This is a genomic window from Antribacter sp. NEAU-D49, assembly GCF_057158775.1.
Map to the genome: position 1 here is coordinate 1 of NZ_JBXTSN010000023.1, position 57,671 is coordinate 57,671.

Below are 57,671 nucleotides of genomic sequence, written 5' to 3' on the forward strand. Positions count from 1 at the left end.
GGGGACTGCTGCACGGATAGGTGACAACTGACTTGTGGTGCCGACAGGCACTGCTGGAAGGATGTTCACCGTGCCCAGACCCCACCCCAAAGAGTTCCGCGAGGACGTCGTGGCCGTCGCCCGGCGTGGCGAGGCTCCGGTCCGGCAGATCGCGAAGGACTTCGGGATCAGCGAGTCCTGCCTGCGCAACTGGTTGCATGCCGCCGACGTCGAAGAAGGCACCAAGCCCGGCGTGACCTCGAGCGAGTCGGCCGAGCTGCGTGAGCTGCGGCGACGTAACCGGCTGCTGGAGCAGGAGAACGAGGTCCTGCGCCGCGCCGCCGCCTACCTCTCCCAGGCGCAGCTGCCGGGAAAAGGCTCTACCCGCTCGTGACAGAGCTCGCCGCCGCGGGGATCCCCGTGACGGTGACGTGCCGGGTCCTCAAGCTCGCCAGACAGCCCTACTACCGGTGGCTACGCAACCCCGTGACGCAGTCCGAGGTCGCGGGGGCGTATCGCGCGAACGCGTTGTTCGACGCCCACCGCGACGACCCGGAGTTCGGTCACCGTCTGCTGGTCGACGAAGCACGCCAGGCCGGCCACCAGATGGCGGACCGGACCGCGTGGCGGATCTGCACCACCAACGGGTGGTGGAGCGTGTTCGGCAAGAAACGTGGCAAGAACGGCAAGCGACCCGGCCCACCGGCGCACGACGATCTCGTCAACCGGGACTTCACCGCCCTCAGGCCTAACGCCTTGTGGCTCTCGGACATCACCGAGCACGCCACGAGCGAGGGCAAGCTCTACCTCTGCGCGATCAAGGACGTCTACTCCAACCGGATCGTGGGCTACTCCATCAGCGACCGCATGAAGTCCTCACTGGCCGTGGACGCCCTGAGCTCCGCGGTCGCCAGGCGTCGGATCGAGGGTCCGGACGTGGCCGGCTGCGTGGTCCACACCGACCGCGGATCGCAATTCCGGTCCCGGAAATTCCTGGCCGCGCTACGCCGCTATGAACTGGTCGGATCGATGGGCCAGGTCGCCTCCGCCGGGGACAACGCCGCGATGGAGTCCTTCTTCGCGCTGCTGCAGAAGAACGTCCTGGACCGCAAACGATGGGCCACCCGGGAAGACCTGCGGATCGCGATCATCACCTGGATCGAACGGACCTACCACCGCCGCCGACGCCAGACCCGCCTGGGGCGATTGACCCCGATCGAGTACGAAGCAATCATGACCACTCAGGTCGCACTCGCCGCCTGAGAAACCCTGTCACCTATCCGTGCAGCAGTCCCGAGGTTCTGCTGTGCCCGTGACGCGGGCGGGGCGTTCTGGTGTTGCTGCGGCGTTGGTGGTGTGTCTGGCTGCCCTGCCGGGGAGCGCTGTCCAGGACCTGTCGGCGGAGGTCTCGGAGGCTGGACCAGGGTTGCTGGACACCTCTGGGATGGCGCGGACTGTCGACGGCTATCTCTTCGCGGCCGATGCGGTAGCTGCCAAGGGGCTGGCTCGTTCCACGGGCGAGCCTGTTGAGTCGATGGCCGATCGCACGGAGCGGTCGAGCGAGTTCCACCTGCCTGACGGCACGGTGGCGTTCGGTGACTCGAGTGGCGTGCAGTGGGTCCGCGCGCAGGATGCGCTACCCGGCACTCCTGAGGATGTCGACGGCTGGGTTCCGGTTGACGCGACGCTCGTTCAGGTCGACGGGGTCGTGCGTCCCCGTGCAGTGCCGGGCGATGTGGTGGTGTCTGCCGGCGGCGAGTCCGTCGCCCAGGACGTGGTCGAGGTGACAGCGCCGGACGGGACCAGACAGTCCCTGGGGTGGGCTGGTTCCTTGCCCGTGCCGGTGCTCGACGGGCCGCGGGCGATCTATCCCGATGCTGCTGGCGCGGGGACGGACCTTGTCCTTGAGGTCGGTGTCGGCGGCGTCGAGGTGTACTTCGTCATGCGTGAGCGGCCGGCGGCGGATGTTGAGCTGCCGGTGCAGGTCGGTTCCGAGGGCGGTGTGCGCTCGGACGGCGCCGGTGGCTTGGAGCTGCTCAGCGTCGACGGTCAGGTGGCCGCGTCGATGTCGGCGCCGCTGATGTGGGACGCGGTCGCCGACGGGGACCGCCCGCATCCGGTGACGCAGCCGTGGCAGGAGATGCTCGAGTCCTCCCGTCGCACGCCCGCGATCCCCGAATGGGGCGGTGTGTCCGACGCTGCGGCCGCACGGATCGAGGAGGCTGCGTTGCAGTCCCAGGAGAGCGTCCGGACGGAGGCCGTTGGCGATCAGTCCGACGCGAATCGGACGGCAGGGTGGTCGGCTCTCGAGGTGGAGCAGGTCACGAGCCCTGCGGAGGCCGTCGCGAAGAGTGCCGACGCGGGGCTGGCCAAGGTTGGGCCGAGCACTCTGGGAGTCCAGATCGCAGCTGACACGGACGACGTCGTCGCGCTCCAGGCGGCTGCGGCCGCTTCGGTCCTGCCGGAGTCGGACGCGACCGCACCTGTGGGATTCGACCTTGCACCCGCGGTGAGCACTCCGGACGGTGGGCCGGTACAGCTGGTGAGCGCATCACGGCAGCTGGGGACGGGCAGCGGGGCGCACGAGTTGTCGCTCGCAACGCTTGAGCAAGGTGCCTCCAGCGCTGGTGATGGGCTGTCGCGAGTGCAGATGGTGCTCCGGCCGGACATGGCGTTCCTGTCGGACCCTTCGAACACCCTGCCGCTGGTCATCGACCCGGGATTCAAGTGGGAAGGCATGTTCGACACCTGGGTGCAGACCGACTCGACCGTGGACAAGTCCCAGGACGCGGAGCTGCGGTTGGGCACGTACAACTCGGGCGCCGTCAAGGCCCGCTCGTATATCGGGCCGATAGACACCTCTCGTATCGTCGGGAACCAGGTTCTCGACGCCCACCTGGCGTTGTGGGAGTGGCACTCGTACCAGTGCGCCGCGGCGGCTTGGGAGATCGGCCACACCGGGCACTCGAACGCCGGGACACGGTGGAGCTCCCAGCCGGCATGGCACTCGATCCAGCATTCGTCTACCGACACGCGAGGGCACTCGTCGTCGTGCAATGACGGGTGGGTCGGCATCTCGTTGACAACCCCGCTCCAGTGGGCATCGAACAATGCCTGGTCCATGTCGTGGGGGATCAAGGCTGTCAACGAGTCGGACTCGGCGGGGTGGAAGAGGTTCAACAGCGAGAACGCCTCCTCCGGCAGGCCGTACATCTGGACGAACGTCGCCGACCGCTCCCCGAACGGCCCGTCGGAGTACCGGATGATCGACCCGTCCGTGACGTCGTGCGTGACGTCGGGGTCCTATCCGGCGATCTCGGCGACGCAGCCGACGATCGCCTGGAAGGTGTCGGACCCGGACAGGTTCGACGACACGGTGATCGGCAACCTCGACATCGTCGAGATCGACGCGAACGGTAACCCCGTACCCGGGTTCGCCTGGGACATGGAAGCCCGGCCGGTTCAGGGCGACGACACGACGTTCACAGTCCGGGTACCTCCGAACAAGCTGTTCGCCGGTCGCCACTACGAGTATCGGACCGGCGGCCAGGACGTGGACTCCGGTGCCTACGGGCCGATGTCGGCCTGCCGTTTCACGGTAGATGCGACCAAGCCTGCCGCCCCCGGGATCGCACCGACCACGACGACGGCCTATGGAGCCCACCAGCTGCTCAAGGGTGAGACGCTCTGGGCCGGACGGCACCTGCGCTCGAAGGATGGCCGGTTCTGGCTGTCGATGCAGAACGACGGCAACGTGGGACTTTGGGGCCCTTCGGGCGCGTACTGGGACGTGTTCTCGCGAGTGACGCCCGCGAACAGGATGGTTTTGCAAGAAGACGGCAACCTGGTCGTATACACGCCGACCAACGAGGCGTTGTGGCACTCCGGGACGTACGGCCAAGCCGTGACCCACCTGTCGCTGCACGACGACGGCAACCTGGTGATCTGGAACGGCAGCACCCCGGTATGGGTCAAGTTCGTGCCAGCACCGTCGTTCCCCGCGTCGCAGGGAGTCAAGCCGGTCAATGTCTTGTACGAGAAGAACGTCGAGCGTGGGGGCGTCGGGGTTCCGGGCAGGTTCGAGCTGAGCACGGGCGAGGCGGACGTCATCCGTTTCGAGTACTCGTTCGACACGACGACGTACGAGCAGGCCACCTACGTCGACAAGGCAGGCAAGGGGGTCATCGACTGGACGCCGCCGAGTGCGGGGCCTCACACGCTGCATGTCCGGGCGGTGGACACCGCGGGGAACTGGCAGGCGGCGGCTTACGAGTTCGACGTGGCTGCGCCGGTCGCCTCGGCGGTGTGGTCGTTCGACGAACTGGCGGGGCCGGCCGGTGACGAGGTCGGCGAGGGGCGCGAGCTGGTCCTGCAGGGTGGTGCCTTGCGCGGCGAGGGCCCGCACTCGCTGTTCGGTGTCCGGCCGGACGACCGGGCGTTGCTGCTGGACGGCGTGGACGACTTTGCGATCGCCGACGAGCCGGTCGTGGACACACGCGACGTTGCCGAGTCGCCGGGCTCGCAGGACGGGTTCTCGGTGGCGGCGTTCGTGAAGCTGGACGCCGACGGTCTCGGCGAGGCAAGGACCGCCGTGGCGCAGGAGGACCTGAGGTTCAACGGGTTTCGGCTGGGCTATGTCACCACCGATTGCCCGACGGTGAGCGGTGGGTGCTGGGCGTTCGGCGTGAACGAGAATCCAGCGGCGGACTCGACCAAGTACGCCAGGTCCACCGTGGCGGTCAACCCGGATCAGTGGGTCCTGCTGGTCGGTGAGCACGACGTCGACGCCGACACCTTGCGGATCTCGGTGTGCGAGATCGGCACACCACAGGCTCGGCTTCCGGGCGATGTGACCCCGACCTCGCTGACCGGCTTCGCCACCCCGCAGGTGTCCACGGCGACCGGACGGCTGGTGGTAGGCCGCGGCCAGATCAACGGTGCGGTCGCGGACTTCTGGAAGGGCTCTGTCGATGCCGTGCGGGTGTTCGACGGTCAGGTCCTTGACCCAGCGAAGATCGCCCGGATGTGCACGGGTGCCGAAGAAGCGCAGTTCCCTGCCGGGGAGACCGGCGCTGTGGACCCGACGGTCCTGGACGAGGAGGTTGGTCAGTGAACCGGGTCGGGGACCAGCAGGTCAGCAGCGTCGGGGGCTGGCTCCGGCCTCCCGTAGCACGATGGGCACGAGGTGCGACGGTGCTGGTGGCCGCTGTCACGGCGGTCCTGCTCGGCGTGGACCCGGCGGCGGCAGGGCCGATGACGGCGCAGATCATCCGCACGGCGACGGCCACCATCGACACTGCCGAGGCACGCAAGACGAACCTCGAAGAGGTCGAGGCCCTGCTGAAGATCGGTGAGGCGTCGCCGGCCACGCCGATGTCCGCGCCGACGCCGACCGAGCCCGCCGCGGTCCAGACCGAACCCACTGCCGCGCAGCTTCCCCAGGCCACGACGCAGACGGTCACGCTGGGCTCACCTCTGCTGCGGACGATGTCCTCGACAGAGGTCGAGACCGAGAGCTCTGACGCGGTGGAGTCGGGCCCGGCGCCGGACGGCCCGGTGCGCGTGGAGGCAGTGCCTGGTGAGGCGACGCCTGCGCAGGTCGTCGTGACGACCGAGCCGACAGCGACCGGCCTGAGGCTGTCGGTGACCACACCCGGCACGGGGACGGTCACGGCACCTGACACCAAGGCATCATCGCTAGGCTCGTCACTGTCCGACCCAGCGCTGCCAGAGGCGCAGGCGTCCGTTGCGGATCTGGGTGCGGGCGCGAAGGTCCGCGTCGCGGTCGACTACTCGCAGTTCGCGGGCGCGTTCGGCGGCAGCTGGGGCGAACGGCTCCGCCTGGTCTGGATCCCTGACTGCTCCCGGACCACTCCTCAGGAGCCGGGCTGCCGGCCGGTCCCGGTCAGCGACTCGGTCAACGACACCGCCACGCAGACCGTCACCGGGACGCTGGCGGTCCAGGGAACCGACGGCAGTGGTTCGGGTGAGCTGTCGGCGTCGCGGGCAGCAGGCGTGAACGAGTCGTCCTTGGCCTCGGCGTCGTTCGCGTCTGCTGGTTCGTACGAGCTCATGGCGGGGTCGTCCAGCCCGTCGGGTTCGTGGGGTGCGTCGCCCCTGTCCCCGTCGGGGACGTGGACGGCGGGCGGGCCGACGGGCGGGTTCTCGTGGTCGTACCCGATCGAGGTTCCGCCTGCGCCTGCCGGTCCGGTGCCGCAGCTCGCGCTGTCGTACTCCTCGGCCGGGGTGGACTCCCGGACCCCCGGCTCCAACCCGCAGTCGTCCTGGGTCGGTGACGGGTGGGACCTGCCGACCGGTTTCGTGGAACGTTCCTACGTCCCCTGCGCGCAGGACACCAAGCAGGGGCCGACGGGCACCCCGAACAACGCCGACCTGATCTCGGGTGACCTGTGCTGGGGCCGGGACAACCTGCAGATCGTGTTCGCGGGCAGGTCGATGGTCATGGTCAAGAAGTCGGACGGCACGTGGGTGTCCAAGGACCACGACGGGACGCGGGTCGAGCGGCGGACGGACACGGCCAACGGGGTCGTGGGCAACGAGTACTGGGTCGTGACCACGACGGACGGCACGAGGTACACCTTCGGCAGGTCGTTGCAGGGTGCGTGGACGGTGCCGGTGTACGGCAACCATCCGGGTGAGCCGGGCTACTACGCGCAGTTCAAGGACTCGGACACCGATCAGGCGTGGCGGTGGATGCTCGAGCAGGTCGAGGACGTCTCGGGCAACACGATGCGCTACGCGTACTTCGAGGAGGAGAACTACTACGCGGCGTTCGGCGCCACGGACGGCATCCGCAAGTACACCCGGGGTGGTTATCCGCTGTACGTCGAGTACGGCGTTGTCGGTTCCGGGCCGGCCCCCTACCGGGTCGCGTTCGACAAGAGCGACCGCTGCATGGCGACCGGGCCGAACGCCTGCACGGGGACGGCGGACTGGTTCGACACCCCGATGGACCAGGTGTGCGGGTCGGGGTCGTGCGCGAACGAGACGCCGACGTTCTTCACCACGGTCCGGCTGACGTCGATCAAGACCGAGGCCCGGTCCGGCGCTACCTGGGTGCCGGTGTCCACCTGGACCCTGGCGCAGGACCTGCGCAGCCCGGACGAGGACGGCGTCGACAACGGCTACGTCCTGTGGCTGCGGAAGATCAGCCGCACGGGCCACGGCGCCGCGCACGGGGCCGGGAAGGACGTGCCTGTCCCGGCGGTGTGGTTCGAGCCGGCGACCGCGAACAGCCGGGTGGTCCACGGTCAGTTCGGCCGGCCGGAGGTCAACCGCTTCCGGGTCGGGAAGGTCCACACCGATACCGGCGCGGACGTGAGCATCACCTACGACACGCCCGGCGCCTGTTCGCCGACAAGCCTCCCAGGGGACCCGTCGAACCAGGAGGTGCAGAAGGCGAACACCACGTCGTGCTTCCCGGTGCGGTGGATCGAGGGCGGCAACGAGGTCTTCGAGTGGTTCTACACCTACGCGGTGACCGAGGTTGCGGCGATCGGTGCACCGCTGGCCGGTGACGAGACACTGGTGACCGGGTCGTTGAACCAGGTCACGACGTACGACTACTCCGGTGGGGTGCACTGGGCCAAGCCGTCGGGGCCGATGATCGACCCGGAGGACGTCACCTACAGCGACCTGCGCGGCTTCAAGACCGTCACCACCACCACCGGTACGGGGCCCGACGCGCAGAAGGTCACCGAGACGTTCCTGCGCGGGTCGGGCCAGCTGATCACCGTGGGGCCCGAGGGGCACACCTCGCCAGTGACCGACCGCGACGAGTACCGGGGCAGGACCCTGTCCTCCATCGTGTACGACGGCGTGACCAAGGTGTCCGAGACGGTCGAGGTCCCGGGACCGGTCCTGACCACCGCGACCGGCGACCCTCTGCCCGGCGGTGGGGCGTGGAACGCGACGCGCATCCTGCGGACCGACACCTACCAGTACACCTACGGGGCCGACGGGGGGTATCGAGCGGGCACCGGGACGCGCGTGTGGCCCAACCAGTACGGCAGCACCGAGCGCGTCCACACCATGGGTGACCTGGCGACGCCCGCGGACGACCAGTGCACCTCCATCGGGTACGACCGGCGGGCGGCCCTGACGGATCGCAACATCATGGGCGGTGTCACCTCGACCCGCACGGTGACGATCGCCTGCGGGCCCGGGACGGACACGACCGTCGGTGAGATGCCGAGCACGTCCGACCCCGCAAAGGTGCTGGAGGACACCGCCACCACGGTCGACGGCGCCGGCCGCCCGACCAGGACCGAGAAGCTGAACCCCGACACGGGGACCGGCCGGATCCTGGCCGCGACAGTGACCTACGACCCCCGCGGGCGGACCGCGTCGATGACCGACGCCCTGGGTCGGACGACCACGACGAGCCACACCGAGAACAGCGACGGGCAGCTCGTGCAGACGGTCACCACAGGCCCGGACCCTGACGGTGCTGGCAGCGGCAAGCCGTCGTCGACCACCGCCACGCTGAACCCGCTCACGGGTTCGATGCTGTCCGAGGCGGACCAGAACGGACGGACGACCACCGGTACGTACGACGCGCTCGGGCGCCTCAGGACGGTCCGGATGCCGCAGCACAAGAACGCCCCGCACCCGACGGCCGAGTACATGTACGTCAACGTCGGCAACGGGCTCAACCAGGTCATCACGAAGACCCTGGACACCGACGGGACCGGCCAGGTCGTCTCGGCCGAGCTCTACGACGGTCTGCTGCGCCTGTTCCAGACCCAGGCGACGTCCGCCGACGCGGGAGTGCGCGGCGACAAGGTCGCATCCCAGCGCGGCCGGGTCGTCACGCACGTCTTCTACGACTCCGCCGGGCGCGCCTGGAAGACGTACGGGGAGTGGTGGGCGGCCGGTGAGGCCGGATCCGGCCCCATCCTGCCCGAGATCCCGAAATCGCTGACCACCACCCTCTACGACGGTGCCGGACGGCCCTACGCCGAGTCGTTGTGGAACGGGTCGGAGGCCAACCCCGCCCACCTCGTCTCCCAGACCGTGTTCAAGCACGACGGCCTGACCTCGCTGGTGATCCCGCCGACAGGGACGCCGCCGTACGCGACGACGAAGGACGCGACCGGCCAGACCGTGTCGCTGCGCCGCTACCTGCGCAGCGCGACCGACACGGCGACCGATCCGGCCATCGACTCCCGGGACGACGTCGACCCGCTCGTCGCGGCTGTCAAGGCGATCAACTCGCAGGAGACCACGTACTCCTACACACCCTCCGGCGGCCTGTCCCAGATCGAGGACACGGACGGACACCGCTGGACATACGCCTACGACTTCGGCGGACGGCAGGTCCGGGCACAGGACCCGGACGCCGGAGTGACGACCACGTACTACAACGAGGTCGGCCAGACCATCCGCACGCTCGACGGTGTCGCGAACGCCGAGCTCGCCAAGCCGGCTAACGAGCAAAACGTGGGCAAGATCGCCGCGCACACCCAGGTGACGGAGTACGACGGCGCCGGGCGTCCTGTCGCGACCAAGGACGGGACCGGGTTCGTCCGCACCCGCACGACGTACGACACGGTCACCGACCCGACGCGCACCGGCGGGACGTTCGTCGGGCTGCCTGCCACCTCGAGCCGCTTCGTGCCCGACGGCACGCCGACCGGTATCGAGTACCGGACCACCATCACGGGGTACGACGACGGATACCGCCCCCTGGGTACGACGCTCGCCCTGCCGACCGGTGCCGAAGAGCTCGGGGCGTTGGAGGGGCGGTCGTTCACGACCACGCAGACCTACACGTCCGACGGGCAGGTCTCCTCCGTCACGCTGCCGCAGATCACCAGCGGGACGGGCACCTCCACGGTCCTGGGTTCGGAGACCATCACCACTCGGTACGACAAGGCGGGCCTGCCCCGGACCATGTCGGGCGGTTTCGGCTGGGGCACGTACGTCGCCTCGGCGAGGTACGAGTACGACGGCAAGACCCGTGCCCTGGACCTCGGGACCACGTTCGGTGCCGTCGTGTCGTACTCCTACGACCAGGCGACCGGCCGGGTCACCGGCATTGGTCTGGACCGTGAGCGGGTCAACGGCCGGGACCTGGACCTCACCTACCGGTACGACAGGGCCGGCAACGTCACCTCGATCTCCGACAAGCCAACCACGAGCGCTCTGGCATCACCGGCGAAGTGGGACACGCAGTGCTTCGCCTACGACTCCAAGCAGCGGCTCACCCAGGCCTGGACCCGGTACAACGACCCGGACGCCGCGACCTGCGCCACCGCACCGACGTCGATCGCCCAGGTCGGCGGCGCCGCGCCCTACTGGAACCAGTACAGCTACGACAGCTCGGACAACCGGACCCAGCTGGTCCAGCGGACCACCGACGGTGCGGTGGCGACCACCACGTACACGATGGGCGGCGGGCTGGCCACGGCCTCGGCCGCCGGGCCACACGCTGTCGTCTCGGCGGTCACGTCGACGGACCCGGACGGGTCCGGATCGCAGGCAGCCGCGACGACCGCCACCCGTACCTATGCCTACAACCCGGGCGGACAACAGGTCGCCCGGACCTTCACCGGGCCCGACCAGGTCACCTCCGAGGTCTCCCTCGGCTGGGACGGCGAGGGAGAGCTGACCGACGTCAACACCACCGGTGAGGGTGAGACCGGCGAGGGAACCCTCGACGAGGGTGAGACGGCGATGACGTACGACGCCGCCGGTGAACGACTGACCCGGACCGACTCGTCCGGCACCACCGTGTACCTGCCGGGCGGGCAGGAGGTCCACGTCTCCGCCTCCGGGACCACCGTCAGCGCCACCCGCTACTACTCGTTCGTCGGGGTCCTGGTCGCAGTGCGTGACAAGCCCGGGCTGGGCGGCGTCACCTCCCTTGTCTGCGACCCGCACGGCACCCCCGTGGCAGCCGTGCCCAACACGACCTGGACAGCGACCAGCGTCGTCAAGCTGCACACCGACCCGTTCGGCGCCGCCCGCGGCGCCGACGGGACCGAAGCGCAGCAGCTCACACCCGGGGACAAGCAGTTCCTGGGTAAGACGCGCGATACCGCGACCGGGCTGACGCTTCTGGGGGCGAGGTATTACGACGAGGTGCTGGGCCGGTTCCTCTCACCCGACCCGCAGCTGGACCCGACGAACGTCGCCCAGCTGAACGCCTACCTGTACTCGGGCAACAACCCGGTCACGTGGGCCGATCCGACTGGTCTGGCCTGGTGGTCCAAGGCGTGGAACAGCACGAAGAAGTGGGTCTCGCAGAACAAGGGCGCCATCGCCGGCTTCGTCGCCGGCGCGGTGGTCGGCGCGGTCCTGGGAGCAGCAGTCACCGGTGCCTGCGGTGCCCTCGGGTTCGTCACCGCAGGTGTGGGCGGCGTGGCCTGTGCGGTGGTCGGTTATGCGCTCGTCGGGGCAGTGGCGGGCGCGGCCGAGTCCCTGGTGGCCTCCGCGGTCTCTGGCAAGAAGCCCACGTGGAGATCGGTCGGCACAGCCGCACTCGGCGGTGCCGCAGGAGGCCTCCTTGGCCCGGCCGGAAAGCTACTCGGCAAGGTCGGAACCGCACTGACCTCCAGGATCCGTCCCCGCCCCGCAGCAAAGCCGAAACTCTCGGCGTCGACCAAACCGGCCGCCAAGCCACAGTCGCAGGCACGACCTGAGGCAGACGGTGCGCCTCCGTCGTGCAAGAAGAGCTTCGCCGGTCACACACTGGTACTGCTAGCTGATGGATCGACGAAGCGCATCGACCAGATCGCCCCAGGTGATCGGGTTGCGGCACGTGACGAGCACGACCCGCACGGGAAGAAGGCCCGGCCGACACAGGCGAAGGACAGCCCCGCGGCCTCCGACACGGCCACGACCGACCCAGCCGTAGGCGGCAAGCCCGTTAAGGCCGTGTGGGTCCACGACGACGTCCTGCTCGAGATCCACATCGACGGCCGACCACTGACCACTACCGAGGACCACCCGTTCTGGTCCGTCACCGACCAGCAGTGGGAACGAGCCGACCACCTGCAGCAGGGCGAGCACGTCCTGACCGCAGACGGCGACCACGGGGTCGTCACAACCCCGATCGACCCGGCCACCGCCCATGTCGGGCTCGCGTACAACCTCACGGTCGAGGACTGGCACACCTACCACGTCCTGACCGAACCGAGCCGTGGGCCCCCAGCCCCCGGTGTCGGAGACCCCGATGCGCGTAGTGTTCTGGTGCACAACTGTCCCGCACCGCGAGACCCGGCGCCCGAGGCGCCGTCAATCGCAAGTTCGAACTTCCGAGGGCGATTCAATGCTCACCTCGCGCAACAGGGCCAGTCCAGACTCCCGAAGGACTATGATGCGCACCACGCGATTCCACAGGAGTACCGTCATCACCCGGAGTTCGACGACTTCGACTTCGATGCTCCCTCGAATATCCGAGGGGTAAAGGGCAGTCGGTCTGACGTTAACACTCACCAAGAGATAACGAATGCTTGGGCGGAGTTCCGGCGATCGTCGAACGGACTGCCTAGCAGGTCATCGATTGAGTGGTTTGCGGGATATATCGACAAGAAGTACTCATCGCATTGGTGGTAGGAATGCAGACGATCTCTGATTCGATACAGTCGATCAAGGCTAGCGTGGAGGTGCTAGTTCAGCGGTCCGAGGATCTCTTTGGGTATCCACTTGGCCCAGGCGACGATTGCGTTCTACCGCCCACGCCTCAGTCGAGCATGCCTGATGTTCCGGAGGTGTTGATGCCTCTTTACCTGCATTTCGCCGCCATCGACTTGCCTGATGTATATAATGGATACTTCGTATTCGCAGCGACCGAAATTGCGCATCGCCAGCCGGGACTCCCGCGGACGATTCGCGGACGCCCTGGTGAGCTGTTGACGTTTGGGAGTGACGGCAGCGGTGGTTACTTTGCAATAGATGTGAGTACTCGCGCGGTCGTTTATATGCCGACGGGGGCCGTGGTTGACGGGGTTCATTCTGGTGGTGAAGGAGTGTATGAATTGGAAGGTGGGATCGAGGAGTTTGTGGGACGCCTCGCGAAAGCTTGCCAAGAGTTTCTCGATCACGGTACGGTCGAAAGCCTGTAGGGTGAATGGTGCTGTCTTATATGATTGGCTGGTTGCCAGCACTCGAGGTTGAACACCGACCCGAGGAACGGTCGCGATACGGACATACTCCGTAGCCAACCTGCCCGGCGTGCGCGGGTGTAGGTGCGCGACCGACCCAGGCGTCGAAGTGCGAGGCGCCCGTCTGCGCAGACGTTCAGCGCTGAGGACGCCACCTCGTTGGAGGCACTGAGCCAGTGCCGCCCGTCGTGATCCGGCCCTGGCGGGAATCCTCGGCAGCGCCAAACTTGGTGCGGGAACCACACCTCCCTATCGGGAGGTGGCGTCCGTGACCATGTCGATCCGCAGTGTGTCGGCGGGCTCCGGGTACAAGTACGTCCTGAACTCGGTCGCCAAGGGCGACGGCGAGCAGTCGGCTCCCGACGAGGTGACTCGCTACTACGCCGAGGCCGGCACGCCGCCGGGGAGGTGGATCGGCAGCGGTGTCGCGAACCTCGCCAGGGGTGCCCTCGCGGAGGGCGACGCCGTCACGCCGGAGCACCTCCAGCGGCTGATCGGCGTCGGCCGCGACCCCGTCACGGGCCAGCCGCTCGGTGCCGACTACCGCATCTACCCGACGGTCGCGGAGCGCGTCGAGGCACGGAATGCACGTCTCGACCAGAACCTCCCGCCTGACAAACGCGCCCAGGCGGAGACGAGGATCCAGTCGGAAGAGGCGCGCAAGGGAGACCGGAAGGCCGTCGCCGGTTTCGACCTCACGTTCAGCGTCCCGAAGTCGGTCAGCGTCCTGTGGGGTCTGGCCGATGCGCACACCCAGTCGCTCATCGTGGCGGCCCACCATGCGGCGATGCGCGAGACGCTCGACCTGCTCGAGCGTCAGGTCGCGACCACCCGTAGCGGCCACGACGGGATCGAGCAGCTCGAGGTCGCGGGCGTGGCCGGCACGGCCTACGACCACTGGGACTCGCGCAGCAACGACCCCCAGCTCCACACGCACGTCGTCGTCTCGAACAAGGTCCTTACCCGAGCGGACAAGCAGTGGCGCACCCTCGACAGCCGCGCGTTGCACAACGCCGTCGTCGCCCTGTCTGCGCACTACGACGCGACTCTGCGCGACCGCCTCACTGGCACGTTCGGTCTGGCGTGGGAGCACCGCGCCCGCGGCGCGGACCGCAATCCGCAGTGGGAGATCGCTGCCGTCCCGGACAGCCTGATCGGTGAGTTCTCCTCTCGCTCACGCCTGATCGACACCGCGACCGACGCCCTCATCGCCGACCACGTCGCCCGACACGGCCGCCGCCCCACGGCCCGCACGGTCGCCCAGCTGCGCGCGCAGGCGACGCTCGCCACCCGCCCCGACAAGCAGGTCCACTCGCTGCACGACCTCACCACCGGCTGGCGTGAGCGCGCTACCGCACTTCTTGGCCGCGACGCGACGCAGTGGGCGCGGGAGGTCTCCACGTCCGGCACCGCACGGACTATCACCGCCCAGGAGGTGCCCGACGACGTCGTCGCACGCCTCGCGCAGAACGTCGTCGCCACGGTCTCGGGCAAGCGGGCGACGTGGAAGCACTGGAACCTTTGGGCGGAGGCCGAGCGGCAGACCATGGGGCTGCGGTTCGCGACGGCGACCGACCGGGAGGCGCTGGTTGCCCGTGTCGTGTCCGATGCGGAGGCGGCGTCGGTCCGGCTGACTCCGCCGGAGCTCGCTCCGAGCCCTGCGTCGATGACCCGCGAGGACGGGACGAGCCGTCTTCGACCCCGGCACAGCGTTGTCTTCACCGCCGAGCACGTCCTGGCCGCAGAGGGCCGCCTCGTTGCGCGGGCTGACGACTCGACGGCCCCACGCGCGGCGGACCGGACGGTGGCCGCGGTGCTGGGCCGCCGCGGGGCGCGGCTCTCGGGGGAGCAGCGCGCCGCAGTCGGGCAGATCGCCACCTCCGGGCGGCGACTGGACCTCTTCGTGGGGCCGGCCGGGGCCGGGAAGACCACGACGATGCGCGCGCTGCGTGCCGTGTGGGAGGAGGGACACGGGCGTGGGTCGGTGGTCGGGCTGGCGCCGTCCGCGGTGGCGGCGAAGGTGCTGGCCGACGACCTGGGGATCCCGTGCGAGAACACTGCGAAGTGGCTCTGGGAGCACGATCACGGGCGTGCCGCATTCCGGGCCGGGCAGCTCGTGATCGTCGATGAGGCGACCCTTGCTGGGACCGCGGCGCTTGACCTGATCACCGCCCTGGCCGACGTGGCGGGGGCGAAGGTGCTGCTCGTCGGCGACCCGGCCCAGCTCCAGTCCGTCGATGCCGGCGGGGCCTTCTCGATGCTCGTGGAGCACCTGCGAGAGCAGGGCGCGCCCGCCGCGGAAGTGGCCGAGGTGCACCGGTTCCACGCGGAGTGGGAACGGGCGGCGAGCCTGCGGCTGCGGGTCGGCGACGCCTCGGTGCTCGACGCATACGACGCCCACGATCGGCTCCGCGGCGGTACGACCGAGGAGATGATCGATGCCGCATACGCGGCGTGGCAGGCCGACATCGACGTCGGGCTGGGCACGCTGCTGGTCGCTGAGGCAGGCGACGTCGTGCGTGAGCTCAACGAGCGGGCGCGGGCCGACCGGATCCTGTCCGGGGCCACGTTCGACGGCGCGTCGGTGACGTTGGGCGACGGGCTCGCCGCGTCGGTGGGGGACGTCGTCATCACCCGACGGAACGACCGGCGGCTGCAGACGGCGCGTGGGTTCGTCCGCAACGGCGACCGGTGGACCGTGGTCGGGGTAGGTCGGGACGGGAGTCTGGAGGTGTGCCGTGTCGGCGTCCGGGGTGGTTCTGTGGTGTTGCCTGCGGGGTACGTCGCTGAGCATGTCGACCTTGGGTACGCCGTCACGGCTCACCGGGCACAGGGTATGACCGTCGACACCGCGCACGTCCTGGTCACTGCCTCCACGACGCGCGAGAACCTGTACGTCGCGATGACGCGGGGGAGGTCGTCGAACGTGGCGTATGTGGGACTCGACCGGCCCGACGACCTGCACGTCCCGCCGGTGCCTGGTGAGGCGACGACCCTGTCTGTGCTCAACCGGGTGCTGGAGCGGTCCGGGGTCGAGCTGTCCGCACGTCAGACGCAGCGGGCCGAGCGGGAGCAGTGGGGCTCTGTGGCACGGCTGGTGGCCGAGTACGAGCACATCGCCCAGATCACTCAGGGGCCACGGTGGAGCGCGGTGGTGACGCGGGCGCTGGTAGCGGGCGGGCTCCTGGCACCGGACCTTGGGCCGGCGCTTGGGACGACGGCGTTCGACGCGCTGTGCGCAGAACTACGTCGCGCCGAGGCCTACGGGTACGCCGTGGAGCGGCTCGTGGTCGCGGTCGCTGCCTCGCGGTCGCTGCTCGACGCGGAGGATCCGTGTGCGGTGCTCCACGACCGGATTGCGCGGGTGACCCGGCGCCCGGCACGCGGGCATCGACCGCGCATGGTCGGCGGGCTCACGCCGGAGGCGCTGGGTCCGATGGGGGACGACGAACGGGCGGCGCTGGAGGCTCGGGCGTGGCTACTCGAGAGTGCTGGACATCGAGTGGTTGGTGGGCGCGCAGACTGGTCGCAAAACCCGAACCATCCCGTCGAGGAACTGACGCCCTGGATCTGACAGGAACGGGTATCGGGTTCCGTCTGAGGAACGGCGGAGACCGGAACGGTCCCCTCCGGCCCGTCGGCGGGGCCCGGGTGCAACGCACCCGGGCCCATTAGCCGCCAGCCCGTGGATCCGCCGATACCTCTGGTCCAGAGGTCGTAGCACCGTTCGACCTCCGGGCCGCGAACTCGGCGTCCGTCCAAGGGGTCTCTCGGTTCCAGAGGACGGTGATGACGTACTTGTCCGCGAGATGTACCGGTACGGCCAGTTCGCCCCTCTGCAAGACGTACCTGCCGGGACCGAAGTGGTCGGACGGATAGGTCGTCACCGGCTCGGCGATGATCTCGAGGATCTCCCGGACAGTGACGTTGCGACGGGCGGCGGCACTCCGGGCATGCGCGCCAATCCGCCATCCGAGTGTCGTGCTGAGGTCGACGGTCATTGCGCAGAATCCGCGGCCGCGAAGAGCGCCCGATGGCGCTCCTTCCTCTCCCAGCTGCCAGCGATCCCCCGATCGTTACGGAAGCCAAAGATCGTGAGATACCTCAGGATCTCCCGATCCTGCCAGCCCTCAGCGAGCAGGTTGGCCGCGGCCGTCCGTGCTGCTTGGAAGTCGCGGTCCTCCCTCGCAGGCTCCTTGTGTCCGAGCACTATGAGCCTGTCTATACCGGACTTGACGTTGCTGGGGAGCACGGCTGCGATAGGTCGCATTTGACCCTTCGACTTGTCCTCGAGCCGACTGCTTCCGGGCTTAGGGAGCCGCAACAACTTCATCGGGGCGAAGTGCTTGTAGGTCGCACATGTGACCGTTCGCAGCCGACGCCAGGTGTCGTCGTCGAACGACTGGACGACGTGATCCGGAACAACGACCATCCCTTGCTGGTGAGTAGCAATCACCAACTCCCGCCAGGCGAGTACCTGTGCGAGCCACGCCTCGCCGTCTTCCGGGATGATCTCCACGCCGATGTAGGGACGGCGTTCGCCCACAGCCTTGAGTCCTGGATCCAGGACCCACTTTTCGACTGCCGACCAGCGCTCTCGATCCTTCGTATCCCCCCGGCCACCGATGACAGCGACAGGCGTTCGAGAGTGCTTGTGCATGCCGCTCATCACCAGGTCGATCCAGGTCATCGGAGGGATGTCGATCGAAACGGCCACGATGGCCTCCTTCCACGCGGGCGACCGTCGCCCTGCAGTGCTGCCAGCATGGCCCGAATCGGCAGCGACGTTGCGGTGGGTAGAAACCGGCTCTGGCTAGTGGACGAAATCACTTGCTAAAAGGCATCGTCAACCGTCTGACCTGGGACAACGCCGCCCCGGTGTTATGAGGGGAGTATCGGCAGGACGCTCTCGATGAGCACCCGCACTACACGGACGTAGTCGCGTTCCGCCGCGAGGAGCCCGGCCGTCTCGCGCAGTCTGGTCACGGTCGCGGCATCTGCGGTCAGAGCGCTCTTGATCGTGGCGGCGACGGATCGTGGGTCCGCTGGCCTGGCGAGGTACCCCGTGACTCCGTCGATCACGGTGTCGATGAGCCCGCCGGTCGCTGTCGCGACGACGGGCCCTGCTCCTGCGAGGAACGCTTCCAGCGGGATGCGGCCGAACGGTTCGATCCGGGACGGGACGACGACGGCGCGTAGCGCTGGGTGGTGGAGCAGGCCGGGGATACCGGGGTCGAAGCGCGTCCAGAGCGTGACGGGCATCCCGGCGCAGCGCCGGGCCAGGTGCTCCTGAAAGGGCGTCATTCGCTCGCCGTCGGTGACGGCGGCGAGGAGCAGGTGCGGGACCGGGATGCCGTCGTCGAGCAGGAGCTCGATCGCGTCGAGGAGGTCGTCGAAGCCCTTGTAGGGTTCGGCGCGGCCGAACGCGAGGAGGAAGCCGCCTGCCGCTTCGGCGGGTAGGTCGGGCGCCGCGCTGAGCGGGACGGGTTCGCCGGTGAGCCCGTCGGGAACGTCGAGAACGCATTCCGCAGGGACTCCGGCCCTGGTGAGTACGTCGCGCATGTGGGTGCTGATCGCGCCGACGTCGGCTCCGGCGGCGAGCCAGCCGCGCAGTCCTGCACGTTCCCAGGCCTCGTGCTCGGGGTCGTCATGGTGCAGGGCAGTGGACCGGGGCAGGTAGACGGCCCGCCAGCCCGGCGCGAGAGCGAGCTGCGGTCCGAGTCCGACGAAGGGTCGGTCGATGGCGAGGAGTGCCCCGCCGTCGTACCGCTCGGTCACAGACCGAAAGACGTGAGCCGCGTGGGCGCTGAGGTGCTGGAACGCGGTCAGGTCACCGAACCGGGTCCGCCCACCCGTGCCGTTGTCCAGGTCCAGGACCTCGTGCGGTACCCGCTTGAGGATCGCCAGCGCCTGTGTGTGCGCGTCTTTGTCGTACTGGGGGCTGGTGGGGTCCAGCCGCACGGGCATCACGACGAGCGTCGCGTCGGCGGGCAGGTGGTCCGCTGCTGCGGCGAGGAGCGCCTGGTTGGACAGACCGGCGCCGGTCGCGGCGGAGTAGAAGCCGTCGTGCAGCGCGACCACGAGAGCCCGCCTCACGTCAGCGCCTGGCGGATCGCGTGCCCGACGGCGTCCCGGCTCTCCTCGGCGTCTACCCGGATCACAGGAACACCGGCGAGGAGGTCAGCCAGAAGGGGATCCACCGCACCCACCACGCCGACCGGGTCGGCGTAGAACGCGCGCAGCCGTGCCAAGGGCTCGGGGTGTGCCCAGGGGTGGGCGACGTCGAGCCGGCCCGCCCGCCGGGCGAGGCTGGTCGCGGGTGAGCAGTCCAAGACGACCCACCGCGACGGCAGGGTCAGGTCGCCTGCGACGAGCCGCCCGTGCACCCACGCTGCCCGTTCGGGCAGGTCGCCGACGGAGGCCGCCCAGCCGAGCGCGGTGAGCCAGTCGCGGTCCGCGACCACGTTTCCGGCCTGTGCGAGGGTGCGGGCCTGGGTGTCTTTGCGGAGCCAGTTCGCCAGGTGCGGTTGCTCCTCGTCGTGGTGGGGGTAGGCCTGCAGGTCCAGGACTTCCGTTGTGGGGGAGGTGTACTCCCCGAGCACGGCGTACCCCCGGTCGGCCAAGGCGGAGAGCACGGTCGTCTTGCCCGCGCCAGGCATACCCTCCAGGACGACCAGCCCGGTCGTCGTCGCGACGCTGGCGGCTGCGCGCACTTCAGAAGAGGACGTCATGCTCGGCCTCCTTCGGGGGCTCGACCCGGTCCACGGGGGCGGAGAACATCGCACCGTCGTCGGCGCGGGCCAGGGCCCAGCCCTGCAGCAGCCCGGTGTCGACGAGGACGACACCTTCGGGCGTCGCCAGGTAGACGTCCCGTCCGATCCGGCACACGATCTCGCCGGCCAGCACGGCTCCGGCGGTGAGGGGGCCGAGTGCGAGGGTGGGCGTGAGACCGCCGTCGGGCAGCGGGTAGGCGGGGCAGTGGTCCACCGGCGTCGCCGTCAGCCGGGCCTGCCCCGATGGCCAGGTCAGCCCGCCGGTCCGCTCGACCAGGGCGACCAGGTCGGCGGCCCTGGCCGACGGCGTCCCGGGCGCCCGCCGTGCCGCCCGCTTGGCGACCGCGGTGACCTGCTGCGGCAGGCCGAGGGCGGTGGTGAGCAGCGCCTCGCACCGGCGTGCGGCCACCAGGGACCCGCGGGACAGGAACAGCGACGACAGGGCGCCCTGCTCCAGCAGGCGGGTGTGTCCCCGTTCGGCGGCGGTGATCCCGACCTTCACGATGGGGCCGTGGTGGGCCAGGTAGACGTGGAACTCGCGGGGGTCGTCCAGCCGTGTGTCGGTCGCGATGGACCGGGAGCGCGCCATCGCGGCGCACGAGGCGCACTGTCCCGAGCGCGCGGCCGGGTCGATCGTGGTGCCCAGCGCGCAGGGGATGCGGCGTCCGTCGGACCAGACGCCCACGCAGCGGCGGTCACCGACGACCCGCAGCGCGAGCCGGGCCCCGACGGTCAGGTCGCTGGTGCGCACCTCATCGGTGGGGGAGAGCCACTCCAGGGCCGCCTTCGGGTGGGGTCCGGTCCAGACGAGCCCGGTAGGCCGCCAGGCGGGTGCGGACGTGCCGGTCATGGGGCGCCTCCCAGCGGTTGTAGACGTCGTGCAGGACCTTGCCGCCGGCCAGGAGCAGGATGTCGGCCAGGGCTTCGGCGGGGGTGTCGGGCAGGTGCAGGTGGTTCCGCATCCTGTCAGCGGCGAGCTCGGCCCGCACCACGCGCTTGACCTCCAGGCCGGTCACGACGGCGTCGTCACCCCCGACCAGGACGAGCACCTGGGACGGTGCGGAGGTGAGGTAGTCGGTGACCTCGGCGACGAACCCGGCCCCATACGCGTCGGGGTAGAGGCGGCTGACCAGGCCCGGGGTGAAGGTGCGTTCGGTCTCGTGCACGATCCGGAAGTACCGGTGAAGCCGCGCCCTGATCGTCGCTGAGGGGGCGCCGGGCTTGATGATCGCGATGGTGACCCTTTGCGGCAGGGCCCAGGTGCGGCGCTGCTGCGGGGCGGGGCTGCGCACCGCGGCCGCCCATGTGTCGAAGCAGCCGCACGGCTGGTCCAGTCCCGGGTGCTCGGGCACCGGTCGGGACAGCGCGGCGGCCATCACGGGGGCGCAGGTGGGGCAGCCGGCCTCGCCGTCGGGCACGGGCCGGACCATGCCCGAGGACCGGACCCCGACCCACCACGCGTCCCACACCGAACCGCCTGCGATCTGTGGGGCGGGTCTGCCGCGTAGGGCTGCTTCCAGGCCGAGGCCGAGGGCGGCGGACAGCCGTAGCGGGTCCACGATCATCGGACCATCACCTCCGCCGAGGCCGCGCACTCGGCCGACTCGACGACCGTGACCTCCAGCCGCTCCACGCGCGGGCAGGACTCGTGCAGGACGGCGCCGAGCTGGTCGGCGAGGTACCCGGCGAGCTCCTCGGTGCTCGTGGAGACCATCGGCAGCAGCGTCACCCACGCGCGGGGAAGGCTGAACCAGGCCCCGCCGCCGCTGACGTGGAGCAGGCCGTCCTCCTCCATCACGAGCAGGCCTGGTGCCTCGGTCGCGACCAGCGTCCGACGTTTGAGGGGCGCGATCGTGTCGCGCAGGGCTGCTTTGAGGACCGCGAAGTCGGCGACCATCCCGGCGTCGTCCGGATCGCCCCACACTGTGAGCGTGACCTGGTACGTGTGGCCGTGGAGCGGCTCCAGGACGCCGTCGTGCAGCCCGGTGTGGGCAGCGTTGAAGTCCCAGCCCGGCCCGCCCACCTGGGCGCGTACCCGGCGGGCGGCCGACGTCGCGACGGCCCTCATGCTCTACCAGCCGCCAGGGCCATGAACTCCGCGCGGGCGGCGACGTCGTCCAGGAGCAGGCCGCGCAGGGCGGACGTCTTGGTCACCGACCCGGCCGCCCCGACCCCGCGCAGAGTCATGCAGGTGTGCTCGGCCGAGACCAGGACGCCGACCCCGGCCGCGTCGAGCTGGTCGGACATCCAGTCCGCGACCTGCCGGGTCAGCCGCTCCTGGACCTGCAGACCGCGGGCGTAGTGCTGGACCACGCGGGCGACCTTGCTCAGCCCCACGATCCGGTACCGGGGCACGTACCCGACGTGCGCGACGCCGACGAACGGCAGCACGTGGTGCTCGCAGACCGACACGAAGCGGATGTCGCGCACCAGGACGAGCTGGCCCGGCTCGGCCGTCACCTCGAAGTCCGTCGCGGTGAACGACGCAGGGGTGGTCATCTCCTGCAGCGCCCGCACCATGCGGCCGGGCGTCGCCGCCCGGCCGGGAACCGTCAGGTCGAGACCGAGCGCGGCGAGCATCCGTCCGGCGTGGGTCTCGGCGGCGGCCAGATCGGCCGTGGTGGTGGGGGCGGGTTCGATGGTGGTGGTCATGCCGGTCCTCCGTGGTCGTCGGGTCGGAAGGGGGTCTCGCGCGCGGGCCGCAAGGGGAAGTGGAGCCCGCGCGCGAGAGCTCAGGGGCGCATCGCCGCCGGGGCGAGCGCGAGGGACAGCAGCACGGTCTCGGCACCGCGCTCGGCGATGGTCCCGGTCACGTGGTCGGCCGCGGCCTGCACGACCGCGGGCGCGTGTCCCATCGCGATGCCGCGGGCCGCCCAGCGCAGCATGTCGAGGTCGTTGATCCCGTCGCCCACGGCCACCGTGTCCTGCGGGGCGACATCGAGACGCCGTCGGACCGCCTCCAGCGCGACGGCCTTGCTCGTGCCCGCCGCGGTGAGGTCCACCCAGTCCGGGCCGGCCGGGTTGGCGGTCACGCCCGTCGCAGCCAGGGCCGGGGCGAACCGGGCCAGGCCCGGCGCAGCGAGGGCGACCCGGGGGCAGGGCTCGAGGGCCAGGTCCACCAGCGGCATGACCTGCTGGGGACCGTTGAGCATGCCGGGCGGGAATGGCCGGTCCACGCGCCACCCCCGCCCGACCTCCTCCACGGCGACTCGCACGGACGGGACCAGGCTGAGCGCCCTGTCCAGGGCGGGGGCAGGGTCGAAGGTCAGCGCGTGATCCAGGCGCCAGCCCGACGGCGCCAGAGGATCCAGGCGGATCGTCAGCGACCCGTTCGAGGCGACCACGTACCCGGCCGACAGGTGGACCCTGCGGGCGACCGTCAGCGCTCCGACGGCGGACCGGCCCGTCGCAAGAACGACATGGTGGCCGGCCTCGCGGACCAGGGCGACGGCCTTGGCGGTGCTGTCGGGCAGGTCGCTGCCGTCCAGGAGCGTGCCGTCGATGTCGAGTGCGATCAGGTGCGGTGGTGTTGCCATCGTTCCCCCTGTGTCGGTGCTGAGCGGTCCGCCGGAGTGCTCGGGTGGGCCGGTCACCTGAGCGTCGCCGTGAACGGGGGCGGGCCGACAGGTGACAGGTGGGGACAACTCGCTCGTCACCGTGGCTCCCCACGGGTGGTTCGGGGCACGATGGGGCTATGACGGATCGGCCTCACTGGGCGGACAGGCTTCGCCGGGAACGCGAAGCGCGCGGGTGGTCCCAGGCGCGCGCCGTCATGAACCTCCGCGCGATCTATGCGCGTGGCAACAGCGGCAAGGAGGGCGGCAGCCAGGAGTCTCTGGTGCGGCAGTGGAAGGAGTGGGAGTCGGGCAGGGTGCGTCCCAGGTCGTGGGCGCCCTACGTCGCGGCCGTGTTCGGAACGGTAGAGGCGGACCTGTTCCCCGTCGAAGTGCCGGCCGGTGACTTCGAGCTGGTCCGCACCGCTGGGATGGACACCGCCGAGCTTCTCGCGCGGTTGCAGCACAGCACCATCAGCGACGCGACGGTCCATGCCATCCGGGTCACGGTCGAGCGCCTGTGCACCGAGTACCGGTACCGCAACGCCGATGACCTGCGCGCCGAGGGCCAGGAATGGCTACGGCGCATCGTCCGCCTCCTGGACGAACGGCTCACGTTCGCCCAGCACGGCGACATCCTGTCGCTCGCCGGGCGGCTCGCGCTGCTGGTCGGGTGCGTCGAGTACGACTCCGGACGACGGGTGCCTGCGGAGTCCACGCGCCGGTTCGCGCTCGACCTGGCTCGCCAGGTCAACGACAACGACGTCGCCGGCTGGGCCTACGAGATGGGTGCCTGGTTCTCCCTCACCGCTGGCGACCTGCACCGCACGATCGCCATCGCGCAGCACGGCATCGAGACCGCTGGTCCACGAGGTGTCAGCGCCCAGCTCGCGGCGCAGGCGGCCAAGGCCTGGGCCCGGCTGGGGAACACCCGGCAGGTCGAGCTCGCGTTGGAACAAGGGCGGGAGATTCTGGCGGCGCTACCTGTGCCCGAGAACCCCGACGACCACTTCGTCATCGATCCCGCCAAGTGGCACTTCTACGAGATGGACGTCTACCGCAACGTCGGCAACGACGCGCTCGCCACCCTCTACGCGGAGGAGGTGCTCAGGGCTGGCGGTGAGGTGGGCGGGATGGAACGCAGCCCGATGCGAACGGCCGAGGCCAGGATCACCCTCGCCGTCGTCGCAGCGCGGGGCGGCGACGTCGACGCTGCGGCCGATTACGGGGTCCAGGCGCTGCGCGGAGACCGCCACTCGTTGCCGAGCATCACGATGGCCGCGAGCGAGCTGACCAACCAGCTGACGACGCTCGGGCTCGCCGGTGATCCGCGAGCAGAGTCATTCACCGAGGCGCTGGCGACCCTGGCGGTCCGCTCGGCCTGATGGGCGGCGTTCTCCCGCCTTCAGAAGGGATCGTCTGAGCCCTGGGGCCGGTACGGCGCTCGAGTCCTGTCCTGCTGGACGGGCGGGGAGTCCAGAGCTCGTGCCGCGCTCCGGCCTCGGACAGGTCGGCGCGGGTAGGGCCGTCGCGGGATCGAGGTGTAGACGTCGCGGGCCTGGAGCCACACGATGAGTTCGTCCGTGCTGGACGGGGCGCCGATCGGCTTGATCATCACCATGACGTGGTCCGTGGTCCAGCGGATCGCGCGTCCGGGGATCAGTTCGTCGCCGTCGGGCCAGGCGAGGCGGACGATCACGGCGATGCTTCCTTGTGGGCGAACGGGCGCGCTCTCGGGCATCGAGTGGTTCAGCGGTCGGTCCGCCGGCCACCAGTCGCCTCCGTCCCGTTCACGCACCAGACAAGGCTAGCCCAGTATCGAACGTGCGTTCGATAGGTCGGAACGGGCCGGTAGGGCAACTCGGTAAAGAATCACCCTAGACTCATCGAAGTCTGGCCCATATCCTCAGGTCACAGCCGAGGGAGGGGGACCTGTGGGCTGGCGCGCGCTTGCGAGCACTCCGGCGGCTGAGCCGGCTGGGGGCGGGTTCGACCCGTCGGTCTATATCGACTTCGCGAGCCTGACGATCGCTGTCTCGATGGCTGCGATCACGGTGATCACCTTCGTGCTGGCGGTGGGCGCCGTCGTGGGCCTGCGCACTCTGGCCGAGGTCCGGCGGGACCGGGACTCGTTGCGGGCTGAGCTTGCGGAGGCGGCTCTGCATCGGGCGGAGCTGGACGAGCGGTTGGGTGCGTTCGAGCGGGAGTCGGAGCGGATCGTGCTGGCGGCGCACCTGTACAACGAGGGTCAGTCGGCGTATGTCGAGGCCGACTACGACCGGGCGGTCGCGTACTTCCAGCAGGCGTTGGAGATCCAGCCGGGCAACGGGCGGATCCGGGTGCGGTTGGCGCGGTCGTACATCAACAAGGGTCTGAACAGGGTGGCTGAGGCGGTCCTGGAGGCTGCGGATCCTACGGACAGGGACTCGGCGGGCACGTGGCGTGCGCTGGCGACGGCTTACCGGTACGAGTTGCCGGACCGGGCGATGGACCACGCGATGAAGGCGATCCGCGCCGACGACGGCGCGTACGAGAGCTGGGACTATCTGGGTCTGCTGCTGCGGGACCAGGGCCGGTGGGCGGAGTCCCGCGAGGCGCACCGGACGGCGATGTCGCTGGCGCCGATGGAGCCGACGTCCCTGTACTTCGCGGCCCTGGTGACGCAGCGGATGGGCGACACCCGGGAGGCCGGGGTCCTGCTGGCGGAGTCGATGAAGTGTGTGGAGCTCAAGCGGCGTGCGGGGCAGATGAAGCGGGCCTGGGCGGACGTCATCGAATGGACCTACGAATACTCGCGCGGAACCGCGTCCTCGCGGGCGAAGGCGCTGCGTCTGGCGCGGCACATGGCCGGGTACAGCGCCGCGAGGAACCGGCAGGCGGTCCTCGGACACATGGAGTTCTACCTCGCCGCCCGTGGCGAGGACCCTTCCGAGAACCTCTGCGTGCGGGCGTTCGACCGGGCCGCCGAGGCTGAGGAGCGCACGGCGTGAGCGGGTTGCAGCGCGATGTGGTCGTCGAGTTCGCCGGGATGCCGAAGAGCGGGAAGACCACCGTGCTCGACATCGTGTCCCACCGGATCCGACGGGCCGGCTGGCCGGTCGGCGACTTCCACGGCGGCGGCCGGTATGCCCCGATCGACAAGAGCGACCTGGCGAGCCTGAACCTCTACCTCGCCGGCAGCGCCCTGCAGTACCTCGCCGCGATCGGCGCCGATCAGCGCCCACCACGTTTCCACCTGCTCGACCGCGGGCTCAACGACCGCGTCATCTTCTCCCGGGCACTCGGCTCGCTGGGCCTGGTCGAGGACTCACACGTCGCCGCGGTGGAGACCCTCGCCCGCGAGCCCGGAGTGCGCGGCCGGGTGGACGTGTGCTTCGTCTTCGTCACCTCGCCCGACCTGAGCCTGCAGCGCGAGCACGCGCACCGCCTCGTCCGAGCCCCGGGCCGGGTTATGAACACGGCCAGGCTCGGTGCCCTGCGTGCGGCAGCCGTGGGTTTCGCCCACGAGGAGCCGACGACGCCCGGGCCGCTTGTCGTCCAGGTCGACACCACCGCGCTCGACGGCCGCGTCGAGGACACCGCACGCACCGTGCTCACCACGATCGCGAACCTCCTGCCGCCCGAGGTCGCGAGGACTCTGGAGACCGACGCATGAACGGCAAGCTCGTCCCGGTGCGGTTGTTCGCCGCGGCGCCCGTCCGAGAGGCGATGGGCACGATCGTGATGACCAAGGGCGTCTACGACCTGACCCACGCCGGGCACGTCCGCTCGCTGCAGGCGGCGAGCCGACTGGGCAAGACCCTCGTGGTCGGCGTCGCCACCGACGAGTCGGTCCGGGTGGCGAAGGGCCCCGGCCGGCCGGTCCTGTCGTTCGTTGAGCGGGTCGAGATCATCACCGCCCTGGAGTGCGTCCGGTACGTCGTCGCCTACGACGTCGGCGCGGTGGCCGGTGTGGTCCGCGCGGTCCGGCCGGACGTCTTCTGCGCGAGCCACTTCGACGCGTTCGACGCCGCGGAACGGACCGAGCTCGAGAGCCTCGGCGTGCGGTTCCGTGAGGTCCCCCGGCCACCCGTGCGGTCGACGTCGGACCTGATCTCCGCGATCCGCGACACTCCAGGGGAGAGGATGCACCAGTGACCGCGCTCGTGAAGATCGGTGTGAGCTTCGCCGTCGAAGGCCCCGCAGCCGACGACTGCCGGTTCGTCAACACCGCGATCAGCCGGCGCTTCGGCTCCCTGGTCACGTTCGGCCACGGCGGCAACTCCCGCCCGCACGTCACCGTCGCGCTCGGCACCGTCGACGTCGCCGACATCGAGAAGGTGGTCGGCCTCGTCGCGGCCGAGGTGCCACGCCTTCGGCCCTTCGTCCTGCGGTTCGGCCCGGTCGCCCGCGAGCACGTCACGGGCCAGTACGTCCTTGCGGACGTCGTCGCCGACGACGACGTCCGCGCGTGGCGGGCACAGGTCCGCGAGAAGGTCGCGCCGCTGATGCAAGGGCTCGGGCGGACGACGTCGGACCCCCACCTCACCATCGCCGTCCTGGAGGACCATGCCGAGGAGGTCGACCACCTGCTCTCCCGTGCCCCGGTACGGGTCTCGGACTGCACCGTGACGGCGGTCGAGGTCGCCTACGCCGGGCCGAAGGGCGCCAAGGGCGACGTGATCCAGAGGTTTGTCATCGATGACGACTGACCTGGACGACGTCGTGCGCGACCTGCGCCGCGGCCCGATCGCCGGGACCGGCCATTCCACGCTGATGACGACCGACGCGCTCCGGGCGGCGTTCGGCCTGGCCTTCCAGGCGCACGGCGGGCAGACCCGTGCCAACGGCACCCGGTACCTGGCGCACCCGGTCCGGGTCGCACACCTGGCGGCCGCTATCGGTGGGACCGAGGATGCGATCATCGCCGCCCTGCTGCACGACGTCGTCGAAGACTCTGACGTGCCGCTCACCGCGGTCGAGGACCAGTTCGGGAAGCGGGTAGCGGGAATCGTCGACGCGGTGAGCGCCGCGAAGCCGGTACCGGGGGAGAGCAGGGAGGCGCGGCGGCTGCGCAAGGAGGCGAAGCTCGACCGCCTGCGCGACGCCGACGACGACACCATGCGGGTCCACGCCAGCGATGTGCTCGACAACGCCATCTCCTGGCGGTACCTGCACCCTCACCATGACGCATGGGCCAAGATCCCGCGCTGGATGTTCCAGCTGCGCGAGTACCAGCTCGAGCTGATCGGACCCCGGTACCCGGCGGTCACATCCCACCTCCTCGACGAGCTGTGTTACCAAGCCGGGCGCGGGCACGTCGAAGGGTCCTGGGAGACGCCGTGAGACTGGTTCGGCACAGCCAGAACGTCTGGATCAACGACACCGACACCCCCGGGCCCCGGACCGTGATCGTCGACGGCCGCCCGTGGCACCGGTTCATGGATTACCTCTACGTCCCGGTCCCGCCCTCGGACATGGAGCCGGCCCTGGTGCGGGAGGTCTGCGAGGCGCGTTACGCGCAGCGTGACCACGTCATCGACTGGACCCTGCACACGAGGGTGCAGGGCGCGATGCTCGCGCTGTTGCAGGAGAGCGGGCTTGCGCCGAGGCGCGTGCTCGACTTCGGTACCGGATTCGGTGTCGGCGCCGAGACACTGCGCGCCGCGTTGGGGGCTGGCGTCGTCGGGTGCGACATGAGCCTCACGACCTTGCGCGCTGCCGGGGTGCGGAACGTGGTGCTCGTGGCACCGGAAGGTCCCCTGCCGTTCGCGGACGGAGCGTTCGACCTCGTGCACGCACTGTTCGTCATGCATTTCCCCGTTCCCGAGGCGATGCTCCGTGAGCTCCGGCGGGTGGTGGCGCCGGGCGGGGCGCTCGTGGCCAACTGCTACGGCGAAGGAGCCGATGAGTACCGGAGGCGGATGCTAGCGGCGGGATGGGTGCTGGTGAAGTCGCGGTCTGTCGACCCTGGTTCAGGGCACGTTGCCGACCTGTGGCAGTGAGAGTCGGACGAACAATTGTCGAGATGGCGGCGTGTTGCTGAGTGCGCCGTGCTCCTTGACCGGGAGCGGGCCGTAGGCCCGTGCCCCTTCCTGGAGGCCACGGAACTTGACGATCCGGGAGGCCTTCCCGAGCGGCCCCACCAGTCGATGTGGTCGCCTGGGGATCTGACGGGTCGCGCGTGAGGAGTTCACGGCCGTCGCGCTGGCTCTCAAGAGCTCGAGCGCGACGAACAGAGACTGACTGCTGGCCTCAGCCTGGCGGACCGCGTCCGTGCGAAGAGATAGTGTGCGCTCACCCACCGAACGTCGCGTGGTCCCACGTCCCTGCGCGTGCGGGGGTGATCCCGCTGTGTGGTAGACGCCGGTGGGGTCCCCGCGGGTGCGGGGTAGCGGCCGGATGCTCAGCGATCGTTGGCATCCGGCCGTAGTGCTTCGGTTTGCAGGGACGCCGACCCTCGGTGCCCACCCCACCGCAGCAGTAGGCTGTCTGTTATACGCATTGCAAGTCTGTGTATGTCTGGACATGTCGGGCTCGGCGTGGGAGCCTTGCTCTGCTGCAGCTGCGCCAACGGGATCCCGAATCGGTGCAGCTGCAGTCCACGGGCGGCCACTCGACCGCCTTGGGACACACGTTGGTCCAGGCGCCGTGGAGGCTCCAGTTGCTGAGTGAGCGATCGAGGGCGTTGTGGGGCAAGACCGGCATGCGTCGCGATGGCACGCTCACCTGGCTGCCTCTGCCCCAGCACCTGGCGGACACCGCAGATGTTGCTACGGCTCTTGTCGAGAGGTGGTTGCCGCCGCTCACGCGCGAGATGATCGCTCGATGTCTGGAGCCGCAGGGCCATGGCGTCGATGTGCTTGCCGACGTCAGGGCTCTCGCTGTTCTTGTTGCAGGTGCCCACGATTGTGCGAAGGCGACTCCTGCTTTCCAGGTGAAGGTGTCCGGACAGGGACATTCGCACGCCGTGCTCGCAGATCGGGTGCGGGAGGCCGGATTCGACCTGCGGCCCGAGGATCTTCTCGACTTTCGCGATCTTCCGCACGGCAGGGCGGGGCAGGTTGTCATGTCGCGCTGGCTCGCCGAGCGGCATGGTTGGGACCGTGAAGCCTGCCGTGCCGTGGGTTCGATCGTCGGCGGACATCACGGCGTGCCCTCGCAGACGGCGGAGGTGCAACGCGCGCGGGCAGCGACGAGGCTGATCGGAGAGGGCGCCTGGGTCGATGCCCAGAACGAGCTGCTGGACGAGCTCGTCGAAAGCCACGGTCTTGCGTCGTGCCTCGCACGCTGGAAGAGCTTGCGCCTGTCGGGCCCGGCGATCATGGTCTTGTCGGGGCTGGTCATCATGGCCGACTGGATCGCGAGCCAGCCGTTGTTGTTCCCGCAGATCTCGGTTGACGAGCTGGCGGTGGACGACCGGAACCGGTTCTCGCGTGCCTGGGCTCGGCTCCGATTCCCCGCGCCGTGGCGGGCCGTGGATCAGGGCCTGGACGCGACGACCATGCTGCGCGAGCGTTTCGCCCTACCCGCCGGGGCCGAAGCGCGGCCAGTCCAGGTCGCTGCGCTCGACGCTGCGCGGTCGATGAGAACCGCCGGGTTGTTGATCATCGAGTCGCCCATGGGTGAGGGAAAGACAGAAGCTGCGCTGATTGCCGCCGAAGTCCTTGCTGCCCGCTTCGGCGCGAGCGGCGTGTTCGTCGCCCTACCGACGCAGGCGACGAGCGATGCGATGTTCGGGCGCGTTCTCCGATGGCTCGAACGTGTGCCGTCCGAGCGACAGGACCTGACGGAGGGGCTCTCAGTCTCGGCGGAGGCGAGGACGGTGTACCTGGCCCACAGCAAGGCCGTGCTCGATCCGGTGTTCCGCTCGCTGCAGTCCTCCGGCTTCGCGGCCGATATCGATGACACGGGCGATGCCCGGCGTCACCGCGGCGACCACCGGCGTTGCCGGGGTGCGGCTCATGTGAACTGGTGGTTCTCGGACCCAAAGCGCGGGGTGCTTGCCGACTTCGTCGTGGGGACGATCGATCAGGTCCTGTTCACCTCGCTGCAGGCGCGGCATGTCGTCCTGCGCCACCTCGCTATGGCGAGGAAGGTCGTGGTGCTGGACGAGATCCATGCCTACGGGATCTTCTCGACCGTCTACCTGGAGCGGGCCCTGGAGTGGTTCGGGGCCCACGGTATCCCGGTCGTGGCTCTGTCCGCGACACTGCCGACCGGGCTCCGGACCCGGCTGGCCGCGGCCTACGAGAAGGGCCGGGCGTCGCAGGTTCCCGCCGGGCGGGGCGCCCTGTCTACGAGCCTGCGTGGGCACGGCAAGCGGGACGCAGTGCCGGCAGGTGGCCGCGAGGTCGTAGTGGGCGCTGGTTCGACGTCGTTCGTCACGTCCACCCAGCAGGGAATCGTGCACCGGGGCGGCGTCGGGGTGTCAGACCGTGCGGTCGATGTTCGGGTCGACGTCTTGGGAAAGGATGACCGTGACCTGGTCGCGGCGGTTGGGCACGCGCTGGGGCTCGTGCAGGGGCCAGGCGGCTCGTGGACTGGTGAACCCAGAGGATGCGTGCTCGTCATGCGGAACACGGTCCTACGTGCCAAGGAGGCGGCGAGGCTGCTGAGGCGGGTATTCGGGCACCTGGGCGATGACGGGGCGCTTGTCCGACTGCATCATGCCCAGTTCATCACGCACGACCGCCAGCGCAACGACGGCGAGCTTCGCCGGGAGCTCGGTCCTCCCGGCCTCGGCACCGGTCCCGACGAAGGCCGGGGCGCCCGCCCGCTCGCGCGCGTCGTGGTCGCGACGCAGGTCGCTGAGCAGTCGCTCGACATCGACGTGGACCTGCTGATCACCGACCTGGCCCCGATGGATCTCCTCCTGCAGCGGATGGGTCGGCTCCATCGCCATCGACGCCTTGAGCGTGACCGGCCGCCGGCGCTACGTGTCCCGAGGTGCCTGGTCACAGGCGTCGGGTGGCCCGGCGGCGAGAAGTTGCCTGAGCTGGTCCAGGGAAAGGCAATTTATCGGAGCGCCCCGCTGCTACGCGCTGCAGCCCTGTTGCACGACATCGCCGGGCGGGACTCGGTGGTGCGTCTCCCGGGTGACCTGCGGCCCCTGGTCGAGGCGGCCTACGCCGAGAAGGTTCCCGGCCCCTCGGCCTGGAGCGACGCCTTGAGAGCCGCGGATGCGAAGGACGCCGAGCACTGGGCCAAGAAGGTACGCGCCGCAGAGGCATTCCTCCTCAAGGGCCCCGGAGACGTCGCGTCGCTTGACGACCTGCTCGCCGGTTACGCCGGAGAGGCCGAGACCGAGCGGCCCGACCGCCCCCGGGTCCGCGACGGCGAGGAGTCCATCGAGGTCCTGCTGCTCGAGGCGCACGAGGGGTACTACCGGCTTCCGGAAGGAGCCGGTCCAGGACTTGCCGGGATGCTGGTCGCGCCGGAGGCCGCCCGGGACGACAAGGAGATCGCGCTCGCGCTGGCCCGCTGCGCTGTCCGCCTGCCGGTGAAGGTCGTGACCGGAGACCGTGGCCCGGAGCTGCTCGCAGCGCTGGAGGAGACGTACCACCACGCCTGGCAATCGAGTGACTGCGTGCTCAGAGGCCAGCTTGTGCTGGAGATGAGACACGATCGCGACGGCACGCCGGTGCCGGTCGGAAGCCATGTCTACAGGTACACCCGCGAGGAGGGACTGGACGTGATGCCGAGATGAACGACGTCGAGCTGGAGCACCGACCGTTCGACCTGACCGACCAACCGTGGATCGCTGCGCTGGACCGGGACGGCCGGGTGGTCGAGGTCTCGATCCGGGAGGCGTTCGCGCGGGCGGATGAACTGCGAGAGATCGTCGGAGAGGTGCCGACCCAGGCTTTCGCGATCTTGCGACTGCTGCTCGCGATCCTGCACCGAGCGATCGAAGGACCGACGAAGGTCGATCACTGGGTCATGATCCGGGAAAGCTGGGGCGAGGCCGCAGAGATGGTTGTCGAATACCTCGACGCTCACCGTGACCGGTTCGACCTGCGGCACCCGAGCGCGCCGTTCTTCCAGGTCGCCGATCTGGAGTACCAGAAGGGGGGTGCCGATCGTCTGGAGATGATCCTCGCCGACGTGCCGAACGGTGCCCCGTACCTCACGACCAGAACGCGTTCCGGCATCGAGAGGCTGTCCTGGTCCGAGGCCGCGCGGTGGGTCGTACACACGCAGGCGTTCGACACCTCGGGAATCCGCGCCGCAGCAGTCGGAGACCCGCGGGCGAGCGGCGGCAAGGTGTTTCCGATCGGGACTGGGTGGGCAGGACAGATCGGCGGGATCTACCTACAGGGAAAGAGCCTGAAGGAGACCCTGCTGCTCAACCTGGTCGAACCCAGCAGCGCGCGCATGGCGGTGTCCGACGACGACCTTCCCGCCTGGGAGCGTTCGGTCCACACGGCCGCTCCCGAGGGCGTCGAGGGTCGCGAACCTACCGGCCCGGTCGACCTGTACACGTGGCAGGCCCGTCGTGTTCGTCTGGTGGGGGACGACGACGCCGTCAGCGCGGTCGTCCTGTGCAACGGTGACCGGGCTGTGCCGCAGAACCGTCACATTGTGGAGCCGATGTCGGCATGGCGGTACTCCGACCCGCAGACGAAGAAGGCCAAGACTCGTACCTACATGCCGCAACAGCACGACCCCTCCCGGTCGCTCTGGCGGGGGCTGGCCGGTCTGCTGGCCGGAAACGACACCAGGAACGAGGAGATGGGTCCTGGTGTGCTCGCCTTCGTCGCCGAGCTGGCAGAACAGGGCAGGCTGAGCGAGCCGCACTTCTCGGTGCGGGCGGTCGGAATCCGCTACGGAGCGCAGAACTCGACGATCGCCGAGATCGTGGACGACCATCTCGAGCTGCCCGCGACGCTCGTCCGACACTCGGACGGGCCGCTCGCCCAACTTGCACTCAAGGCTGTCGAGCAGGCCGGTGACGCCGTCAACCGCCTCGCCTTCTTCGCGCAGGACCTCTACCTGGCGGCCGGTGGCAGCAGGGAGTCCGAGGGGGCGCGGACCCGGGCACGCGAGCACGGGTTCGACCGGCTCGAACCCGAGTTCCGCCAGTGGGTGTACGACCTGACCGGCAAGGAGTCCCTGTCCGACCGTGAAGCCGACTGGCAGCGGCGCGTGCGGCGGACGGTCCTGTCCCTCGCGGACGACCTGGCCGAGCAGACGGGGCCGGCGGCCGTCGTCGGGCGGGACGTGAAGGGTCGGCTCCTCGATCTCGGAACGGCCCTGGGGCGCTTCCACCGCGATCTGGCTCAGGCCCTTCCCCTGGCTGTGCCGACCGCACTGTCCAGCACGACGTCGAAGGAGACCGATGACTGACACAGGAACCACACGAACGGGCCCGGCCACCCTCACCGAGAGGGCGCAGGCTGTCGAGCAGTTCGTGACCAAGCAGGTCCGGCACCTGAAACGGACCCGCACGATGACGGGCGCGCAGGGGAGCCGCACGGTCGCCCTGCTGGCGCACCTACGCCGTGCCGCGACGGCCGAGCCAGGAGCCGACCCCAGCCTCTGGGACCTGACGCTGATGGATGCCCCGGGTGCTGCCTCTGCCACCCGCCGACTGAGCGACCCGACACAGGAGGAGCGAGCGATTCACCTTGCGCTCGCGACGTACGCCTCGCAGCAGCAGTCGCGGAGCGAGGAGATGTACGTCCCGGGCCGCGGGCTTGGTGCAGCCGTCCGTCTCCTGGACCGGCACCGAGCAGGGGGAAGCGACAGCGGCCGGTCACCGGTGCGCCGGAGGTTCGACGCCCTCGCGACCTCCGCCACGCTCCCTGAGCTGGCCGTGCACCTGCGCGGCCTGGTCACCCAGATGCGCGGTGCCGGCGTCGGGCTGGACCACGCGCTCCTGGCACGCGACCTGTTCTGGTATCAGATCCCCGGATCGGCTGACCGGGTCCGCCGGGCCTGGGCCCGCGACTACCACAGCGTCACCGCCGAACCTGCACCGCAGACCGCCGAAACCCCTGAGGAGAACCGATGACCACGCCGCGAACCATCATCGACGTCCACGTCCTGCAGACCGTCCCGCCGAGCAACCTGAACCGGGACGACACCGGCAGCCCGAAGACCGCCTGGTACGGAGGGGTCCGCCGGGCCAGGGTCTCGTCCCAGGCATGGAAGCGGGCCACCCGTGTGCACATGGCGGACACCGCGAAGGAGCTGACGAGCGGTGTGCGCTCGAAGCGCGTCGTCGAGCTCCTGATGGAGGAGATCACGGCACAGTCGGAGAGCATCGACGATGCCCAGGCCAAGCAGCTAGTCCTATCGATCCTGGCCAGCGCCGGTGGGAAGAAGGGCATCGCTGTCAGCTCGCGCGATGGCAAGACCGAGGAGGCTGGATACCTCCTCTTCCTCAGCCATCAGCAGGTCGAGTCGCTGGCGGTACTGGCGGTCGCTGCGCACCACGGCGACGCGACGATCGACAAGAAGTCGGTCCAGGCGCTGCTCAAGGACAAGAACTCCGTCGACTTGGCGATGTTCGGCCGCATGGTCGCCGACGTCACCGACCTGAACGTCGACGCCTCCGTCCAGGTGGCGCACGCCCTGTCTGTGCACGCGGTCGAGACCGAGTTCGACTACTTCACGGCCGTGGACGACCACAAGGCCAAGGACGCCGAGGAGGACGCCGGCGCAGCGATGATCGGAACGATCGAGTTCAACTCCTCGACGCTCTACCGGTACGCGACGGTCGACGTTAACCTGCTGGCGAAGAACCTCGGTGAGGACGCCCCCGTGGGCGAGGCCGTGGCGGCGTTCGTCCGCTCGTTCGCCCGGTCGATGCCGTCGGGCAAGCAGAACAGCTTCGCCAACCGGACCCTGCCCGACGTCGTCGTCGTCAGCCTGCGCGAGGACCAGCCGCTGTCTTACGTCGGGGCGTTCGAGACCCCGGTTCGCACGGGTGCCGAGGGCGGTCGGGTCGCCTTGGCCGCCCAAGCTCTGGTCGACCACGCCGAGCGGCTCGCCCGTGCGTACGGCGGCGCGCCGACGAAGACGTGGGTGATGACGACCCTCGCCGAGGACGGCATCGTCGGCCGTCTGGGCGAGCAGGTCTCGATCGAAGAGTTGGTCGTCCAGGTCCGGTCTGTCGTTTCCGAGCGCAACAGCGCGGTGACTGTCGGGGCCGGCGCGTGACGGTCCTGCTCCTGCGGCTGGCCGGACCGCTCCAGTCCTGGGGCGTCACCTCACGGTTCACCCGTCGGACCACCGAGCGGGCACCGTCGCGATCGGGAGTCCTCGGCATGATCGCCGCGGCCCAGGGCCGGCGCCGGACCGATCCGCTCACCGACCTGCTCGACCTGCGGTTCGCCGTCCGGGTCGACCAGCCCGGCCGTCTCGAACGGGACTTCCAGACCTCCCGCAGCCTCGACGGCAGCCAAGTCTTTCCCTTGTCGGACCGGCACTACCTGGCCGACGCCGTTTTCGTTGCGGGGATCGAAGGGGAGCGCGACCTCGTCAACGGTATCGAGGACGCGCTGCGTCGCCCGGCGTTTCCCCTCTACCTCGGCCGGAGGTCCTGTCCGCCGGTCGCCCCGCTCCTCCTGGGATCCCGGGAGTCCCGGCTCTACGACGCCGTCGCCGGGGAGCAGTGGCAGGCATCGAGGTGGTGGCGGGACAAGCAGGCCCGAGCGGCCGGTCCGGTCGATCTCGACCTGCTGGCCGACGCCGGTGTCATCCCGTCGGCGAACGTGCACGGGCCGGCGCAGACGCTGCGCGACGTTCCGGAGTCGTTCGACCCGCAACGCCGGGAGTACGGCTGGCGCAGCGTGGAGCGCACGAAGGTCCCGCCTCCCGGGTTCGACGGCACCGGCCAGGACCGGCCTGTCACCGACCACGACCCGATGCAGTTGTTCGACTACGACGCAGCAGACGTCGTCGAGCACGACGCCCTGGCATTGATGGAGGCAGACTGATGTACCTGACCCGTTGCGACGTCGCCCCCGACGTCCGCGGCGCCCGCAAGCTGCTCGCCTCTCCTCAGGCGATGCATGCGGCCGTCCTGCGGGGATTCGACCACCTCGCACCGCAGGCCGAGGAACAGCGAGGAAGGGTGTTGTGGCGTGTGGACCAGACGACGTCCGGTACTCACCTCTACGTGGTGTCCGCTGCCCGGCCACAGCTCGACGACCTGCTCCAGCAGGTCGGAACAGCCGGAAGCCAGAGGACGGGGGAGTACCGCAAGGTGCTCGATCGCCTCGAGGTCGGGCAGCACTGGGCGTTTCGGCTACGAGCCAACCCAGTCCACTCGGTTCTGCAGCCCGGGCAGCGCGGCCGCCGCGTGGCGCGGCTCGGCGTCGAGGCACAGACGGACTGGCTGTCCCGCAAGGCCGAGGCACTGGGAGTCCGGCTCGGCAATCCTGACGAGCTGAGCTTCGCCGTCACCAGCCGGGGCGTGGCCCAGTTCCCTCGGTCCAGCGACGGGCAGCGCAGGAATGTCACCTTCGCCTGGGCGCAGTACGACGGCGTCCTGGAGGTGAAGGACCCGGACCTGCTGCGCGGGGCGCTCCTCGCCGGCGTCGGTCCGGCCAAGGGCTATGGGTGCGGGCTCCTGACTCTCGCCAGGACACGGGTCGAATGACCCTGCCGGGGAGCCGTCCGCCGAAGATCACCGAACTCGCTCGCGTCCAGGACCGGATGACGTTCCTGTACGTGGAGCAGTCCGTGATCTCGCGCGAGTCGAGCGCGATCACCGCCACCGACGGGCGAGGGACCGTCCATGTACCTGCAGCCTCGCTTGGGGCGTTGCTCCTCGGGCCGGGCACTACGGTCAGCCACCAGGCGATGGTGTTGCTCGCCGAGTGCGGATCCACCGTGGTGTGGGTGGGTGAGAAGGGAGTCCGCTACTACGCCCACGGTCGCTCGTTGGCCAGGTCGTCGCGGTTGCTGGAGGCGCAGGCCTCGGTGGTGACCAACCGGAACCGACGGCTGGCTTGCGCCCGGTCCATGTATGCGATGCGGTTCCCCGGCGAGGATGTCTCCGGCCTCACCATGCAGCAGCTCCGCGGCCGTGAGGGTGCTCGGGTCCGCAAGGTGTACCGGGAATGGTCAGACAAGACGGGCGTGCCGTGGAAGAAGCGCGACGTCCAGCTTGACGCCTTCGACGCGACCGATCAGATCAACCAGGCACTGTCCGCCGCGGCGTCGTGCCTGTACGGCGTAGTCCACTCGGTCGTCGTCGCGCTCGGGTGCTCGCCCGGACTCGGCGTGGTCCACACCGGCCACGAGAGATCGTTCGTGTTTGACATCGCCGACCTCTACCGCGCCGAGCTGTCCATCCCTGTCGCGTTCCAGACGATGGCCGACGGCGTCGCGGACGTGCCTGGCGCTGTCCGCAGGGCCATGCGCGATCGGATGTTCGAGGCCCGGCTGCTCGAACGCACAGTCCGGGACATCCAGGCACTGCTGCTCGGCGCTGTCGAGAGCCAGGAGGAAGACGACGCGGATCTGGTTGCGGACGTCATCAAACTCTGGGACGACCGGGGCGAGACCGTAGCAGGTGGGACCTCCTATGGATGGGACCTGCTCGGACCGGAGGACGGCTTCAGCGACTTCGACGAGCCAGACACCGGAAGCTCGACATGATCGTCGTCGTGGTCGCAGCCTGCCCGGACCGGTTGCGTGGGCAGCTGACACGCTGGCTACTGGAGATCAGCGCCGGCGTGTTCGTCGGTCATGCACCAGCACGAGTGCGTGACTTCCTCTGGGATCGGATCGTCGAGCACATTGGGCGCGGCCGAGCGCTCATGGTGTACTCGACCCGTGGCGAGCAGCGGCTGGCATTCCGGGTGCACCACCACGACTGGGAACCGATCGACGTCGACGGACTCACCTTGATGCGCCGGCCAGCGCGGCGCGGTGCCATGACACGGGCGACATGGCAGTCCGGTGACGGGTCCGCTGATCGTGAGCCGAAGACTGCGCCGGAGAACTGGAGCATCGCGGCACGGCGTCGGAGGTTTCGAGCTGACCTCGGGATGCGGCGAGAACCGAGACCGAGTGAAGGGGAAATGGACGAACCGTCGGTATAGTCGCAGGTCAGGAAGTGCCGTCCCCGCGCTCGCGGGGGTGATCCGCCGGCGAACATGGCGCCGACCTTCAGGTGGTTGCCGTCCCCGCGCTCGCGGGGGTGATCCCGCCAGGACGGTGGCCGAGTCGGACGCCCGGACGCCGTCCCCGCGCTCGCGGGGGTGATCCCGTCGTCGAGGACGGGGACGTGTACGAGGCCACGCCGTCCCCGCGCTCGCGGGGGTGATCCCCCCCAGGCGACGTACCCGACGCGCACTGCTGCGGCCGTCCCCGCGCTCGCGGGGGTGATCCGTTCCCGTGGCGGTCCGTCGACGGCCACTGCAAGCCGTCCCCGCGCTCGCGGGGGTGATCCCGTCGTGGGTCTCCGGCCGCGTCCACGCGATCGGCCGTCCCCGCGCTCGCGGGGGTGATCCGTTCCCGTGGCGGTCCGTCGACGGCCACTGCAAGCCGTCCCCGCGCTCGCGGGGGTGATCCCGGCACACGTCGGGGCCCTTCGTCGTCGCGGGGGCCGTCCCCGCGCTCGCGGGGGTGATCCCGACACGTCGACCCTCGGCGAGCCCGGGGTGACGCCGTCCCCGCGCTCGCGGGGGTGATCCGTCCTCGTCCACCTGGTCGTTGTCCTCGGCGAGGCCGTCCCCGCGCTCGCGGGGGTGATCCCGAGCCGGGGGCGATCTCGATGCGGGTCGGCCAGCCGTCCCCGCGCTCGCGGGGGTGATCCGCCGGCCGACGCGCGGGCAGCGACCCGCGACCCGCCGTCCCCGCGCTCGCGGGGGTGATCCGGCATCTCATGGGAGGAGCTGTAATGGCACTGGGCCGTCCCCGCGCTCGCGGGGGTGATCCCGGGACGGACCGCCTGTCCACCCCGTACAACGCGCCGTCCCCGCGCTCGCGGGGGTGATCCCGTCGTGGCCGACATCGCCGCCAAGGCCGCCGAGCCGTCCCCGCGCTCGCGGGGGTGATCCCGAGGTCGAGTGGACGATCGACAAGGCGCAGCGGCCGTCCCCGCGCTCGCGGGGGTGATCCCGTCGTGGCCGACATCGCCGCCAAGGCCGCCGAGCCGTCCCCGCGCTCGCGGGGGTGATCCGCCACCAGCCCTCGCCGAACAGAGCCCACAGGCCGCCGTCCCCGCGCTCGCGGGGGTGATCCCCGGTGGGGCGTCCGGTCCGCGATCGACGCCGCCGCCGTCCCCGCGCTCGCGGGGGTGATCCCAGCCGGCCCCTGAACGCGTTCGGGCTGCGCGCGCCGTCCCCGCGCTCGCGGGGGTGATCCCGTCGTCGGGCGCGAGCTCGGGCGGGAGGCACGGCCGTCCCCGCGCTCGCGGGGGTGATCCGCCGGCCGCGGTCTCGAACCGCCGCAGGAACCTGCCGTCCCCGCGCTCGCGGGGGTGATCCCAGCGCGTCCGTGTTCAGCGGCGGGACGAAGTCGCCGTCCCCGCGCTCGCGGGGGTGATCCCTGCGCGCTGTCGATGCGCATCAGGGGACCTCCGCCGTCCCCGCGCTCGCGGGGGTGATCCGAGCTTGCCCCAGCGAGACCTCATGGTGTGGACGCCGTCCCCGCGCTCGCGGGGGTGATCCCGACTTGCCGCCCCACACGCCGAGGGTCTCGTTGCCGTCCCCGCGCTCGCGGGGGTGATCCCGACGGCGGCCCGACGACGCAGGACGTGCGTGCGCCGTCCCCGCGCTCGCGGGGGTGATCCCGTCACGACGCCGATGGCGCCGCAGGACTGGCAGGCCGTCCCCGCGCTCGCGGGGGTGATCCCTACGACCTGCCGAACGACGCCGGCTTCGAGCAGCCGTCCCCGCGCTCGCGGGGGTGATCCCGACGACGTGTCGCGCATGGCCGCGGTGCGCCGGCCGTCCCCGCGCTCGCGGGGGTGATCCCGGCAGGGCCTGGAGCTGCCACGAGACGTCGAGGCCGTCCCCGCGCTCGCGGGGGTGATCCGGCGTTGCCGTAGGTGACCGGCGCGGTCCACGCGCCGTCCCCGCGCTCGCGGGGGTGATCCGCCGCGCAGGTTCGGGCCGAGCTGGCCCGCCACGCCGTCCCCGCGCTCGCGGGGGTGATCCCGGCACCCCAGCGCCGCACGCCCACCGCGGCGGGCCGTCCCCGCGCTCGCGGGGGTGATCCGACGACGCCGTAGAGCGCCTCGGGGCAGGCGGTGCCGTCCCCGCGCTCGCGGGGGTGATCCCTACATCCGCACGAACCCCCTCAACGGCCGCCCGCCGTCCCCGCGCTCGCGGGGGTGATCCCAAGGGCGTCAGCGGGGCATGGGTCCAGATCCACGCCGTCCCCGCGCTCGCGGGGGTGATCCCGCCGCCCGCCACACCACGGCCACGCTGCTGCGGCCGTCCCCGCGCTCGCGGGGGTGATCCCGGGGACCAGGACTCGTCCACCTGGACGGTCCCGCCGTCCCCGCGCTCGCGGGGGTGATCCGTCGTGGGCGTCGTCGTTGGAGACGATCCGCACGCCGTCCCCGCGCTCGCGGGGGTGATCCCGCCGTGACCCGCAAGAGCGCGCGCATCTTCGGGCCGTCCCCGCGCTCGCGGGGGTGATCCCGCGCTCGACACCGGCACCGGCCTGCGCAGGCAGCCGTCCCCGCGCTCGCGGGGGTGATCCCGGCACGTCAGACCTCCGGTGTGGCGATCGCCAGCCGTCCCCGCGCTCGCGGGGGTGATCCGGTGACCCGGTCAAATCGCGGTCACCACGCTCTGCCGTCCCCGCGCTCGCGGGGGTGATCCCACCGTCGCCGGCGTCGCCACCATCCCCGTCTGGCCGTCCCCGCGCTCGCGGGGGTGATCCGCCGAGGTCCGCCTCCCGGGCGATACCCCGGACGGCCGTCCCCGCGCTCGCGGGGGTGATCCAGGCGTGAGCCCGAGTCGGACAGCAGGGACAGCGCCGTCCCCGCGCTCGCGGGGGTGATCCCAGGTGGAGCGCCCCGAACGTCACGAAGACGTAGCCGTCCCCGCGCTCGCGGGGGTGATCCCGGCAACCCGGTGTACGGCCTCGTGGATGTGGTCGCCGTCCCCGCGCTCGCGGGGGTGATCCCAGCAGCTCGAGCGTGCCCTGATGGGTGTGTGCGCCGTCCCCGCGCTCGCGGGGGTGATCCCGGCCGCCTGGACCTCGCGGACGGCCTCGGCAGGCCGTCCCCGCGCTCGCGGGGGTGATCCCATCTGGTTCAGACGTGCCATGCGCTCGGTCTCGCCGTCCCCGCGCTCGCGGGGGTGATCCCGGGTGGCTGCCGATCCTGACCGACTCCTACCGGCCGTCCCCGCGCGCTCGCGGGGGTGATCCCGCCGTGACCCGCAAGAGCGCGCGCATCTTCGGGCCGTCCCCGCGCTCGCGGGGGTGATCCCGGCGAGAGCGCTGCGGCGGTCGCGGCGGACTGGCCGTCCCCGCGCTCGCGGGGGTGATCCGACGGCGGCGCCGGTCGAGCGGAGGGCGTCGAGGCCGTCCCCGCGCTCGCGGTGGTGATCCCACGCTCACCGCGACCCGCCCCGTCTCCAAGCTGCCGTCCCCGCGCTCGCGGGGGTGATCCCGCCAACCGCGCGCCCCGCGCCGAGCTCGACGCGCCGTCCCCGCGCTCGCGGGGGTGATCCCGTGCCCCTCGTCGGTGACGGCGGCGAGATAGCGCCGTCCCCGCGCTCGCGGGGGTGATCCCGACCAGGTGACGGCGCTGTGGCAGGCGAGCGCGCCGTCCCCGCGCTCGCGGGGGTGGTCCCGACGATGCCGCGCTCCTGCAGCCAGGCCCGAGGCCGTCCCCGCGCTCGCGAGGGTGATCCCGCCGCCCGGCCCGACGTCGCCGCCCACCTCGCGCCGTCCCCGCGCTCGCGGGGGTGATCCCCACCGCATCGCGGACCGGGACACGCGCATCCGGCCGTCCCCGCGCTCGTGGGGGTGATCCGTCCACCGTCCACGACACGGTGCGCCAGTCGTCGCCGTCCCCGCGCTCGCGGGGGTGATCCGGGCGTGCCGGACCACGAGTACGAGTACGTGGCGCCGTCCCCGCGCTTGCGGGGGTGGTCCCGGGATCGACGCCGTCATCAACGGCGAAGCGGAGCCATCCCCGCGCTCGCAGGGGTGATCCGATCAGGTCATCGTCCACGAGCGGGACGACGCGGCCGTCCCCGCGCTCGCGGGGATGATCCCACGCCCAGCAGGACGGCCTCAGCACGGTCGGCGCCGTCCCGGCTCCCGGGGGTGATCCCACGATCCACCAGTACAGCGAGGGCGACAGCGGGCCGTCCCCGCGCTCGCGGGGGTGATCCCGACGACGTCGTGGCGAGCGCTCGTGCCCGTGACGCCTCCCCGCGCTCGCCGGGGTGATCCGCCTGGTCCCGGACGGTCCTGGGCAGTACCTCAGCCGTCCCCCGGCTCGCGAGGGCGTGGGATCCCGCGGATCGTGCCACCGACCCATGGGGGCTCGATGACGGTGGCTAACCCCTGATATGTCGTACCACAAACGTGTCCGCGACTCGCGTCGGCGCGACAGCGTCGCCGACCAGGCCGCGCGGGCTTTCGCACAGGCCAGCGCCCAAAACGCGTCAAGGCACCTGGGCTCCAGCTGCCATGGGTGACTCCTGCCCCGCTTATGCCGCGCTTTGCTACGCTGAGGTACGTCCAGCGACGTCTGGATACGGGAGCCGCGACAACCCGCTCACGGCTCTGACCAGCAAGAACCCGCTCGACCTGGCACACCGCCCCACCCGCAGCTCAGTCGAGGCAGAACTCGTTCCCCTCGACGTCCTGCATCACCAGGCACGACTCGTTCTCCTCGTCGGCGGGGAGGAGCCGAACCCGGGTCGCGCCGAGCGCGACGAGCCGGGCGCACTCGGCCTCGAGGGCGGCGACGCGCTCCTCGCCCACGAGCCCGGTGCCGACCCGCACGTCGAGGTGCACCCGGTTCTTGACGACCTTGCCCTCGGGGACGCGCTGGAAGTACAGCCGCGGGCCCACCCCGGTGGGGTCGGACGCCGAGTCCTCGTCCTGCACGTAGCCCAGCACCTCGCTCCAGAAGCGGGCGACGCGCTCGGGGTCGGCGCAGTCGAAGGTGACCTGGATCGTTCGTACCGACGTCATGGACGCCACGATAGCGGCGCCTCGAGAGCCAGCTGCGGCGCGGCGACGAAGGCTGGCCGACCTGGCCTGCTGCGCGGCCGCCTCGGGGAAGGGGATGGACTTTGGAGGTAGGACAACCTGCCGCTACACTCTTTGTGTGGACAAAACTAGGCAGGGGTGAGAGCCTCGTCCGGTGGCGTTGACATGGGCCGAGAGTGCCAAGAAGCACGGGATTCCGCGAGAGGAGGCCCTCTATGCGATTCTCCACGCTCACGCTTGGTACGACCAGTTCGAGGAGCCTCGACCCGGATATGAACAGGTGCCCCGGCTCTATATCGGCCCATCGCGGTTCGGTACGCTCGAAGTACTGGTGACGGTGACGCCGCCCTCTGACGTTCACGTCTTCCACGTCATGCCGTTGCGAGAGTCGACGCGTCTGACGGTGGGCTACAACCCGGAGGAGCAAGTATGAGCAAGCGCGACCCTGAGGTGGATGCCGCACTGACGAGCTGGGCGGAGGCTGGTGACTTCCGGCCGGGGCGATCTGCGCACGGTGATCAGGCTGCGGCGGACGGTCGGGCGCTCCTTGAGGCTGCTGGTGTCGACGTCGACGAGGTGGACCGTGCGGTGGGCAGGCCGCGGCTCTCTCCCGGTCCGCGGGGCACGCGCTCGCCGCGGGTGAACGTCTCCATCACTGCGGAACTTGAGGCACGCCTTGAGGCGGCCGAGCGTGCACGGGGTGTCAGGCGCAGCGACCTCATCCGTGAGGCCCTCGAGCGCTACCTGCCGGAAGCCGGCTGACACCCAGTCAGAGGCCCGTGACCAGGTAGCCGCTCCCCGTCTCGGCGCCAGACGGGGGAACGGCTACCTGGTCGCGGCGGGGCTCTGGGGCGCCGGGCTGCAAACGTCACATCCGGTCTAGCCTGAGCCGGTGCTCACCCCTTCCGACGGACTGACCCCGAGGCATACCGCGATCCTCTGCCTCACGGGCAACCTGCGCCGGGCTGCCTGGTCCGGCCTGCTCGCGATCGGGTGGGACGATCCCGACCATCCTGCCTCCGTGGCAGCGCTCGTCGAGGACATCACGGCCCTTGGCCGGGCCGAGCACCTGGGGATGGATGAGGCACGGGGGGCCGCGACCCCGTGGGAGACGGCGCTCCACCGCGCGCTCGGGCTCGGCCGGCCGGAGATCGCTCGCGTGCTGCACCATCAGCCGTTGGGGACCCTCGAGGACCTCCAGTGCCGCTACCAGGACGACGGCGAGGAGCTGACAAGGGAGTTCGCCGACTTCGCGCCCACCGTGCCCGCGGAGCAGGTGGCCGCGGAGGTGGCCAGGGCAGGTCAGCTGATCGAGGAGCTCGGGTCGGCGCTCGAATCCGTGACGCCGACGTCGGTCCCTTCCGGTGATCCCAGGTGGCCGGCGACCGTGTCGGACGACGCAGTCGTCGACGGGGTCACCGTCGAGGCGCTGATGTGCTCGGCGTACCTGAGCCTCGACGAGTCCGACCAGCAGCAGCGCCTCACCGGGGAGATCGCGGCGCGGTTCCGTGGCGCGTGGGCCGCGGACCCTGAGGGCCGCAGGCGCACCCTGGAGTGGGGGCTGGCGGGGCAGGCACTCCTGGGTGACACCCTCTACCTCGACCTCTCGCGGGAGGTGTGCAGGGTCTGTGGCTGGTGGGATCGCGACGACTTCTACGACGAAGCGGGTGACCCGCTCTACAGCATCTGCCCGTGCTGCGGTGGCGAGAGCGGCGTGGACGACATCACCTGGCGGACCGCGCGCCGGTATCGCAAGGCCTGGATCGAGTCGGGCGCGGCATGGTTCGAGCCCCAGAGCAGGCCGGAGGGCTGGACGGTGGAGACGTACCACTACCGGACGCCGACGAAGGGCGAGCCCGTCTGGGGTTAGCCCCGGCCGCGGCGCCCCGACCCGGGCGCAGAACCGCCGGACCAGGGGCGAGACCTCGGAGGTCTCCCCGTGGGACAATGGCGCCGTGCCACACGCTGTTTCCGACGCCCGCCATGACCTGACCGCGCGCCTGCACCGGGCCGGCTACTACCCGGAGCTGGTCGCGGACGTCCTCGACGTCGCGCTCGCCGACGAGGAGGTCGTGGCGCACCTGGTGCAGGCCGAGACCACGTTCGACTCCGAGGTGCGCCGCCACCTGACGGTCATGGTCCTCACGCCGACGCGGCTGGTGACGGCCCACGTGGACGACCAGCCGTCGGACGGTGAGCAGGTCAAGGTCACGCAGGCCGCCGCCACGACGGAGGCGGTGCCGTTGCGGGAGATCCGCTCGGTCGCGCTGACCCACGTGGTGTCGGAGCCTGAGAAGCACCCGCGCGGCGAGGGCACGCGCGAGGTCACGCTGGCGATCGGGTGGGGCGCGGTGTCGCGCATCGACCTGGAGCCCGCGTCGTGCGCCGACCCGGCGTGCGACGCCGACCACGGCCTGACCGGCCAGCTCACGCCGGACGACGTGGTGGTGCGCGTCTCCAGCGCTGCCGAGGGCACCGACGCCGTGCGGGCTGCGGTCGCCTTCGCGCGTGCGCTGTCGCGGGCCACCGCTGCATGACGCAGCCGCTCCCGGACGGGCTGGTCGCCCCCACCTATGACGTGTCGAGCCTCGCGGCGGTGCTGCCCGCGGCGGCGGGGGCGCTCGGCCACGACCTGACCACCGCCACCGGCCTCGGGTCGTTGACCGCCCGCGAAGCCCTGGGGCTGCCCGACGCCGACCGCGTCGTCGTGGTGCTCGTGGACGGCCTCGGCCTGCACAACCTGGCCGAGCGTGGCGGGCACGCGCCCTTTCTCCGTGGCCTGCTAGCGGGTGGGCAGTCGCTGACGTCGAGCTTCCCGAGCACCACCGCCGCGGGCCTGGCCACCCTGGGCACGGGGACCGCACCGGGCCTCACGAACATGCTCGGGTACACGCAGCGCAACCCGGAGAACGGCCGGCTCGCGGCGATGGTCCAGTGGCGTGAGCTCGGCGACCCGGCGGACGTGCAGCGTGAGCCCACGGTCTTCGAGACCCTCGCTGCGCGCGGCGTGCCGGTGACGAGCCCCGGCCCGGCCAAGTTCGCCGGCTCGGGCATGACGCTCGCCGCCCTGCGCGGACCGCGTTACGAGACGGCGGAGACGTTCGAGGCGAGGGTCGACGCGACCGCTCGTGTGCTGCGCGCCGCCCCCGGCCTCGTCTACCTGTACCAGGGCGACGTCGACAAGACCGGCCACAAGCACGGCTGGCAGTCCTGGCAGTGGGGCGACGCCCTGGAGGCGACCGACCGCGAGCTGCGGCGCCTGTCGCGTTCCGTGCCGCGCGGCACCCTGATCCTGGTGACGGCCGACCACGGCCAGATCATGTCCGACCCCGCCCTCCAGTGGGACGCCGCCACCGACCCCGTTCTCTCCGCGGGCGTGGCGATGATCGGCGGCGAGCCTCGGGCGATGCACGTCTACACCGCGCCCGACGCCGACCCCGCCGACGTCGCCGCACGCTGGGCGGACCGCCTGGGCGAGCACGCCGTCGTCCAGCGGCGGGCAGACGCCGTGGCCGCGGGCTGGTTCGGGCCCGTGGCGGAGCACGTGCTCCCCGGGATCGGCGACGTCGTCGTTGCGATGACCGGCCGCGCCACCGTGGTCGACTCCCGGGTCCACTCCGCCGAGGCGCAGTCGCTGCCCGGCGTGCACGGCTCCCTCACCCCGCACGAGATGATCGTGCCGCTCCTGACCACCGTGGCCTGAGGAGGAACCGTGGCCGAGCTCGTCTTCTTCTCCGGGACCATGGACTCCGGCAAGTCCACGCTCGCCCTGCAGATGGACCACAACTACGGCGCCCGCGGCCGGGCGGGGCTGATCTACACCCGCGGCGACCGGGCCGGGGCGGCGCGCATCTCGTCGCGGCTCGGCCTGGAGGCCCACGCCCGCGAGGTCACCGACGACACCGACTTCTGGGCCGACGTGGCCGCCGAGCACAGCGACGGCCGGGCGGTGGACCACGTGGTCTGCGACGAGGCGCAGTTCTACTCGCCCGGCCAGGTGGAGCAGCTCGCCCGCCTCGTCGACGAGATGGAGGTCGACGTCTTCGCGTTCGGCATCACCACCGACTTCCGCACCCGCCTGTTCCCGGGATCGGCCCGGCTCATCGAGCTCGCCGACCGCATCGAGGTGCTGCAGGTGCAGTCCCTGTGCTGGTGCGGGGCCCGCGCCACGCACAACGCCCGCACCGTGGGCGGCATCATGGTGGTGGAGGGCGAGCAGGTCGTCATCGGCGACGTCGCCGACGGCGCCCGGGGCGAGGTCGCGTACGAGGTGCTCTGCCGCCGCCACCACATGCGCCGCATGACGGCCGACACGGCCCGCCGCCGCGCGAGCTCCGACCAGGCGCTGTGGGGTTAGGCGGCGCCGCCCGGCGGGTCGTCGGCCCCCGCGGCGCCGGTCCCGGGCCCGGCCCCTGACGACAGGATCTCCCGGGCCTGCTCCGCGGCGCGGGCGATGCTCTCGCCGACGAAGTCCATGAACCGGGCGATGTTCTCCAGCCGCACGGCGGCGGGCGTCCCGGGCCCGAGGACCCGGACGCCCTGGCGCGCGGTCTCGGCGAAATCGAGGTTGGACCGGGCGCTCGCGAGCATCGACTGGTACCAGACGGCGTCGTCGGCCCGGTAGCGCTCGCGCCGCCTCTCGTCGCGGTCGCGGGCGACCAGCCCCAGGCCCTCGAGGGTGGCGACGGCCTTGGAGATCGACGCCGGGCTCACCTGGAGGCGCTGGACGAGCTCCGCCGCGGTGAGGCTGCCCGCGTCGGTGGTGTAGAGGCACGTGAGGACCCGCGCCGTCATCCGGGGCAGGCCTGACTGCATGAGGGCGGTCGTGAAGGCCTCCTCGTAGGCGAGGACGGCCCCCGCGTCACGCCCGGCCGGTTCCGGCGGGCGCTGCTCCCGAGGCGCGGCCTGCCGGCTCCGGTGGGCGCGCTGCTCCGTGGCGCGGTGCGCCTGGTCGGGCCGGTAGGCGGTGGGCCCGCCGTTGCGCATCACCTCCCGGGTGATGGTCGACGTAGGACGGTCGAGGCGCCTGCCGATCTCCGCGTAGGTGAGGCCGTCGGCCAGACCCGCTGCGATCTGCCGCCGTTCCTGCTGGGTGAGCCTGCCTCCGGGCATCGTGCGTCTCCCTCGGTGGTGGTCGAGGGCCCGAGCATAGCGTTCAGCATCAGGTCATTGCAACGTTGGGCGCCGCGCCCGTTGCGTTGACTTCACCTTCGTTGCAACGAAATCTCCGCTCTGACCTGCGCAAAAACACAAGATGCGCAGAAAGTCCGTTGCCAGATCGGCGAACGCAACGTAGCGTTTCCCGTATCAGAAACAACGAGAACAGGAGCAGGACCATGCAGACCTTCGCCACCACCGCCCCCATCTCCGCCGTCCTCGACCTCCCCGCCGGACGCGTGCAGGTGATCGCCGCCGACCGGACCGACACCGTCGTGGACGTCCGACCCGCAGACCCCTCGAAGAGCCGTGACGCGCAGGCGGCCGAGGCGACCACCGTCGAGTACCAGGACGGCGTCCTGCGGATCGCCACCACCGTGAAGAACCAGCTGCTCGGGGCCTCGGGCGCGGTCGAGGTGACGGTCCAGCTGCCCGCGGGTTCCCGCGTCGAAGCCACGGCCGCCGGTGCCGAGCTCCGAGGCGTGGGACGGCTCGGAGACGTGTCCTTCGAGGGTGCCCAGGGCGAGATCAAGCTCGACGAGGCCGCTGCCGTCCGCGTCGTCACGTCGGCCGGCGACGTCGTGATCGGCCGCCTCACGGGCCCCGCCGAGATCACCACGATGAAGGGCGACATCCGGATCGAGGAGGCCGTGCGCGGCGCCCTCGTGCTCCGCACGCAGGCGGGGGACGTGTCGGTGGGCACCGCCCCCGGCGTGTCCGCCTCGCTGGATGCGGGCACCACCTCGGGCCGGATCAGCAACTCGCTGCAGAACACCGGTGGCGACGTCGACGTCACGATCCACGCCACCACCAGCATGGGCGACATCACGGCCCGCAGCCTCTGACGGCAGGCCGGAGCGCGCCCCGAGGTCACACCTCGGGGCGCGCTCCGAACACGATCTCGTCCCAGCTCGGCACCTGCGCACGCCCCTTGCGGGCCGGGCGCCGTGCCGGGCTCGTCTTGGTCCCGCTCTTGGCAGGAGGCTCCTCGCCCGACGACGCCGGGGCGCGCGCGGGTGCCGCCGCCGCGCGGACCGGCTCGGGCTCCGGGATCTCCCAGCGGCTCGGACCCTCCCAGTCGAGCTCGGGCGTGGCCGGGGCGGCTGGTTCGTCCGTCTCCTCGGACGGTCCGGCGCCACGATCGCGGCCGGAGCCAGGAGCGTCGTCGGCCGGAGGCGCCGAGTGACCGGTGGCCGAGGGGTGGCCCGCCCGGCCGAGCGCCGCGCCGCCGTCGGCCCGGCCGTTGTCCTGCCGGGGGCCCACGCCGGGCATCGGCGACCGGCCCGCGCCGCGACGGGAGCCGAGGTCCACGACGCTGGCCGCGGGCGCCGGTGCGCCGGACCCCTCGTCCGCACCCGGCCCGTCACCTGCAGGACCGGACGGCACGCCACCCGGCGTGCCGGAGGCGCCGCCACGACGGGGGGCCAGCTCGGCGAGCGTCAGGTCGCCGAGCTCGAGCTCGTCCGGCCCGTCGGAGGGTGCGGGCACGCCCGGCCGCCGCGAGGGGCGCTGCCCCCGGCGCTCGGACAGGTCGTCGAGGAGCAGGTCGGTGTCGTCGGACTCCGGCGCGGCCGGGCGCCCCCGGGAGCGGCCTGCGGGCAGGGCGGAGACGCTCGACAGGTGCTGACCGGCGTCGTCGGGCAGCGCGAGCCAGCGCGCCTCGTCGTCCAGGGTGGTCACGACCATGCCGCGCGGGTCGAACGTCCACCGACCCACCCGGGCCTTGCCCGCCGTCTCGAACGAGACCTCGACCACCCAGGGCGCCATGCCGTCGCGCCGCGCCGTCCAGACGGCCTCCTCGGGGCGCACTCCTCGCGAGGCGAGGCGCGCGTCGACGAGCTCGCCGAGCGTCGTGGACGACCGGCTGTCGCCGTCCTCCCCGGCGACGGGCCGCCCGCGGACCCGGCGGATCGCGTGCTCGCGCTCGGCCATGACGGGATACTCGAAGCGCCGGACGTGCTCCACGGGGAGGCCTGAGGCCTCCGCCAGCTCCTCGCAGGTGGCGCCGGCGCGCAGCCGGGCCTGGATCTCTCTCGGGCGCAACGTCGACTCCTCCTGGGCCCGGATGCTCTCCAGCCGGGGGCGGTCGCCGCGCACGGCCGCGCGCAGGGCGTCGGTGATCGGCAGGGTGCTCTGGGTGCCGTCGGGTGCGGTGAGGACGAGGCGCTCACCGTCCTCGTGCAACCTCACGAGCTCCAGCTCGTCCATGCCGTCCTCCTTGCGAAAGGGATCACGCCCGAGACTGCCACCCTGGCGCACGATGGCGACGCAGGCGCGTCGGTGTGCCGCGTTGTCAGGCTCCCTCCCGCGCATTTTGTCGTACTTCCCGGGTTCCTGCCCGCACGCGGCCGTCCGAGGGCCGATGATTGCCGCGTGGCGATCGACTCTGTCCTCGAGATCATCGGCGTGTTCTTCGCGGCCCTCTCCGGAGGGCTGGCGGCCGTGCGCAAGAGCTTCGACGTGTTCGGGGTCGTGGTCCTGGCGTGGGCGGCAGGGCTCGGCGGCGGCATCCTGCGCGACGTGCTGATCGGCGACACGCCGCCGGTCGGCATCTCCGACCCGCGGCTCGTCGGCACGGCCCTCGTGGCGGGGATCGTCATCTTCTTCTTCCACCCGGGCCTGGCCCGCATGCGCCCGGCGGTCGTGGCGCTCGACGCCGGTGCGCTCGCCTTCTTCGTGCTGCAGGGCACCACCAAGGGCCTCGAGCTCGGGGCCGGCCTGCTCGCGTCGGTCGTCGTGGGCGTGCTCACCGGCATCGGCGGGGGAGTCCTGCGCGACATGCTCGTGGGCGAGATCCCGCTCGTCTTCGCCGACCGCCAGCTCTACGCCATCCCCGCCGTGGTGGGCGCGGGCCTCACCGCCACGCTGTGGCACTACGACGCGCTGACCGTCCTCACGCAGTCGCTCGTGGTGGTCGTGGTGCTCGGCTTCCGCCTGCTGTCGCTCTGGCGCGGCTGGGTGGCGCCGCAGGCCTCGCAGGGGTGGACGGGCAGGTGGGGGAGGTTCGGGTCGGGCAGGATGTGAGCGTGACCGCTCTCCCGCCCTTGCCCGACGACGTCTCCGTCGCCTCCCTGCGCACGCTCGCCGAGCGCCTGGCCACCACCGCGGGCGCCCACGTGCGCGAGCACCGGCCCGAGCGTGTGGTCGTGGCCGACACGAAGTCGAGCGACGTGGATCCCGTCACGGCGATGGACCGGGCCGTGGAGGACCTGCTCCGGTCGATGATCGCCGCAGAGCGGCCCGACGACGCGATCCTGGGTGAGGAGGGCGACGACGTGCCCGGCACGAGCGGGCTCACCTGGGTGCTGGACCCGATCGACGGCACCGTCAACTACCTCTACGGGGTGGCGCCGTACGCCGTCTCCGTCGCGGTGGTGGCCGGGCCTCCGCGGCCGGGGGAGTGGACGCAGCTCGCCGGCTGCGTGCACTCGGTACCCGACGGCCGCACCTGGACCGCGGGACTGGGGGAGGGTGCCACGCGCGACGGTGTGCCGGTGCGCGTCAGCGCGCCGGCGTCGCTGGCGACGTCCCTGGTCGGCACGGGGTTCGGCTACGATGCCCGGCGTCGGTCGCACCAGGCGCACGTCCTGACGCAGGTGATCGGGCACGTCCGCGACATCCGGCGGCTGGGCGCCGCGTCGATCGACCTCTGCCTCCTGGCCGAGGGCGCCATCGACCTCTACTACGAGCGCGGCCTGAACCCGTGGGACGTCGCCGCGGGCTCGCTCGTGGCGAGCGAGGCGGGCGCGGTGGTCACCGGACTGCGGGGCCGGCCCGAGGGGATCGAGATGACCGTGGCGGGCGGTCCGGGACTCGTCGCAGAGCTCGTGGCGCTCCTCGAGGAAGCCGGGGCCGACGGTGACGGCGACCCTTCCGAAGGGGTCGTGTGACGCCTGGGTGAGCAGGATCACCCGGTCGATTTTTTTGTGACGCGATCGTCTGAGGCCGCCTCGGCGAGAACGCGTCAATCCGTCATTCCCTAATGCATCGTTGCAGGTCAGCGCGGCGTGACGTGGGTAACACGCTCACATGTCGCACGCCTGCCGGATTTGGTGCACAATCCGTGGGCCGACCTGGGAACAAAACCGGGGCCCCGCGCATTATCAGCGCGTACCCCCATACCGCTGCACAGCCGAACGGCTGTTGTCAAGGGTGTGGTGCTCCGGCCCGGGGCGGCGTCAGTCCCTGGGACATGCCGACGTTCCGACGCGACGACCGAACCATTGGAGAACCACCACATGGCAACTGACTACGACGCCCCCCGCAAGACCGACGAGGACGTCGAGCAGGACTCGATCCAAGAGCTGCAGGCTCGCCGCTCGGACAAGTCCTCTGGTGTTGTGGACGAGGACGAGACGGAGGCGGCGGAAGGCTTCGAGCTGCCCGGCGCCGACCTCTCGGGCGAGGAGCTCTCCGTCCGCGTGCTCCCGCGGCAGGCGGACGAGTTCACCTGCTCGAGCTGCTTCCTGGTGCACCACCGGAGCCAGCTCGCGTACGAGCGCAACGGGCAGCAGATCTGCACCGAGTGCGCCGCCTGAGGCCGGAGCGAACCGCAGGGTGGGGCCGAGGAACGAGGCACCCGCCCGGAGGTGAGCGCAGGGCTCGGGCGGCAGTAGGTACCGCCTGAGGCCGGTAGGCGCTGCCTGAGACCGGATCCTCGACGACCAGGCTGTCACGGGAACGTGGCAGCCTTTGTCGTTCCCAGGCTCGGGTGACCGGGCCGCGCCGCGCCGGGCCGGGCCGCGCCGGGCCGCGGCGCGCCGGTGACCAGGGCCGGGTGGTGACCTACCGCGCGCCGTCGATCGCGGCGACCAGGCGGTCCGGCCGGCGGGTGGAGACCAGCCAGTAGGGGGCCGGGTCGGACGGGTCGTCCAGGGCCACCCGGACGCCCGTGCGGGCCCAGGCACGCAGGCAGACGTACGCGCGCCCGTCGAGCCCTGGGCCGAGCTCGTGGCGCATCGCCTCGACGTCGAGCGGTACCGGGTCGCCGAGCAGCCGCACCGGCACCCGGGCGGGACCGGCCCGCAGCTCGCCGTCGGCCACCTCGACCACCGGTGAGGTGAGTGCCAGGGCGACCACGCACGCGACGCAGAGGACGATCCCGGCGATCGCGCCGAGGAGGTGGTCCACGGGCCAGAGGGCGATCGCGGCGATCGCGCCGAGGCCGACCGTCCCGAGCCAGCCGCCCGGACCGGGCAGGAGCCGCTCGCGGAAGTCGGAGGTGGTCGGGGAGGTGCCGCTCATGGGGACATCATCCCAGCCTGCGGCGCGTCCACGGACGCCCGCGGCGCCTGCCGGGCCTGGTTGGCGTACAGTTCCCGCGTGCCTCACGACGACGGCAGCACGGTTGACGTGCTCCTCCGCCTCCTCGACGACGGCGTCCCCGTCCCCGCCTACGCCCACCCGGGCGACGCGGGTGCGGACCTGGTGACCACCGTGGACGTCGAGATCCCGCCACAGGGCCGGGTGACCGTCCCCACGGGCGTCGCCATCGCGCTCCCCGACGGCTACGCCGCGTTCGTGCACCCGCGGTCGGGCCTCGCCGCCCGGCACGGGCTCACCATCGTGAACGCGCCGGGCACGGTCGACGCGGGCTACCGCGGCGAGATCAAGGTGACACTCCTCAACACCGACCGGGACGAGCCCGTGCGGCTCGCGCGCGGCGACCGCGTCGCGCAGCTCGTGATCCAGAAGGTCGAGCGGGCGAGGTTCCTCCGGGCCGAGACGCTCCCCGGGTCGCACCGCGGCGACGGCGGCTTCGGGTCCAGCGGAGGCTGGGCCACGTCCGGCGTGGCGCCGAGCGCGGACTAGTGTTGAAACCGGCGGCACGCGCCGCCGGGAGCAGTCGCCGCACGGGACGTGCGGCGCGACGATCGACGTGACGAGAGAAGGAGTCCCACTGTGGGTCTGTTCCGCCGGAGTGCAGCGAACGAGCCTGCCCAGGACGAGGCTGCCCAGGACCAGCCGGCCTGGGACCCGGTGGCGTCCGAGCAGGAGCGTCCCCAGCACGGGCCGTTCGACCGGTCGCAGGTGGACCAGACCGGCCCCCGCGTGGACCTGGGCGCCATCTGGCTGCCCGTCCTGCCCGGCCTCGAGCTGCGCATGGAGATCGACAAGAAGACGCAGAAGGTCACGGGCGTGACAGCCGCGCTGGCCGGGTCCACCCTCCAGGTCCAGGCGTTCGCCGCGCCCAAGACCGAGGGCATCTGGGACGAGATCCGTGCCGAGCTGGCCACGTCCGTGGCGCAGCAGGGCGGTACCGTCGACGACGTCCCGGGTGTGTTCGGCCGTGAGCTGCTGGTGCGCCTGCCCGCGACGGACCCCGAGGGCAAGCCGGCCGTCCGGCCGGCCCGCTTCGTGGGCGTGGACGGGCCGCGCTGGTTCCTGCGCGGCGTGCTCTCCGGCAAGGCGGCGCTCGACCCGGAGGCGGCCCGGCCGCTCGAGTCGGTGTTCGCCAACATCGTCGTCGTGCGCGACCAGAGCCCTCGCCCGCCGCGGGACCTGCTGACGCTGACGCTGCCGAAGGCGCCCGGCCAGCGCGGCGAGGCCGGCGCGCAGGAGGCCCCGCCGGTCCCCGAGGGTGCCGCACCGCAGGCTCCGGCGTTCGACCCCCTCAAGCGCGGCCCGGAGATCACCGAGATCCGCTGACGCAGCGGAGGAACGGGGCAGTCATGTCGCTGAGAGCCGTCGTGAAGAACGTGCTGGCCTCCAACGAGGAGGTCCGCGCGGAGGAGGAGCGTACCGACGCTGCCACCAACCGAGGGTGCTCCGCCGTCTCCAACCTGACGGAGCGCCGGCGCGGCAAGGCCGCCGGCGTGCTCCGCTCGGTGGTGCTGCGCCCGCGCGAGGGCGTGCCCACGGTCGAGGCCGAGCTCTACGACGGCTCGGGCTCCCTGGACCTCGTGTGGCTCGGCCGCCGCACCATCGCCGGGATCGACCCCGGCCGCCGCATCCGCGTCGAGGGCATGGTCTGCGACGTCGACGGCCGCCGCACCATGTTCAACCCGCGCTACGAGCTGCGCCCGCGCCAGGGCGAGTAGCCCGCCCGGGCCTGTGGGTACACGTATGGTCGCCTCCCCAGCCGGGGAGGCGACCATACGTGTACCCACAGCGGAAGGTGGGTGCGCGCGTCGGGCAGAATGGGCCGCATGACTGACACGCCAGGTCCCGAGTCCGCCGGCAGCGAGACCACCCGCACGGGCGTTCGCGCCGTCACGGGCGACTCCTTCTCCCTGGCCGACGCCGTGGGTGGTGTGCGCGGCCTCGCCGAGTCGGTGGCCCCGGGCCTCGTCTTCGTCGTCGCGTACGTGACCACGCGCGACCTGATGATCTCCATCGTGGCGTCGGCCGCCGTGGCCGTCGTCGCGACGGTCGTCCGGCTCGTCCAGCGCACGCCGGTCACGCAGGCGGTCGGCGGCCTGCTCGGCGTGGCGATCGGCGTGGTCTGGGCTCTGTGGACGGGCGAGGCGGAGAACTACTACGCCGGCGGCCTGCTCCTCAACGCCGGGTACCTCGTGGTGCTCCTCGTGACCATCCTGATCCGGTGGCCCGCGGTCGGCTTCGTCGTCGAGGCTCTCCGCACGGGGTGGAGCCCCGACGCGCTGAAGACCGAGCCGAGCGACGCGCCCGGCGCGACCCGTCCGGCGTCGGGCGGCGACGTGGCGGACGCCGCCGACGACGAGCCCGAGCCCATCCCGTTCGCCGGCCTCACCGCCTGGCGCGACGACCCGGCGAAGGTGCGCCGCTACTCGATCGCGACCTGGCTGTGGGTGGGGATGTTCGCGCTGCGCCTCGCCGTCAAGGTGCCGCTGTACTTCGCGGGCGACGTGGCCTGGCTCGGCACGTTCCACCTGGTCCTGGGCGTGCCGCTGTGGGCGCTGGTGCTCTTCCTCACGTGGGTGGTGGTGCGCACGCCGCGCACCTAGGAGGTCGCGGCCTCCGGCGTGAGC

General features: G+C 71.1%; 48 protein-coding genes and 2 CRISPR repeat arrays (1 of these 50 running past the window's edge). Of the genes, 33 read left to right on the top strand and 15 right to left on the bottom strand.

Annotation, left to right across the window (positions count from 1 at the left end; all coding sequences use genetic code 11):
* Positions 1 to 70: 70 nt before the first annotated feature.
* From AC060K_RS16660 to mobF, 5 genes are all read left to right on the top strand, one after another.
* Positions 71 to 1,242 (top strand): IS3 family transposase gene (locus AC060K_RS16660; RefSeq protein ID WP_483766592.1). Its coding sequence is split into 2 segments (ribosomal slippage): positions 71 to 349 and positions 352 to 1,242, totalling 1,170 coding nucleotides; the frame shifts between segments, so codons are not numbered across the junction.
* 181 nt (positions 1,243 to 1,423) lie between these two features.
* The gene (locus tag AC060K_RS16665) at positions 1,424 to 5,092 is read left to right on the top strand and encodes a DNRLRE domain-containing protein (RefSeq protein ID WP_483766526.1); all 3,669 of its coding nucleotides are present in this window, start codon (positions 1,424 to 1,426) and stop codon (positions 5,090 to 5,092) included.
* Positions 5,089 to 12,561: an RHS repeat-associated core domain-containing protein gene (locus AC060K_RS16670; protein ID WP_483766527.1), complete on the top strand. Its 7,473-nt coding sequence runs from the start codon at positions 5,089 to 5,091 to the stop codon at positions 12,559 to 12,561. Before AC060K_RS16665 ends, AC060K_RS16670 begins: the two co-directional genes overlap by 4 nt.
* Positions 12,562 to 12,722: 161 nt before the next feature.
* Positions 12,723 to 13,070: a hypothetical protein gene (locus tag AC060K_RS16675; protein ID WP_483766528.1), complete on the top strand. Its 348-nt coding sequence runs from the start codon at positions 12,723 to 12,725 to the stop codon at positions 13,068 to 13,070.
* 313 nt (positions 13,071 to 13,383) lie between these two features.
* The gene (gene mobF, locus AC060K_RS16680) at positions 13,384 to 16,683 is read left to right on the top strand and encodes a MobF family relaxase (protein ID WP_483766593.1); all 3,300 of its coding nucleotides are present in this window, start codon (positions 13,384 to 13,386) and stop codon (positions 16,681 to 16,683) included.
* A 97-nt stretch (positions 16,684 to 16,780) separates the two neighbouring features.
* Here mobF and AC060K_RS16685 read toward each other — a convergent pair whose 3' ends face one another.
* From AC060K_RS16685 to AC060K_RS16725, 9 genes are all read right to left on the bottom strand, one after another.
* Positions 16,781 to 17,110 (bottom strand): hypothetical protein, encoded by a 330-nt coding sequence (locus AC060K_RS16685; protein WP_483766529.1) that lies wholly within the window; start codon positions 17,108 to 17,110, stop codon positions 16,781 to 16,783.
* Positions 17,107 to 17,826, bottom strand: a complete 720-nt coding sequence (locus AC060K_RS16690) for a hypothetical protein (protein ID WP_483766530.1) — start codon at positions 17,824 to 17,826, stop codon at positions 17,107 to 17,109. Before AC060K_RS16690 ends, AC060K_RS16685 begins: the two co-directional genes overlap by 4 nt.
* Positions 17,827 to 17,990: 164 nt before the next feature.
* The gene (locus AC060K_RS16695; protein ID WP_483766531.1) at positions 17,991 to 19,205 is read right to left on the bottom strand and encodes a glycosyltransferase family 4 protein; all 1,215 of its coding nucleotides are present in this window, start codon (positions 19,203 to 19,205) and stop codon (positions 17,991 to 17,993) included.
* A complete protein-coding gene (locus AC060K_RS16700; RefSeq protein WP_483766532.1) occupies positions 19,202 to 19,840 on the bottom strand; it encodes an AAA family ATPase in 639 nt (212 codons plus the stop codon). Before AC060K_RS16700 ends, AC060K_RS16695 begins: the two co-directional genes overlap by 4 nt.
* Positions 19,824 to 20,732, bottom strand: coding sequence for a DUF2797 domain-containing protein (locus tag AC060K_RS16705; RefSeq protein WP_483766533.1), 909 nt, complete (start codon positions 20,730 to 20,732; stop codon positions 19,824 to 19,826). The genes AC060K_RS16700 and AC060K_RS16705 overlap by 17 nt, the downstream gene beginning before the upstream one ends.
* Complete coding sequence (locus tag AC060K_RS16710; protein ID WP_483766534.1) at positions 20,635 to 21,447, bottom strand: hypothetical protein; 813 nt, start codon at positions 21,445 to 21,447, stop codon at positions 20,635 to 20,637. The genes AC060K_RS16705 and AC060K_RS16710 overlap by 98 nt, the downstream gene beginning before the upstream one ends.
* Complete coding sequence (locus AC060K_RS16715; protein ID WP_483766535.1) at positions 21,444 to 21,950, bottom strand: 6-pyruvoyl trahydropterin synthase family protein; 507 nt, start codon at positions 21,948 to 21,950, stop codon at positions 21,444 to 21,446. The genes AC060K_RS16710 and AC060K_RS16715 overlap by 4 nt, the downstream gene beginning before the upstream one ends.
* Positions 21,947 to 22,534 (bottom strand): GTP cyclohydrolase I, encoded by a 588-nt coding sequence (gene folE, locus AC060K_RS16720; RefSeq protein ID WP_483766536.1) that lies wholly within the window; start codon positions 22,532 to 22,534, stop codon positions 21,947 to 21,949. Before folE ends, AC060K_RS16715 begins: the two co-directional genes overlap by 4 nt.
* 80 nt (positions 22,535 to 22,614) lie before the next feature.
* A complete protein-coding gene (locus AC060K_RS16725; protein ID WP_483766537.1) occupies positions 22,615 to 23,418 on the bottom strand; it encodes an HAD family hydrolase in 804 nt (267 codons plus the stop codon).
* Positions 23,419 to 23,576: 158 nt separating this feature from the next.
* Here AC060K_RS16725 and AC060K_RS16730 point away from each other — a divergent pair, with 158 nt between their 5' ends.
* Positions 23,577 to 24,821 carry an NsdA family TPR-like regulatory protein gene (locus AC060K_RS16730; protein WP_483766538.1) on the top strand — a complete coding sequence of 415 codons (1,245 nt, stop codon included), beginning with the start codon at positions 23,577 to 23,579 and terminating at the stop codon, positions 24,819 to 24,821.
* 20 nt (positions 24,822 to 24,841) lie between these two features.
* On the opposite strand, the gene AC060K_RS16735 is transcribed toward AC060K_RS16730, so the two are convergent.
* Positions 24,842 to 25,234, bottom strand: coding sequence for a hypothetical protein (locus AC060K_RS16735; RefSeq protein WP_483766539.1), 393 nt, complete (start codon positions 25,232 to 25,234; stop codon positions 24,842 to 24,844).
* Between the two features lie 136 nt (positions 25,235 to 25,370).
* Here AC060K_RS16735 and AC060K_RS16740 point away from each other — a divergent pair, with 136 nt between their 5' ends.
* The 14 genes from AC060K_RS16740 to cas2e all read left to right on the top strand — a co-directional run bounded on the left by AC060K_RS16740 (position 25,371) and on the right by cas2e (position 39,476).
* Positions 25,371 to 26,426: a tetratricopeptide repeat protein gene (locus AC060K_RS16740; protein ID WP_483766540.1), complete on the top strand. Its 1,056-nt coding sequence runs from the start codon at positions 25,371 to 25,373 to the stop codon at positions 26,424 to 26,426.
* The gene (locus AC060K_RS16745; RefSeq protein WP_483766541.1) at positions 26,423 to 27,091 is read left to right on the top strand and encodes a hypothetical protein; all 669 of its coding nucleotides are present in this window, start codon (positions 26,423 to 26,425) and stop codon (positions 27,089 to 27,091) included. Before AC060K_RS16740 ends, AC060K_RS16745 begins: the two co-directional genes overlap by 4 nt.
* Positions 27,088 to 27,573 carry an adenylyltransferase/cytidyltransferase family protein gene (locus AC060K_RS16750; RefSeq protein WP_483766542.1) on the top strand — a complete coding sequence of 162 codons (486 nt, stop codon included), beginning with the start codon at positions 27,088 to 27,090 and terminating at the stop codon, positions 27,571 to 27,573. Before AC060K_RS16745 ends, AC060K_RS16750 begins: the two co-directional genes overlap by 4 nt.
* On the top strand, positions 27,570 to 28,127 hold the full coding sequence (locus AC060K_RS16755; RefSeq protein WP_483766543.1) for a 2'-5' RNA ligase family protein: 558 nt from the start codon (positions 27,570 to 27,572) through the stop codon (positions 28,125 to 28,127). Before AC060K_RS16750 ends, AC060K_RS16755 begins: the two co-directional genes overlap by 4 nt.
* Positions 28,117 to 28,761, top strand: coding sequence for an HD domain-containing protein (locus AC060K_RS16760; protein ID WP_483766544.1), 645 nt, complete (start codon positions 28,117 to 28,119; stop codon positions 28,759 to 28,761). Before AC060K_RS16755 ends, AC060K_RS16760 begins: the two co-directional genes overlap by 11 nt.
* A 62-nt stretch (positions 28,762 to 28,823) precedes the next feature.
* Positions 28,824 to 29,420, top strand: coding sequence for a class I SAM-dependent methyltransferase (locus AC060K_RS16765; RefSeq protein WP_483766545.1), 597 nt, complete (start codon positions 28,824 to 28,826; stop codon positions 29,418 to 29,420).
* Between the two features lie 584 nt (positions 29,421 to 30,004).
* A complete protein-coding gene (locus AC060K_RS16770) occupies positions 30,005 to 33,124 on the top strand; it encodes a CRISPR-associated endonuclease Cas3'' (RefSeq protein WP_483766547.1) in 3,120 nt (1,039 codons plus the stop codon).
* A complete protein-coding gene (gene casA / locus AC060K_RS16775) occupies positions 33,121 to 34,764 on the top strand; it encodes a type I-E CRISPR-associated protein Cse1/CasA (RefSeq protein ID WP_483766548.1) in 1,644 nt (547 codons plus the stop codon). Before AC060K_RS16770 ends, casA begins: the two co-directional genes overlap by 4 nt.
* Positions 34,757 to 35,431 (top strand): type I-E CRISPR-associated protein Cse2/CasB, encoded by a 675-nt coding sequence (gene casB, locus AC060K_RS16780; RefSeq protein ID WP_483766549.1) that lies wholly within the window; start codon positions 34,757 to 34,759, stop codon positions 35,429 to 35,431. The genes casA and casB overlap by 8 nt, the downstream gene beginning before the upstream one ends.
* Complete coding sequence (gene cas7e / locus AC060K_RS16785; RefSeq protein ID WP_483766550.1) at positions 35,428 to 36,582, top strand: type I-E CRISPR-associated protein Cas7/Cse4/CasC; 1,155 nt, start codon at positions 35,428 to 35,430, stop codon at positions 36,580 to 36,582. Before casB ends, cas7e begins: the two co-directional genes overlap by 4 nt.
* A complete protein-coding gene (gene cas5e, locus AC060K_RS16790; protein ID WP_483766551.1) occupies positions 36,579 to 37,361 on the top strand; it encodes a type I-E CRISPR-associated protein Cas5/CasD in 783 nt (260 codons plus the stop codon). The genes cas7e and cas5e overlap by 4 nt, the downstream gene beginning before the upstream one ends.
* Positions 37,361 to 38,026, top strand: a complete 666-nt coding sequence (cas6e, locus tag AC060K_RS16795; protein ID WP_483766552.1) for a type I-E CRISPR-associated protein Cas6/Cse3/CasE — start codon at positions 37,361 to 37,363, stop codon at positions 38,024 to 38,026. The genes cas5e and cas6e overlap by 1 nt, the downstream gene beginning before the upstream one ends.
* Positions 38,023 to 39,030, top strand: coding sequence for a type I-E CRISPR-associated endonuclease Cas1e (gene cas1e / locus AC060K_RS16800; RefSeq protein WP_483766553.1), 1,008 nt, complete (start codon positions 38,023 to 38,025; stop codon positions 39,028 to 39,030). Before cas6e ends, cas1e begins: the two co-directional genes overlap by 4 nt.
* Positions 39,027 to 39,476 (top strand): type I-E CRISPR-associated endoribonuclease Cas2e, encoded by a 450-nt coding sequence (gene cas2e, locus AC060K_RS16805; protein ID WP_483766554.1) that lies wholly within the window; start codon positions 39,027 to 39,029, stop codon positions 39,474 to 39,476. Before cas1e ends, cas2e begins: the two co-directional genes overlap by 4 nt.
* Positions 39,477 to 39,492: 16 nt before the next feature.
* Positions 39,493 to 42,700: a CRISPR direct-repeat array (repeat unit 28 nt; unit sequence GCCGTCCCCGCGCTCGCGGGGGTGATCC).
* A gap of 95 nt (positions 42,701 to 42,795) precedes the next feature.
* Positions 42,796 to 43,555: direct repeats of the CRISPR family, unit length 28 nt; unit sequence GCCGTCCCCGCGCTCGCGGGGGTGATCC.
* A 626-nt stretch (positions 43,556 to 44,181) separates the two neighbouring features.
* Here the strand turns inward: cas2e and AC060K_RS16810 are convergent.
* Complete coding sequence (locus AC060K_RS16810; RefSeq protein ID WP_483766555.1) at positions 44,182 to 44,547, bottom strand: VOC family protein; 366 nt, start codon at positions 44,545 to 44,547, stop codon at positions 44,182 to 44,184.
* Between the two features lie 447 nt (positions 44,548 to 44,994).
* On the opposite strand from AC060K_RS16810, the gene AC060K_RS16815 reads away from it, so the two are divergent.
* The 5 genes from AC060K_RS16815 to AC060K_RS16835 all read left to right on the top strand — a co-directional run bounded on the left by AC060K_RS16815 (position 44,995) and on the right by AC060K_RS16835 (position 48,922).
* Positions 44,995 to 45,327 (top strand): ribbon-helix-helix domain-containing protein, encoded by a 333-nt coding sequence (locus AC060K_RS16815; protein ID WP_483766556.1) that lies wholly within the window; start codon positions 44,995 to 44,997, stop codon positions 45,325 to 45,327.
* A 130-nt stretch (positions 45,328 to 45,457) separates the two neighbouring features.
* Positions 45,458 to 46,435, top strand: coding sequence for a hypothetical protein (locus tag AC060K_RS16820; RefSeq protein WP_483766557.1), 978 nt, complete (start codon positions 45,458 to 45,460; stop codon positions 46,433 to 46,435).
* An 85-nt stretch (positions 46,436 to 46,520) separates the two neighbouring features.
* On the top strand, positions 46,521 to 47,102 hold the full coding sequence (locus tag AC060K_RS16825) for a DUF5998 family protein (protein WP_483766558.1): 582 nt from the start codon (positions 46,521 to 46,523) through the stop codon (positions 47,100 to 47,102).
* Positions 47,099 to 48,268, top strand: coding sequence for an alkaline phosphatase family protein (locus AC060K_RS16830; protein ID WP_483766559.1), 1,170 nt, complete (start codon positions 47,099 to 47,101; stop codon positions 48,266 to 48,268). Before AC060K_RS16825 ends, AC060K_RS16830 begins: the two co-directional genes overlap by 4 nt.
* Positions 48,269 to 48,277: 9 nt before the next feature.
* Positions 48,278 to 48,922 (top strand): thymidine kinase, encoded by a 645-nt coding sequence (locus tag AC060K_RS16835; RefSeq protein ID WP_483766560.1) that lies wholly within the window; start codon positions 48,278 to 48,280, stop codon positions 48,920 to 48,922.
* On the opposite strand, the gene AC060K_RS16840 is transcribed toward AC060K_RS16835, so the two are convergent.
* On the bottom strand, positions 48,919 to 49,677 hold the full coding sequence (locus AC060K_RS16840) for a helix-turn-helix domain-containing protein (RefSeq protein ID WP_483766561.1): 759 nt from the start codon (positions 49,675 to 49,677) through the stop codon (positions 48,919 to 48,921). The two genes, AC060K_RS16835 and AC060K_RS16840, sit on opposite strands and share 4 nt — an antisense overlap.
* A 224-nt stretch (positions 49,678 to 49,901) precedes the next feature.
* On the opposite strand from AC060K_RS16840, the gene AC060K_RS16845 reads away from it, so the two are divergent.
* Positions 49,902 to 50,567, top strand: coding sequence for a DUF4097 family beta strand repeat-containing protein (locus tag AC060K_RS16845; RefSeq protein WP_483766562.1), 666 nt, complete (start codon positions 49,902 to 49,904; stop codon positions 50,565 to 50,567).
* A 25-nt stretch (positions 50,568 to 50,592) separates the two neighbouring features.
* Here AC060K_RS16845 and sepH read toward each other — a convergent pair whose 3' ends face one another.
* The gene (gene sepH, locus AC060K_RS16850) at positions 50,593 to 51,930 is read right to left on the bottom strand and encodes a septation protein SepH (protein WP_483766563.1); all 1,338 of its coding nucleotides are present in this window, start codon (positions 51,928 to 51,930) and stop codon (positions 50,593 to 50,595) included.
* Between the two features lie 165 nt (positions 51,931 to 52,095).
* On the opposite strand from sepH, the gene AC060K_RS16855 reads away from it, so the two are divergent.
* The 3 genes from AC060K_RS16855 to AC060K_RS16865 all read left to right on the top strand — a co-directional run bounded on the left by AC060K_RS16855 (position 52,096) and on the right by AC060K_RS16865 (position 54,260).
* Positions 52,096 to 52,746 carry a trimeric intracellular cation channel family protein gene (locus AC060K_RS16855; RefSeq protein WP_483766564.1) on the top strand — a complete coding sequence of 217 codons (651 nt, stop codon included), beginning with the start codon at positions 52,096 to 52,098 and terminating at the stop codon, positions 52,744 to 52,746.
* Positions 52,743 to 53,612 (top strand): inositol monophosphatase family protein, encoded by an 870-nt coding sequence (locus AC060K_RS16860; RefSeq protein WP_483766565.1) that lies wholly within the window; start codon positions 52,743 to 52,745, stop codon positions 53,610 to 53,612. The genes AC060K_RS16855 and AC060K_RS16860 overlap by 4 nt, the downstream gene beginning before the upstream one ends.
* A gap of 348 nt (positions 53,613 to 53,960) precedes the next feature.
* A complete protein-coding gene (locus tag AC060K_RS16865) occupies positions 53,961 to 54,260 on the top strand; it encodes a DUF4193 domain-containing protein (RefSeq protein WP_125777766.1) in 300 nt (99 codons plus the stop codon).
* A gap of 247 nt (positions 54,261 to 54,507) precedes the next feature.
* On the opposite strand, the gene AC060K_RS16870 is transcribed toward AC060K_RS16865, so the two are convergent.
* Positions 54,508 to 54,966 (bottom strand): DUF3093 domain-containing protein, encoded by a 459-nt coding sequence (locus AC060K_RS16870; RefSeq protein ID WP_483766566.1) that lies wholly within the window; start codon positions 54,964 to 54,966, stop codon positions 54,508 to 54,510.
* A gap of 78 nt (positions 54,967 to 55,044) precedes the next feature.
* Here AC060K_RS16870 and dut point away from each other — a divergent pair, with 78 nt between their 5' ends.
* The 4 genes from dut (at position 55,045) to AC060K_RS16890 (ending at position 57,647) form a co-directional block, all read left to right on the top strand.
* Complete coding sequence (gene dut / locus AC060K_RS16875) at positions 55,045 to 55,533, top strand: dUTP diphosphatase (protein ID WP_483766567.1); 489 nt, start codon at positions 55,045 to 55,047, stop codon at positions 55,531 to 55,533.
* Between the two features lie 90 nt (positions 55,534 to 55,623).
* Positions 55,624 to 56,370, top strand: coding sequence for a DUF3710 domain-containing protein (locus tag AC060K_RS16880; protein WP_483766568.1), 747 nt, complete (start codon positions 55,624 to 55,626; stop codon positions 56,368 to 56,370).
* 23 nt (positions 56,371 to 56,393) lie between these two features.
* Positions 56,394 to 56,762: an OB-fold nucleic acid binding domain-containing protein gene (locus tag AC060K_RS16885; RefSeq protein ID WP_483766569.1), complete on the top strand. Its 369-nt coding sequence runs from the start codon at positions 56,394 to 56,396 to the stop codon at positions 56,760 to 56,762.
* 108 nt (positions 56,763 to 56,870) lie between these two features.
* Entirely contained in the window at positions 56,871 to 57,647 is a 777-nt protein-coding gene (locus tag AC060K_RS16890) for a DUF3159 domain-containing protein (RefSeq protein WP_483766570.1), read from the top strand.
* Here the strand turns inward: AC060K_RS16890 and AC060K_RS16895 are convergent.
* Positions 57,644 to 57,671 carry the 3' end of a potassium channel family protein gene (locus AC060K_RS16895; protein WP_483766571.1) on the bottom strand. 647 nt of this gene lie beyond the right edge of the window, so 28 of the gene's 675 nt are visible here — the last part of the coding sequence; the start codon falls outside the window, past its right edge; it ends in the stop codon at positions 57,644 to 57,646. The genes AC060K_RS16890 and AC060K_RS16895 overlap by 4 nt on opposite strands.

Coding starts and splice junctions, on each gene's coding strand:
- AC060K_RS16865 (WP_125777766.1), top strand. CDS start 53,961: ATGGCAACTGACTACGACGCCCCCCGCAAGACCGACGAGGACGTCGAG.
- AC060K_RS16830 (WP_483766559.1), top strand. CDS start 47,099: ATGACGCAGCCGCTCCCGGACGGGCTGGTCGCCCCCACCTATGACGTG.
- AC060K_RS16750 (WP_483766542.1), top strand. CDS start 27,088: ATGAACGGCAAGCTCGTCCCGGTGCGGTTGTTCGCCGCGGCGCCCGTC.
- AC060K_RS16845 (WP_483766562.1), top strand. CDS start 49,902: ATGCAGACCTTCGCCACCACCGCCCCCATCTCCGCCGTCCTCGACCTC.
- AC060K_RS16730 (WP_483766538.1), top strand. CDS start 23,577: ATGACGGATCGGCCTCACTGGGCGGACAGGCTTCGCCGGGAACGCGAA.
- folE (WP_483766536.1), bottom strand. CDS start 22,534: ATGACCACCACCATCGAACCCGCCCCCACCACCACGGCCGATCTGGCC.
- cas6e (WP_483766552.1), top strand. CDS start 37,361: ATGTACCTGACCCGTTGCGACGTCGCCCCCGACGTCCGCGGCGCCCGC.
- AC060K_RS16760 (WP_483766544.1), top strand. CDS start 28,117: ATGACGACTGACCTGGACGACGTCGTGCGCGACCTGCGCCGCGGCCCG.
- AC060K_RS16710 (WP_483766534.1), bottom strand. CDS start 21,447: ATGATCGTGGACCCGCTACGGCTGTCCGCCGCCCTCGGCCTCGGCCTG.
- AC060K_RS16715 (WP_483766535.1), bottom strand. CDS start 21,950: ATGAGGGCCGTCGCGACGTCGGCCGCCCGCCGGGTACGCGCCCAGGTG.
- cas7e (WP_483766550.1), top strand. CDS start 35,428: ATGACCACGCCGCGAACCATCATCGACGTCCACGTCCTGCAGACCGTC.
- AC060K_RS16665 (WP_483766526.1), top strand. CDS start 1,424: ATGGCGCGGACTGTCGACGGCTATCTCTTCGCGGCCGATGCGGTAGCT.
- mobF (WP_483766593.1), top strand. CDS start 13,384: ATGTCGATCCGCAGTGTGTCGGCGGGCTCCGGGTACAAGTACGTCCTG.
- AC060K_RS16870 (WP_483766566.1), bottom strand. CDS start 54,966: ATGAGCGGCACCTCCCCGACCACCTCCGACTTCCGCGAGCGGCTCCTG.
- AC060K_RS16685 (WP_483766529.1), bottom strand. CDS start 17,110: ATGACCGTCGACCTCAGCACGACACTCGGATGGCGGATTGGCGCGCAT.
- casB (WP_483766549.1), top strand. CDS start 34,757: ATGACTGACACAGGAACCACACGAACGGGCCCGGCCACCCTCACCGAG.
- casA (WP_483766548.1), top strand. CDS start 33,121: ATGAACGACGTCGAGCTGGAGCACCGACCGTTCGACCTGACCGACCAA.
- cas1e (WP_483766553.1), top strand. CDS start 38,023: ATGACCCTGCCGGGGAGCCGTCCGCCGAAGATCACCGAACTCGCTCGC.
- AC060K_RS16840 (WP_483766561.1), bottom strand. CDS start 49,677: ATGCCCGGAGGCAGGCTCACCCAGCAGGAACGGCGGCAGATCGCAGCG.
- sepH (WP_483766563.1), bottom strand. CDS start 51,930: ATGGACGAGCTGGAGCTCGTGAGGTTGCACGAGGACGGTGAGCGCCTC.
- cas2e (WP_483766554.1), top strand. CDS start 39,027: ATGATCGTCGTCGTGGTCGCAGCCTGCCCGGACCGGTTGCGTGGGCAG.
- AC060K_RS16705 (WP_483766533.1), bottom strand. CDS start 20,732: ATGACCGGCACGTCCGCACCCGCCTGGCGGCCTACCGGGCTCGTCTGG.
- AC060K_RS16815 (WP_483766556.1), top strand. CDS start 44,995: ATGAGCAAGCGCGACCCTGAGGTGGATGCCGCACTGACGAGCTGGGCG.
- AC060K_RS16700 (WP_483766532.1), bottom strand. CDS start 19,840: ATGACGTCCTCTTCTGAAGTGCGCGCAGCCGCCAGCGTCGCGACGACG.
- AC060K_RS16810 (WP_483766555.1), bottom strand. CDS start 44,547: ATGACGTCGGTACGAACGATCCAGGTCACCTTCGACTGCGCCGACCCC.
- AC060K_RS16885 (WP_483766569.1), top strand. CDS start 56,394: ATGTCGCTGAGAGCCGTCGTGAAGAACGTGCTGGCCTCCAACGAGGAG.
- AC060K_RS16675 (WP_483766528.1), top strand. CDS start 12,723: ATGCCTCTTTACCTGCATTTCGCCGCCATCGACTTGCCTGATGTATAT.
- AC060K_RS16890 (WP_483766570.1), top strand. CDS start 56,871: ATGACTGACACGCCAGGTCCCGAGTCCGCCGGCAGCGAGACCACCCGC.
- AC060K_RS16725 (WP_483766537.1), bottom strand. CDS start 23,418: ATGGCAACACCACCGCACCTGATCGCACTCGACATCGACGGCACGCTC.